We start from the raw sequence: 56,447 nt of genomic DNA, 5'->3' as shown, positions 1-56,447 counted from the left end.
GATCGAGACGGATTGACTGTTTTCAGGGGTGACAATCCACCCTTGAGTTGCGACAGGGCTCGCATGATCGAACTGACCCGCGAAGTGCTGGCCTATACCATCATCGGTGGCGTGTTGCTGCTGACCGCGCCCTGGGTGGCGGTGACGCTGCACCGCCGCCAGCGCCGCAAGCTGCGCCAGCGGGGCATCAAACGCTACGGTCACTGATCCTCTCCGGGCGGCAGCACCGCCAGAACGGTGCCGATCCCCACGAGCCTCAGACCTTCCTGAATGCGCCATTGGCGCCCCGGATGGAGCAGCTCATCCAGACCGGGTGCCTGCCAGAAGGCGATGGACGCCTCCATACTCTCGCCCGGTCGTAGCTCGCTGCCCTCGGGCAGATCGATGAACCCGATCATCATCGCGCGATCGGCGGGTCCGAAGAAATTGTGGCTGGGGCGATAGCTTCCCCGGATCGGCGAGGGGCGCCCGCCTTCGAACGCCCCCAGCAGGCGGATCATCGCCCTGATCCGGATAACATCGCCGTCCATCGCTTGCTCTCCTGAGCGCAGGATGGATGTTGACGCAATGGTATCAAGGGGCGGGGTTTCCCCGCCCCGGACCCGTCAGCGACCGGCCAGCGCCGCGTCGAGATCGACGCCGTTCGCTTCCCATTGGGCACGGGTCTGGCAAACCTTGGGAGCGATGCGCGAACCGACGCGCTCGACCTGGAAGCAGTAGCGCGCGGTGGGCGATGCCTGATGGGCGAGCGCGGCCGGGCCGGCGGCGAGGGTGACGACCAGCGCCGCGCTGCTGACAGCGACCGGTGCGGGAGCAGGGGCGGCGTTCGGCTCGGCGGCATGGGCCGAAGCGGCGGCGACGAGGGCGAAAACGGTCGAAGCGGCGAAGCGGATGGCGGTCATGATCGTGTTTCCCTGTGTGTGTCCGGTTGGTTCCGGTTATATTTTCTGCTTTGCAGCCGCCGTGCCAGTTTCAAAAAACCGCAGTTTTCCGCCATTTTGATCGATAGCCATACGCAGGACAGCATGATGCGCCGCCAAGCCGCAGCAAGCTGCACCATCAATTGGGAAAATTCTCGAACCACCCGATCGGCCGATCGGCAACCCGCTTCCATGACCCGCGTTTTTCCCGGCAACCGCCGCCGTGCCGGCACGCCATTCGAGGTTCCCCGATGTTCAAGAGCGTCAACCCCGCGACCGGTCAGCAGATCGCGACCTATCCCCGTTTGGGCGCGGACGAGATCGAGGCGAAGCTCGCGCGTGCCGCGCGGGCCTATGCCGCATGGCGGCTGACTCCGCTGGCCGAGCGGGTCGCGCTGCTCGAGCGGATCGCCGAACAGTATGACGCGAACAAGGATCGCCTCGCGCGGATGGCGACCGCGGAAATGGGCAAGACCCTCGCCTCTGCGGTGGCCGAGGTCGGGAAATGCGCCGCCGCCTTCCGCCATTACGCCACTCATGGCCCGGCGATGCTCGAACCGCAGCACTTCCCGTTGGGCGACGCCGGCAGCGCCGAGGTCCGCTTCTGTCCGCAGGGACCGGTGCTGGCGATCATGCCGTGGAACTTCCCCTATTGGCAGGCGGTGCGTTTCCTTGCCCCCACCATCCTCGCCGGCAATGTCGCGCTGCTCAAACATGCCAGCATCGTGCAGGGCGCGGCCGGATTGATGGAGGAAATGGCGCTCGCCGCCGGCGCGCCCGAGGGGCTGTTCCAGAACCTCGCGATCGGTTCGGACGCGGTGGCGGAGCTGATCGCCGACCCCCGGGTGGTTGCGGTGACGCTGACCGGCAGCGAAGGCGCGGGGATCGCGGTGGCGGAAGCTGCCGGGCGCAATCTGAAGAAGGTGGTGCTCGAACTGGGCGGTTCGGACCCGTTCATCGTCATGCCCTCGGCCGATCTCGACAAGGCGGTGAAAGCAGCGGTGCAGGGCCGCATCCAGAACAGCGGGCAATCATGCATCTGTGCCAAGCGGATGATTGTCCACGCCGACGTGTACGACGCTTTCCTCGATCGCTTCGCGGCGGCGATGCGCGCGGCGAAGGTCGGCGATCCGCTCGACCCCGAAGTGGTGATGGGGCCGCTCTCCAGCTTCGAGCAGCGCGACACGGTGGTGGGGCAGATTGAGGAGGCTAAGAGACAGGGAGCGACGTTGCTGTTCGGCGGCGAGCAGCCCGACCTTCCCGGTGCCTATCTCACCCCCGGCATCCTGACTAACGTGCCACCGGACGGCCCGCTGATGGCCGAAGAAATTTTCGGCCCCATCGCAATGCTGTTCCGCGCCACCCACATCGATGAAGCGATCACCCTCGCCAACGCCATCCCCTTCGGCCTCGGCTCCTCGGTATGGACGGCCGATCGTCAGGAGGAGGAACGCTTCGTGCGCGACATCGAGGCGGGGATGGTCGCGGTCAACCATATGCTGGCGTCGTCGCCGCAGGCCCCGTTCGGCGGGATCAAGCGATCGGGCCACGGGCGCGAGTTGGGGCCGTTCGGGCTGCACGAGTTCATGAATTTGAAGACGGTGTTTCACGCGAAGGGCGCGGGTGGGGAGGGGGCAAAGGTGGAGTAAGTGGCGGGCGCTTAACGCTGTTGCGGTGGGGGCGGGGTTGGAGGGGTTTGGTACTCGGTCGTGGGTGTCATTCGGTTCGGATGATCTCCCTCCACCGTGGCACGATCGACGATCCGATCTTCTCGTTTGAGACCCGCGTCTGCCCCCTCGCGCTGGCCGTCGTGACCGTGATCTTCGACCATGATCCGGCTGTCATTGCGGTGGTCGACGAGACTCAGTATCTCGGCCGCCGCGTCCACATCCATCGCGATCATCAGAACACACCGATCCGGCTTGAACTGGCGGTCAGTCCCGACGCTGCATCGGCAACCAATCTTGCCGAGGCGAACGCCCATGCGCTGCTCAATACACGGGCGTCGACGCCATGAGTACCGGCGAAATTTCTTTGCCCGAACTGTGCGATCGGCTCACCAATCCGACGATCCGGCGGCGCATCGGTGCTGACCCCTATCTCGCGCGAAAACTTCCTGATCTGTTGGCGATGGGACGCGCCGTAAAGGAGCCCAAAATCGCCGGTTTGGCGTGGGCCTGACACCTCGCCGGGTGATCTTCCGGCGCTTTGATCGAACCATCACCGGGACGTTGCAGCACCCGCTGCCGCGTCCCATTTTTTGCTTGATACCGGCAAGACCCGGACCACCGGAAACGTCCGGTACAGAGCCACCGTCGCCATCAAAAAATGGCCGCGCCGGGGCATCGAACCCCGACGCGGCCATGGGCCGGATGAATGGTATCGCCGGGTCAGGCCCTTGCCTGCAACCGGCGTTCCGTCTCCTCCACCCCGAGCGTCTTCACCGCCTTCATCAGACCTTCGAGACGATCGAGCGGCAGCTTGAGCAGACCCGCCTTCTCGACGCTCGTGATACCCGCCTCGCGCACCTTCACCAGATGCGCCTTGCGCTGGTCGGCAAGCTTGCGCTCCTCGACCAGAATCGCGGTCATTTCTTCACTCAGTGACTTCGCCATTTCCTTGAACCTTTCACGTCGGCTCATCGGGTTCTGGACGGCTCTCCCTACCCCTTCAGCCCCGCGACGGAAGCACCGCTATGCAGCACCTGTCCCGGTATCGGTCGACCCCCGCCGATGCCTCCTTTCGACCAGCATTATCGCACCTCACGGTGACGTCGTGCCCCGCCGGAATCCGGTTTCCACGATCCCCGAACCGGAAGAACGAGGAAGCATTGAACAATACATGGAACAGGACAGAAGAGTAGCACACCCTACGCGGCTGCGCCGCTGGAGTTCTGACGTAATTACAGATGGTTAGCATTATACTGATCTGTATGCGGTCCGGTGCGCTTTTGTAAGCGTACGGCATACCCCGGAAGCAATATCGCAAGATTAGGGCCTTAGCTGTATGCTTGCCGCTTACACAATTTATCATTCCCGGCCCGTTCGGGATTGCGCAAACCACGAGCGTACGGTAACGCGAACCGCTTTTCTGAACCCCACCAGCCCTCCCTGCTAGAGGCTGTTATGAACCTGCGGCGAGCGCAGTGGCCTGCTTCATCATGAGGCAGGCGAAGGCGACGACGTGAAGTCCTGCGAGTGTTTCAGCGTAGCGCTCGTAATCTTTGACGAGACGTCGGAAGCGGGTCGCCCAAGCGAATGACCGTTCGACGACCCAGCGTCGCGGCAGGAGGACGAAGCCACGTTTGGCCTCGGGCAGTTTGACGACCTCAAGGGCGATGCCGTGTTTGGCCGCGGCACTGGCGGCTCGCTCGCCGGTATAGCCCTGATCGACCCAGGCAAGTTCGACGGTGTCGTTGGTGACCGCCTGCACGGTACGTGTGAGCCGTTCCACCTCGCCGCGGTCCTCCGTACTGGCCGGCGTCACATGAAGCGCCAGCAGATGACCCAGCGTATCAACGGCCATGTGGATCTTCGAGCCCTTCTTGCGCTTCCCACCGTCATAGCGGACCCGCTCGCCGCTCTCGGGCGTGGAGCGCAACGTTCGGCTGTCAATGATCGCAGCGCTCGGCTCGACCTTGCGCCCCGCCGCCAGACGCAACACCGCGCGCAGATCGTCCACCAGCGCCTCGAAGCATCCCGCCGCCAGCCAACGCTGCGTCTGCTGATATACCGCCGCCCAGAGTGGAAGGTCGTTGGGCATCATCGCCACGGCGCGCCGGTCTTCACGATGTAGCGCAGGCCGTTGAACACCTCGCGCAGGTCGTGTTCCCGCTGGCCCGCATCCTCACGTTGCAACAGCAGGTACGGCGCCACCAGCGACCATTCCTCATCGCTGACATCAGACGGATACGGCTTGCGGCAAATGTTCATCCAATACTCGATGAATCAGGCCCGCTTCCAAGTCCATAACAGCCTTTAGGAGGCTGGCATCATGTCATTCCGTCACAGTACGGTTCGACTTACACCCGAACAATTCGCACGTGTTGAAGCGCTGGCGAAGCAATCGGCGAATACTCCTTCCGACATCATTCGGCAGGCGGTGGGGCAACATCTGGATCGTCTGGATCAGGTGTCGCAGGGAAACCTGCGCCACCATCGGATCAGCGAGTATACGCAGATCGCGATCGACGCGATCATCACTCAGCAATACCCTGATCTGCGCCCGCGCATCCTTGCCGAAACCGACCGCCGCATGGAAAAATACCATGCCGAATGACATCCGCTCCGATCGGCGCCCCCTGAAGCTCAAGCACCGCTCCGGGCGCGGCAAGCCGCCGCACAACTCGGGCAACTTCACCCGCGGCTCGCAGCTCTTCTCCCACGGGATGCGGATGTGGTACTCGGGCGTGAAGGTGCCCATCATCAACTGGGGGATACTCTTCTTCCTCGCCTACAGCGTCATCCTCTTGCTGACCCTCAACGAGAACAACGTCCAGCTCATCTGCATGCGTGTCCTAGCATGGCTGTGGCACTGGATCGGGTTCGAAAAACCAAGGCCGTCGACCTGCTCATGCCCGACGGCTCGCGCCGCCGCACCGTCATGGGCCTCGTGCCCTATGTCGGCGAGGTCACTCGCGCCTGGAACAAGGCAATGCGCGGCCTGATCGGATCGCTGTTGCTCGCCACCTTCACCACCATTCCGTTCGCGATCTGGTTCGTTGATTATTCGCAGCGACGCGGCCGCGAAATCCTCGATGAGCGCCACAAGCGCGGAGCCGCGCTGGTCGAGCACGCGGTGCTGCGTACCGAGCTTGGCGCGTACAACCGTGCCCAGTTCCTGAAGGAAGCGCGCGATCGCCACGGTCTTACCGAAAAACAGGTCGCAACCTTCACCCAGAAAGCGCTCGCCGCCGCCGGGCTGCACTACCCCTACAAGCTCGCCGGACTGCCCTATCCGTACCGCACCGAGCAAGCGCACACCATGCTCATCGGCACCACCGGATCGGGCAAGACCACCGTCCTGCGCGACCTCATCAGCCAGATGCGTACGCGGGGCGACCATGCCGCCATCTTTGACCCGACCGGCTCCTACGTCGAGGTATTCTACGACCCCGTCCGCGACCCCATTCTCAACCCGCTCGATACCCGCTGTCCGGCGTGGTCGATCTTCGACGACTGCGACACCGAGAGCGAGTTCACTGCCGCTGCCGCAGCCCTCATCCCGTCCGATGGCGGGGCCTCCGACCCCTTCTGGGCCATGGCCCCGCGCACCCTGTTCATCGAGATGTGCCTGAAGCTCATTGAGCACGATCAGGCGACCACCCGAGCGTTCGTTGACCAACAGCAGTTGTCCTTGGTCGATGCCGGGCAATGGTTGTGTCCGTCAACGTGGTGTAATTTCGGGTGTGGCCCCGGGCCGCATCGTTCAGGCGGCCTTGGGTGTAATCTGTAGCGGCGTCACCTCCTCGATCTGTGGTGTGGCGAGAGCCGCCATGCCCTCGATCTGCATGTAGCGGTTCTGGAGTTGGTACTCGTCGTTCTGCTCGAGGAGCACGGCGCCGATGAGGCGGGTGATGCTGTCCTCGTTGGGGAAGATGCCGACGCCGTCGGCGCGGCGCTTCACCTCCTTGTTCAGCCGTTCGAGCGGGTTGATGCTGTGCAGTTTCACGCGGTGCTGCTCGGGGAAGGTCATGTAGGCGAGCACGTCGTGCTCGGCGGCATCACGTCGTGCGCGGATTGCGCCAGTCTATTGCCTCCAGCAAACACGCCATCTGCGACGGCGTGATCGCCATCACACCGTCCACCGCCGCAGGCCAGATGAACCGGCCGCGGTGAGCCGCTTGGTATACAGCGACAGGCCGACACCGTCGTGCCACAGGATCTTCACTAGGTCGCCGCGCCGGCCCCGGAAGATGTAGAGGTCCCCGGAATGCGGGTCACGGAGAGGTGGCTCGGGAAATCTGCACAGCGGGGATAAGTGGATTGCCGATCTGACAGCGGCCATACTGGCCGTGAGGAGGAGGCAAGATGAGTAAGCGACCGCGCCAGAACCACAGCCCGGCGTTCAAGGCGAAAGTGGCACTGGCCGCCGTGAAGGGTGAGAAGACGCTGGTCGAGTTGGCGCAGCAGTATGACGTGCATCCGAACCTCATCAATCAGTGGCGGGCGCGGCTGCTGGAAGGCGCGGCGGACGTGTTCGGGACGGAGCCGGCAGCGACCGAGCCGGCGATCGACGTGACGGTGCTGCACGCCAAGATCGGCGAGCTGACGCTGGCGAACGATTTTTTGGCCGGTGCGCTCGGGAAGGCCGGTCTGGCCCACGCGCAAAGCGATGATCGACCGAGGTCATGCGCTGCCACTGATCGCCCAGGCGCAGCAACTCGGGATCAGCCGCGGGCAGCATCTACTATCTGCCGCGAGCCGTATCCCCGGCCGATCTGACGATCATGCGGCGGATCGACGAGTTGCACCTGCTCTACCCGTTCGCGAGCAGCCGGATGTTGCGCGATCTGCTCCGGCAGGAGGGCACGAGGGTCGGCCGGCTGCATGTCGCGACGCTGATGAAGCGGATGGGATTGGAGGCACTCTACCGTCGCCCGAACACGTCGAAGCCGGCACCGGGACACAAGATATATTCCTACCTGCTGGGCCAAGCTGGCGGTGACGAGGCCCAACCAGGTCTGGGCTGCCGACATTACCTACATCCCGATGGCACGCGGCTTCGTCTACCTCGTCGCCATCATCGACCGGTTCACCCGGCGGGTGCTGGCGTGGCGGGTGTCGATCTCGCTCGATGCCGAATTCTGCATCGAGGCGCTGGAGGAAGCGCTGGCCCACTACGGCAAGCCGGCGATCTTCAACAGCGACCAAGGGTCGCAGTTCACCAGCACCGCGTTCACTGCTGTCCTCCTGCGCAAGAAGATCGCCATCAGCATGGACGGCAAGGGCTGCTGGCGCGACAACGTATTCGTTGAACGCCTCTGGCGCTCGGTGAAATACGAGGAGGTGTATCTCAACGCCTACGCCTCGGTCCCCGAGGCTCGCGCTGGTATCGGCCGCTACATCGGCTTCTACAATGCCGTCAGGCCACACTCCGCGCTTGGTGGTCGCACGCCCGACCAGATATACTTCGACAAGCCGCTACTCGCAGCGGCGTGATTCACCAGCGGCAATCCACTTATCCGAGCCGCGAGCCTGTTCAGACAAACCGAGCCACCTCTGGTCGCCGGTTCCGACCGGGGCGGCGACCGCGCGGCGTTCATGTACAGTCTCATCGTTACCGCCAAGCTAAACGACATCGACCCGCAGGCCTGGCTCGCCGACGTCCTCACCCGTATCGCCGACATGCCCCAGAACCGGCTTGGGGAACTGCTGCCGTGGAACTGGCGACCGACAGCCTCAACGCCTGCACTCGCCCGGGCCGCCTGATGGCGAGTCCAACCTTCGCCTGGACTGCACGGTGCGTGGTCTAACACGCTCGGTGTCGAGGAAGCCCTTGTCGAGGAGATCGCCAGCATGGCGATGGAACCTGAAGACGGACGTATCTTCATCGTCGACAGCGACGAAGACGATGCTCCATCCACCACCGCCTTTACCCGCAACGGCATCGACTACCTGAAAGAAACGCTCAGTGACCCTTCATCCTGCTACTACAGGTTCAGCTCGCGGCCCTGACCGGATGGGTACCATCGCACCGTCGCTAATATCAGTGCAAACACCCGCGCTTGCACCAGTGCTACCTCCAGAACCCGTCAGTTCCAGGCAATGCGGCCTCCACCGGAGGGGTACGACCGCTTGAAGGCATAGACGTTTTGTGGGAAGTTATCCAATTGCCTGTGAACAAGCGGACCGGTATCCGCTCTAACGCTGTGCTCAGCCTACAGACGCTCCGCTACGACACATGGCGTCAGATCTGGTTCTGTCTTGATCAGCGGGACCAGCAAGGTCCGATACCCTGACAAGCGGGAACGCCGACCGCCGCCTTGCGCCGACCTTGTCGCAGCGCCTGAAGTCATCACACCGCCACTGCATCACTGGTCCGACAGCGCTCTACCGCTTCGCGGCGCGGCAAACCCTCCTCCTTGGCAGCCAAAATTACCCGATCACGCAAATCCCGCGGATACGATCTGGTTACTCACCCTGACTTCCAACAGTCAGCACGTTGAATCGGAGCGCAGCCTTTCTGGAAATCCTGTAAAGATTCCGTAGAATTTAATTTTCCGGCCAAAGCATGCGAACGGTTACTAAGGCGAATCCGTTCATTTACTTGCGCTGAATCTGACTACGGCGCGGACATCCGGTCTGAAGAATGATAATATGAAACCCATTCGTCCAGGATCTATTTTTCTAACCTCCAAATCAGACGCAACGCTATTCACACGGCAGGCTACCCGTCAGCGCAATAAATAACTCCTATTACTCACACTATTAACTATTCTTGAACGATTTGGCCGATATTTTCAAACGTACCTTAGATTATCAAGTCAATGATATAAAGATTTTACAAGTCCAGCCATCATATAAACTGACGGTTCGACCGTGGTCGGCTCTGTACCAAACCCGTCCGCAGCGCTCACGCTCTACGTCAACACAGGCGTCTTGCGGGCAGTCGTCGTTCGGTGCAGAGCAATCTACTGTGTCGTATTCACACTCTCATCATCGGCCAAGACTGATCGTGCCTGGCGTTCGTGGCATCCCGGCGTCGTACGGGGAATTTAAGACATTTGTGGAGCGGCTCGCCGGTTATCCGAGTGATCTCGGTCGGGGCATAACGGTCTATTATCAAAGCAGCGAGAGCGGCCGACGTCATGTCGGCAAATGGGAGTGCATCCGCCGGATTTATATTTTCGTCCGGCGAAGTGGATCGGCGGGTCCGATTAAGTTCGCCACACTGGCGGCAATCAACGCGATAATTTCTTATGGTGGCGATCCGATTTCCAATCCTGATCCAGCGCCGCTTGCCAGCTACAGCCTCGAACCAGATTGGTTCATGGTACTCATCGTCCGCCCCGTGCCGGAAAATTCGATCCTTAAGATCGTCCGCAGCTTTTCGACCCGGCCGCGCGACATCAAGCTCGTCGTCCTCAGCACTGACCAGAGCACGGTGATCGAGGCGACCGGGTCCGACGCGCTGTTCACCGGCGCAATCTGTAAGACACCGGTGCTACACGCGATGCGCTTCTTCCCGCTCGCCTGTCTCCACGTTCATCGCCTTGGCGGTACCAAACCCTCACTGGGGGAAGCACCGGGTGCCGGTAGCGCGGTAATCGCGCACGACAACCCGTTCAATCGCCGGGTCGTGGGCGATGGCGACCTTTCCTTCGCCGACGAAACGCAAGGCGCCGTTGCGATCGATGCGCGGATCGGCGATCCGGCGCGTCGCCTGCCGCGCGCGCTGGGAGCAGGCCTTCCCATGGCTTCAAATCCTCGGTTACTATGCCGAGGTGCCGAGCGCGCATCGGATCGCCGGCGATCGCGCGGTCGGGCTGATCGGCGAGCATCGGGCGGCCATGGTGCCGCGCGACTGATCCGCGCGCCGGCACCGTGATGACGACATCTGCCGCCGAAGGCGATCCTGAAACCACCGGCGCGCCGGCGGGTGCCGGGTCCGATCCCTACGCCGGCGGCCCGCGCAACCGCGACAAGATCCTGATGCTGGGCGCGACGCTGGCGCGGATGGGCGTCGGCCTCGTCACCTTCGTCGTCCTCGCCCGCTTCCTCGGCCCCGCGCCCTATGGCATCTTCGCCAGCGCGATCGCCTATACCGGGCTGGTCTCGATCGTCACCGATTTCGGCCTCTCCGTCGCGACGCTGCGCCGCGCGGCGATGGCGCCGGACAACGCGGCGCGGATCGTGCGCGACGCGCTGGCGCTGAAGACGCTGCTCGCGCTCCTCATCGCGCCGATCGGGGCGGCGATCCTGCTCTCAGTGGCGGATGCCTCGCTGCTCCCCGCCTATGCGCTCGCCTATGTCGGCGTCACCGCCTATGCGATGGGCGATCTCGCGCTGATCGTAATGCGCGCGCACCGGCGCTTCGATGTGGAGGCGAAGCTGGTCGTAGCGACGAGCGTGCTGCTGATGGCGGGCGTGGCGGGCGTCGCCGCCGCGACGCGGGACATCACCGCGGCGGCGATCGCCTTCGCGGTGACGCGGCTGCTGTATCTCGGCATCATCCTGTTCGTCATCCGCCGCGATCTCGCCACGCCGCCACCCGCCGCGCCGGCGCGCGCGCGGCTGGGGGAGACGTTCCACACCGCGAAGGGCTTCGCGGCTGACAGCATCCTCACCACGCTGTCCAGCCAGATCGACGTGCTGCTGTTCGCCGCCGTGCTCAGCGCGCACGATATCGGCATCTATCAGGCCGGCGCGCGGCTGGTGCAGATGATAATGCCGTTCGCGATGGTGCTCTCAACCGTCTACATGCCCACGCTGTCGCTGGCGTTCGGACGCGCGGATGCCGCCGGGTTCCGACGCAGTGCGCGTCGCCTGGACGTCGAGTTCGTCATGCTGGCGGTGGCGGGGGGGCTGGGCTTTGCGTTCGTCGGCCCGCTGGTGACGCCGCTGATCTACGGCCCTGCCTATGGCGAGCTCGTGCCGCTGTGGCGCGGCTTCGGCGCATTCGTGATGCTGCGTTTCGCCTCGGCCGCGTTCGGCATCCAGCTTGCGGCGATGGGCAGGGTCGGGCCGCGCATCGCGGCGCAACTCGTCGCGATCGCGACGTTCGCCGGCGCGAGCGCGTGGCTGCTGCCGTCCCATGGGGTAAAGGCGAGCGCGTGGCTGCTGGCACTGTCCGGCGTGCCGCTGATCCTGGTGCTCGGCGGTGCGCTGTTGCGCCGGCGCGGCGCGACGGTGTTCGTCTCACGTGCTACGGTGATCGCGGGCACGGCGATCACGTTCGCGGCGGCGGCATTGGTGTGGGCGATCTGATGCGCAGGCATGAGGGAGGGACGGCGTGCGACGACTGATAAATCGACTGCGCGGGCGGCACAGTTTCGAAGAGGAGCATACCAGCCTCGCTTTGCGCCGCCGCTATCGCGCGCTGGGGGTGGAGATCGGGATGTACAGCTATGGCTGTTTCGATCTCGCGCGCGTGCCCGCGGGCGTCACGATCGGGCGCTATTGCTCGTTCGCGCCCGCCGCGCAGATCTTCCTGCGCAACCATGGCATCGAGTTCATCGGCCTCACCGCTTATCTCTACAACGAAACGCTCGGCGTGGTTGATCGCAGCATGCAGCCCTATGCCAAACTGGTGATCGGTGACGACGTATGGATCGGCCACAACGCCACCTTGCTGCCGCAGGTCGGCACGGTGGGGCGGGGCGCGGTGATCGCGGCGGGCGCGATCGTGACGCGGCCGGTGCCCGCCTATGCGATCGTCGCCGGCAATCCCGCGCGCGTGGTGCGGATGCGCTTCGACGAGGCGACGATCGCCGCGATCGAGGCGACGCGCTGGTGGGAGTTGGATCCGGAGGAGTTGCGCCGGCTCGCCGCCGAACAGCCCGATCTCGTGTTCCGCCCGGCGGCGCATTTCGCGAAATCGGCGGGGATGGACGCCTGAGCGCCTGCACGGCGCGTTTCATTTGTGGATTTTTGTGCAGTGAAGCATAGCGGGCGGATCAATCGAAACGGGGGAAACGATGAAGATCCCAGTCACCGGGAGTGCCGGGTTCATCGGGTCGGCGGTGTGTCGCCATCGGGTCGCGGACAAGGGCTATGATCTCGTCAATGTCGATGCGCTGACCCATCAGGCCAATATCCGCGATCGTAGCGTGATCGACGCGGTATTCGCGAAGCGTCGGCCCGACGTGATGATGCATCTCGCCGCCGAAAGCCATGTCGACCGCCCGATCACCGGCGCCGCAATCTTCCTCGAAACCAATATCATGGGCACCGCCATGATGCTGGCGTCGCAATCGGCGGAAGGGATAGAGCGGTGGCCCTGCGGATCGCGCGTGACCCACCCCGCGCCGGATGGAGGTATCGGTGGGTAAGCTGCTGTCGATCAACTCATATCATTACCGCCGCGGCGGATCGGATGCCGTATATCTCGATCACGCCCGGCTTTTCACGGGCAACGGCTGGGAGAACCGGTTCTTCTCGATGAAGCATCCGCGGAACCTGCCGACCGAGGACGACAGGCATTTCATCGAGCTGGTGGATTCGGAATATGCCAGCGGGGCGGCGGCCAAGCTGAACGTCGCGCTCCGGACCATCTACAATCCGGATTCCGTGACGAAGGTGCGCCGAATCCTGGGCGAATACCGGCCGGATGTCGCGCATATCCACTGCGCCTATCATCACATCACGCCATCGATCCTGCCGGTCCTGACCGATCATGGCGTGCCGATCGTCATCACCGCGCACGATCTGAAGATCCTGTGCCCGGCCTACAAGATGATGAATGCCGGCGGTATCTGCGAGCGCTGCAAGACCGGCTCGGTATGGAACGTCGCATCCCATCGCTGCGTGAAGGACAGCCTCGGCGCCAGCCTCATCGTCGGTGCGGAGGCGGCGCTCTATCGCCGGATGGACAGCTATCGCAAGCACGTCGCGCTGGTGGTGTCGCCCAGCAAATTCTATCGGGACAAGTTCCTCGAATGGGGCTGGCCCGAGGACCGGATCGCGCATGTGCCCAATTTCTCGGCACCCGTGGATGCGCGCTTCATCCAGGATTATTCCGCGCCGATCACCTATTTCGGCCGGCTGGCCCCGGAAAAGGGGCTTTCCACGTTGGTGCGCGCGGCGGCAGCCGCTTCGGTCCCGGTCGAGATCATCGGCTCGGGGCCTTCCCTGCCGGAGATTTCGGCGCTGATCGCCAGCCTGAACGCGCCGGTCGTGCTACGCGGCAGGCTGGACGGCGACGCCCTCTGGGACGCGGTGGGTCGCGCCCGGGCGATCGTACTTCCCTCGGAATGGTATGAGAACGGGCCGATGTCGGTGCTCGAGGCGTTCTATCTCGAGCGGCCCGTGCTGGGTGCGGACATCGGCGGGATACCGGAGATGATCGCGGATGCGGATGGCGGATGGCTGTTCGAGAGCGGCAATGTCACCGCGCTCGCGCAGGCCCTGCGCACGGTCGACGACACCGGCACGGCGCAGCTCGCAGAGCGCGGACGCAGCGGGTCGGCCTACGCCCGCGTGGTCCATTCCAGCGAGCGCTATTTCGATTCCGTCGCGCGCCTGTACGCCGGTCTGAAACCGGCCTGAGCCGCAGACCCGGCTCAGGCCGGTTTCAGACCGGCGTACAGGCGCTCCCCGATCAGGCGGCTACCTCCTTGAGCAGATCCGCCATCGCGTTCTGATAAATATTGAGGCGCGGCCGGGCGACGTCGTTCATCGCCGCCGTCGCCTGCGCGTGCAGCGTCGCGCGGTTGTGGAATCCCGCGATCACGGCGGCGACAGCCTCGTCGGTGTTCAATTTCTTGCCGTCGGCGACATGCGGGTAGCCCAGGGTCGAGAACAGGCCGTTGAACTTCCGGCTGTAGGCGATCGGTACGACCGGCACGAGCGAGGAGAAGGCGCCGATGCAGGCGTGCATCCGCCCTCCGGTGAAGAAGTCCAGATTGACGATGAAGGACTTTGCTTCCTCGGAATTGACGAATTTCGGCGCCACCTTCGTGCCCGGGAACGCCTTCGCCAGTTCGAGGAGGACGGGATAATCGTCGTCGATGTCGTCCGCATCGTGATGGACGTGCGACACGAGCCAGACCTCGACGTTCGGCATCGCGCCGAACTGTGCGATCAGGCGTCGGTTGAGTTCGGCGTAATCGATCGTCAGCTGGAACTGCTCGCCCGCCCGATAGAGCAGGCCGGAAACGTTGATTCCCACCTTCACCGGCGCATCCGGTGCCTTCGCTGCGGCAGGTTCGAACGGCAGGCGGAATGCGACGTCGATCACTTCCTCAAAGGGCGAACGCGCGCCCATATCCTTGAACGCCACGGTCGAGAGGCTGTCGCGGGCGAAGGTCTTTCGCGCGCGGTTGAATATCCAGCGCGCGATCGATCGCGTCCAGAAGCTTTCGAACGGGCCGATCGTCTGCGGAGCGAACACTAGCGGACTACCGGACCGGATCGCATGATATTTGGTCACCGCATGCAGGCTGAACAGCAACTTGCCGTAGATCGAGGTAAAGCCATCGCCGGCGCAGATATCGACGATCAGGTCGCACTTCTTCAGCTCGTCGCGATATTTGCGCGTATTGAACGTCGCTAGTTCGCGCACGCGAAGGAACGGCCCCAACTCAACATCCTCGTCCAGCGCGAAATCCTCGCCCGGCTTGCCGAAGAGGACGAACCGCGCGGAGGCCCCGATCGATTCCGCAGCGGCGCGTAGGATAGCGATATTGGATCGACTTAGCGCATCAACACCAAGATTCGGACGTCCGAATTGATGCCACAACAAACCAATCCGCAATGCACGCATCGCCGTTACCCCCCTCGTTCAGATCAGTAAGCGCCGCTGTCGACCGAACCGCTGACGCGCCGCAGTGCATGGCCGAGTTCGCCAGTCACTCCAACCCGATTCGGCACGCAATAAACGTTTCGCCTCGACCGCATTCGATGTCTTCCGACATCCGGTGCAGCCTATTGCATTGCAGCAAGTGCGCAAAATTGCCATAGGCAATTGGCGCTGCTCATGGACTTTTCCGGCTGGGGAGCAGGGTTCGGGCATGATGCACCGAAGATGAGCGAAAGGAGACGTTGCAAATCATGCGTTTCAGCGTCGTTCCGCCCCGATCGAGTTCATCCCGAGGCAGGGCATGAGCGAGCCGCCCCGCGTAGACATCGCGCTTGCCACCTACAACGGCGCGCGTTTCCTGCCCGAGCAGCTCGATTCGCTGGCGGCGCAAACCTGGCCAGCCATCCGTATATGGGTTTCCGACGACGGATCGAGCGACGATACGCTCCAAGTGATCGAGGGGCGGCGCGGCACGCTCGATCTCCACGTCGCGCCGATTGATCCGCAGCGCGACATTACTCGCAATTTTCAGAATGCGCTACGCTGTACCGATGCGCCCTATGTCGCGCTGTGCGATCAGGACGACGTGTGGGATCCGCGCAAGATCGCCCTGTTGCAGGCAAAGGTCGCGGGGTTCGAGGCGCAATACGGCAAGCACGTGCCAGCGCTGGCCTTCTGCGACCTCGCAATCGTCGACGAGACGCTCGGGGTCATCAATGCTTCCTATTTCCGCTCCTCAATCAAGTCGGGCGAGGCATCGGATTTTCGCGATTTCGTGCTCAACAACCATGTGCCGGGCTGCGCGATGCTGATGAACCGCGCGCTGCTCGATATCGCCCTCCCCTTCCCGCTGCTTGACATCCACGATCACTGGCTGATCCAGCTCGCCGCAATCTTTGGGCATATCGGGCATGTCGACGTGCCGTTGGTGCAGTATCGCCAGCACGGATCGAACAGCATCGGTCTCGCCCGCGCGGGCGAGGGTCGTATCGCCAAAGCGCTACGGCTGCTCACCACCCTGCCCGCCGAATTGACGGCACGGCAGCGGACCTGGACGAAACAGGCGGCGGCGGTGCGCAACAACATGGCCCAGCTGCGCGGCCGCTTCGGCGATCGCTTACCCGAGGAAGCGTGCACCATCGTCAACGCTATCCTCGGCCCGCCCGACGTGGGACGGATCAAACGGGCGCTAGCCGGTGCGCGGCACGGGGATCGGGGTATCGACGTACACGGCGTGCTGCGCGCGCTGACGAAATCGCAGGGGTGAAGATGACGCTTACGGTCGAACAAGTCGTGCAGTCGAACCTGTGCCTAGGGTGCGGCGCATGCGCGAACCTGCCCGATGTGACGATGGCGCTGAGCGAGCGCGGCTTCAACCGCCCGACCCGCCCCGAGGCGCTGCGCGCCGCACCGCAGCCCGGGCTGGAGGCGATATGCAGCGGCCATGCGATCGAACAGGACGCTGCCGGGCGCCCCTATGACGATACTTGGGGGCCGATGCTGGAATTGTGGACCGGCAGTTCGACCGACCCGGAGGTGCGCTATCGCGGGTCGTCGGGCGGAGTCATCAGCCAGCTCGCGATCCACCTGCTCGAGAGCAAGGCGGTCGATTTCGTCGTCCACACCCGTGCCGACCCGGAAGAGCCGCTCGGCAACGTCACCAGTCCCAGCTACAACCGCACCGACATTCTCTCCGGCGCCGGATCGCGCTACGCCCCGTCGAGCCCGCTCGCCGAGTTGAATGCGTATCTGGAAACCGGCAAGCAATTCGCCTTCATCGGCAAGCCGTGCGACGTGGCGGCACTGCGGCGGATGGCGAAGGTCGATTTGCGGATCGACGCGCAGGTGCCCTACATGTTCTCCTTCTTCTGCGCCGGGGTGCCAAGCCGGTTCGGGGCGCTGGCGGTACTCAAGAAGCTGGAGGTCGAGGCGGCGCAGGTCAGCAAGTTCGAATTTCGCGGGCGCGGCTGGCCCGGCCTCACCCGCGCGACCCGGTTTGACGGGACCGAGGCGACAATGGATTATAACAGCAGCTGGGGCATGATGCTCAGCCGCACGCTACAATTCCGCTGCAAGATCTGCCCCGACGGCACCGGCGAATTCGCCGACATCGTCTGCGCCGACGCTTGGTACGGCAAGGACGGCTATCCCGATTTTGAGGAACGCGACGGTCGTAGCATGGTGCTGGTCCGCACCGAGCGCGGGCGGGCGCTGCTGCGCGAGATCGAGGCGTGCAAGCTGATCGAGCTGGAACCGCTCGACGCTGGCGAGATCGAGAAGATGCAGCCCTATCAGCGCGATCGCAAGCGCGTGATCCTCGCCCGGCTCGGTGCGCTGGTGGTCGGCCGGCGCAAGCGGCCGCGTTATACCGGGCTGCGGCTTGCGGCGCTTGCGGCGCGCTCCAACCCGGTCTGGCTGGCCAAGAACGTGCTCGGCACGCTGCGCCGCCTGCCCTCGACACCGCCGGGCAGTTAACGCTAGAGAGGGATGTACCGGTCTAGCGTATGAAAGATAAAATGAATTCTCTTTTTTCTACGCCCAGTCAGCGAGCTTTCCTAGCGCTGATCGCTCTTTTGTTCCTGTGGCCTAAATTTATTGTAATAGCGCCGAGCGTCAGTCCATATACTATAATGGTACTGATTTGCATCTCGTTGTCAGCTGCATTTTTAATCTTTGGCCGGAAAACCGACAGCCGGCTAACATATTTGTCCACGGTAGCTGCCGTATTTTTCGGCATTTTTTTCACTGTGAGATTTTACGCGGATATAGTGTCGAGGACAGTAGCAAGTTCTATCTACTATGATTTGCGTGATCTTATCTGGGGCGGAAGTCTTTTTTTTATAGCCCTGATGTCAGCGCGACGTTCCGATATTCGCGATCGAATAGGTAAAATTGTTTGCTGGAGCGCGGTTGCTATTATGATAGCAGCCCTAGTCGAACAGATTACCCGCCTTTCTTTGCCCGCTTTAATCATGCAATATCTTCCCATAACAATCGATGATCAATTTAGGCAAATGCTTGTCCAAGACAAGTCACGGGAAGAAGCTTTTCGCTCTCAGGCGTTTTTTAGCCATCCTATTGTTTTGGGTCAGGTTTCAGCTTCTTCCTTTCCAATCGTACTGAGCATTTTTCTGTCCGGCCGTATTCGGTTACTTTGCATGGTAGCAATGGCTTCGTGCGTTATTGCAATTTATTTTAGCGGGTCTCGTTCGGGATTTATTGCCCTGATAGCTGGCGTACTATGCTCAATTTTTCTTTTCGTTAGCTTGAGCCGTAGCAAGCTCGCGCTTGCCGCAGCGGTAGTTGCTTTACCCTTTGCGATTCTCGCTGTGCCGATCATTGCCGGCACAGTCGAAACGCTTGCAGTTGGCCGGTCTGCGGTAGAACAACGTAGTTCAGATATGCGGGCACTAATGTGGCAAAACGGCGATGCGGCAATACAGAGCAGCCCAATCAATGGACATGGCGCGGGAAATTCCGCTGCTTTGGCTGGCATCAGAGCCCGTTTCGGGGGGACGTTCACGATAGACGACTATTATCTATCATTAATTCTTGATGCCGGATATCTTGCGCTTGCAATATTCTCAGTATTCATACTCTTGGTCTTCTTGATAACTTTTACCGCGGGCGGCCCTACCTATCTCAGATTTTTTCGAGCGGGTCTGTTTAGCGCAGTGGTATCAATATTAGTCAGCTTTAAAGCCACGTCAATATTAGAGGGAATGGCCTTTCTATATCTTTACACCGGATTGATTATATCAAGTTCTCTCCGCAGAGATTCTGTAAACGAAGAATTACAAAACGATTAGTATTAGCTCCGAAGGGATCCGGGAACATCGAACGTATGAACAGACTTCGGATAGCTACGGCAATTTTGGTGATCCTGATTTGCGGACTGCCTTGCGATGCTTCGGCTATACTAGCAAATGATACAAAAATTTCTTGTGTATCGCTGCTAAAGTCTTTGTCCGCCGCCGACCGACGCGAAGCGCTCGCCTCTACCACCGCGCCGCACGACGCTTTGCCGCTTGGCGTGAAGCCGGGAACGACATGGCGCAACCGCGGGCGCCGCAACGCTGTCACCAAGCCGGCCGATTACGCAGCTTTCGTGCCTTGGGGCCAAATCTTCCCGGCGGAGGGCGCGACCGCCAATCCCGTCGCTGGCGTCGAGCTCAGGAACATGCGCGGCTATCTCCTCCGCCGCGGCTCGGGCGCTTGGGAGCAGGTATCGCGCTCGGACCGGCTCGAGGGCCGCATCTTCAAGCCCAATTTCGACAATAACAAGAATAGCCCGACGACCATCACCTACGGCCCCGCCGGAACGCGCGCGATGCTCGATCCGCAGCGTCCGTTCCACTTCTGGCCGAAGGAAGGTCGCGTGCCGATGAACGGGGCGGACGTGGCCGGCGTGCTCGTCGTCTATCAGGCGCGACTGGCGCCGGGATCGCCACGTAACGCGCGCTATCTTGTCGGTGCTGGCGCGGATTACTGGAAGACGCGGCACAGCCGCTGGCAGAATTACACGACCAACGGTGATGCCGGTATAGGCCGTTTCCGCCGCCTGACGCCGCGCTGGCGCACGGTGTTCATGTATACTGGCACTCGCGCCGACTTTGCGCGATGTGTACACGATGACTGAACAGGCTGAGTTCTGATTTTTCGGACCGTTACGAGGCACTGCTTTCCGTCGGCGACAGCTCTGTCATTCCGTCCCACCCCGGGCGGGGCCAGCGAAACTTACTATCCTGTAGCCGCGTTCCTCGGGATCGCGGGCACTCATAACACTGGGGGTGCCGGTGGCCAGGAAAATGGCGGCCGGCCTCCTTGGGCTTGGATTCGTCCGGTCAAAACAGGGGCCTCCCTGATCGATTGCTTCGACCGCCTGCGGGAAACTGCAATCCGATCCATAGAGTCCGCCGCTTTGATGAACACAAAACGAGCGGTTTTGCTCTAAGAGCCCGTTTGAGAATGAGTTGAAGTACGCTCTGCGGCATGATTCAGAGTTGGGATGTGGACCCGAGAAAGCCGCGGCCGGATGGCTGGATTTGAACGACGAGCGAAGCGCTATCCAACCGATTTGACGGACGAGGAATGGCGGTTCGTCCAGCCTTTCCTGCCGCCAGTTCCAAAACGCGGGCGTAAGCCGAAGACCGATCTTCGCGAGGTGCTCGACGCATTACGCTATCTTGCCCGGACGGGGGGTGGCTGGCGGATGTTGCCGAACGACTTTCCGCCGTGGCAAACGGTATATTGGTGGTTCCGCCGCTTCGTACGCCGGCTGCTGTTCCGCACGATCCACGACGTCACGCTGATGCTCGACCGCGAGCGCGAAGGACGCGAACAAAGCCCGAGCGCCGCCGTTGTCGATAGCCAGTCGATCAAGGCGCCAGCGGCGCAAAAGCGTGGGTTCGATGCCGGAAAGAAGGTGGTCGGCCGCAAGCGACACATCGCCGTCGATACCGACGGCAGGCTGCTGATAGTCAATCTCACCACCGCCGACATTTCCGATAGCGCCGGGGCTCAGGCGATCGTGGCAACCATTCGAAAGCGGTGGCCGTGGCTCAAGCATCTGTTCGCCGATGGTGCCTATGACCGTACCCGCCTCATGGATGCCGCTGCGTATCGCGACTTCGTCCTGGAGATCATCCGCCGCACCGACAAGGCTTCCGGCTTCAAGGTCCTGCCCCGGCGCTGGGTCGTCGAGCGCACCTTCGGATGGATGACCAGATGGAAACGCCTCGTTCGCGATTACGAACAGCGCCTCGACGTCTCCGAGGCCACGATCCACGTGGCCCTCGGTAGCCTCATGCTGCGCCGGATCGTACATCCCTGACCATTCTCAAACGGACTCTAAGCACTGTACGTTCCAATAGTGAACTGGAGACTGCGATCACCTGTCAGACACTACATTTGATGGAATTTCAGTTCTACTATAAAGTCGAACGAAATTAAAATAGTACGAGTTAGGAAATTTGCTTGCCGGCCGCCGCTTCTATCAATTCCTGATATACTTCCAGAACCTTGGGCCAAGTGAACAAATCCGCCCAACGATCATAGGCGGCTTTGCGCAGTTCCTCCCGCAATGGATCGGACGCGATCAGATTTTCGAGATGCTCTTCGCAATCATCCTCGCTGGCGAAGTATCGCCCGGCAGTTCCCGCCACCCATCGGTTGAACGGATTGTCGTGCGCGATGATCGCGTTGCCTGCGCCCAGTGCCTCGACCAGCGAAGGATTGGTCCCTCCGACCTGATGGCCATGCACATAAGCGATGCTGAACAGTCGCAGCGCATGGAGGGTCGGCTTGTCGTATATCGCGCCGGGAAACAGAACCTCGTCGCTTGCCGCGGCAAGGACCGAGTTCTGATATGCGTGGTCCCTGCTGTATTTTCCGAGGACCACCAGCTTCACGCCGCGGGGGCGGCGGGAAAAGGCGCGCACGATCTCCAGCAGCGAATTTTCGGGCTCGGGTCTGGCGATCACGGTGAAGAATCCGTTCTTCTCCAGTCCGAGATCGGCAAGCCGGCCTTCATCGGCGACTTCGATCTTCTCGCTGCCATAGGGGATCATCGAGATCTTGGCCGGCGAAACATGTCTTGCATGATGACGCGAAATTTCCGGGTGGTCCGCGATCAGCATATTACCCGAGGCGGACGCCATGCGTTCGTTCAGCCACAGGTAGAGTTGCTGGGGCCGGGTATATTTGGCGCGGCGCCACTCGATCCCGTCCATGTTGATGAGATTGAGTTTGCCACGCAGCCGCGCGTAGGCCGAAAGGAAGCCGGTGTTGTAGCCGAGCGTAAGCAGCACGGCATTTTCCCGTACCGCCGCCATGGTGGATTTGATGTCGAACTCGATGGTGCCCAGCGCGCCACCGGCTTTCACCGGGATATGGACACGGCGACATCCTTCCCAAGTGTCTTCGTAGCGTTTGCCGGTGTCGCTGCCCTGACAGTAAACCGTGACCTGCCATCCGGCCTGTACCATCCACGGTACCAGGCGTTCGGCAAAGCTCTCGAAGCCGCCATGGGCCGCAGGCACGCCGCGTATACCCAGAATGATAAGATGCTTTTCGACCAAATCTACACCATGGACTTGCTGTATGATGAACCGGAGTTGGGACCGGGAGCCGCCGACGTTATGATCGCTTCGGAGCCGGTATTGCCGGTCCCGCCGTTGTGTAGCGGCAAGCCACGCGTCCCGGTATCGTGCCGGGCACGGCCACGCCCTGTGATCCTGATGGAAAGCTGGCAACGTTTGGAATTGTTCGGATTGGGCATCTTCCGTTTCCTACACGCACGTAGTCGCGAAGGTCCGGACACGTTCGGATCGCTCCTCGACGGGTACAGGTTGCCGTACAATACTTGAGCTTCCCGCAGAAAATTCTGATTAAATATTACTTGAACAGTATTCAATCTTTCCAAAATATTTTGGAGAAAAAATACTGAAATAGTCGCTTCTAAAGCGGTAGCTGTATTTAGTATGACAGCAATGGATTTTTTCTTCGCTAACCCTACGGAATATTTATCAAAATTCTTCATTTCGATATTGTAGTTTTTTAAATTATAAATAACAAAATATTTAGCAAACGCTAATGCACTCGGCGCATGACGCGGCAAATTAATTTTTACGATGCGATTTTTCAATGAATTTCTTAATTCACAATTTGAGATAAGTGACTTGCAAGCATTTGACATGTCAAAACGTTTTTTAGTAATGTCGATAGCAAATGCGTCATTATGCTGCGTAAGCAGAACGTCACTAAAAAAGCCGACGTATGCAATATTAAAGATAACGGTCTTCATATTAATCCGACCTGCGGTTGGTCGCTGATGCCATCCGATGAAGCGCGCCGTCGTATTCGATGTTTTTGGTATGCTTTCATCTGAGGCCCCCCGGCAGACAGAATATTCTGCTCATCCTGCATTGACGCACGTTGCGTCAACACAATTATGCTGCATTTGCACAGCGGTCCCACGGGAAATCGTGCTTGATTGGGGTAGGCAGGGATTGCGTGCGTGAAGAAGCGATCGGTGCCAATCCCTGATCGGAGCGGATATTCGTACTGGCTGTCTCGGAGGCAACCGAACGGCGGTTCAACGTCATGCCCCGATCCGCGCCCTCAGCACGTCCTCCCAGACAATGTCGATTGTCGCACTTCCGCGGCGTAGTTCCTCCGCGCGGCGGTAGTCGGCATGGGCATGGACGAAGCGGCCGAAGGGTTGCGCATTGCTGACGATTAGCATCGTCTTGGTCGTGCCGATCAACACCATGATCCATGCACCGTGCGCTGCGAGGTGCCGGGCAAGCGATCCGTCCTTGGTGGAGCCAAGGATCGCGATCTTGGCATCCTTCAGCGGTCCTTCGACCGCTGGCTGGGGAGCCGAGGACCGGCGGGGCGGCGCGCGCCAGTCGGCGAGCGAGCAGCCGGTGTGCGCCATTGCGCGAACCACCACCATTCCCGCCGCTCGCGCATCGCTCAGCGCGTCGTGATGACGGTGGTGGAGTTTCAGGAATAGGGTCAGGGTACCGAGCTTGTGGTTGGGCTGCTCGGACCATGCTGCGCGTGCGACCGCCGCGCTGTCGAGCCAATCGGTCTCGATCAGCGCCAGCGCGTGGCGCAGGCAGGCGGCGGTCAGTACTCCCTTGTCGAACGACGAATGCGCGATCGCCGTCCGCCCCTTGAAGTGCTTGGACACGATCGCGTGGACCTGCGCGAAGCTCGGCTTGCCGAAGATATGTTCCCACGCGATGCCGTGGATCCGGGTGTTGAACGGCGAGAAATCGTTGAGCGGGTCGATCAGCGTATCGTACGCAAAAACTTCCGCACCACCGCCGAAGCCCACGATACTGATCTAGCAGATGCTGCTGACCCGCGAACAGGCGGTTTCGACGTCGATCGCCACGAAATCGGCGGGGGGCGGGCTGGCATCGGAATCGATCGTTACCGCCGCGCCATAGCATGGCCGACAGCGCGACCGCTATTGCAGTGCATAGGCCGCAAAGTCGCGCCGGATCGCTGCCAGCTTGGGATCGATATAGCGCCGGCAGAACGGTCGGGTTGGATCGGTGCGGTAATAGTTGCGGTAGCACGCTTCTGATGGCCGGAAGCCAACGAGTGGCAGCACCTTTGTCCGCGCGGCGGTGGCGATGTCCGGCCCGAGGCGGGCGATCGCCGCCTCCGCACGCTGCTGCTGATCGTTGCCCTCGACATAGACCGCGCTGCGATAGCGTCCGTTCGGCGAATAGCCGCTGTTCGCCGAATGGGTGCGCAGATGGACCTCGATCAGCACGTCGAGCGGGACGACCGCAGGGTCGAAGGCGACGACCACCCCTTCGGCCCAGGCATCGTCGGGCGGGGTCGATTGCAGGAACCCCTGATCAACCCCTGCAACACCGCGCAGAATCTGGAACACGCCTTCGGTGCACCAATGGCACCCGCCGCCAAAGCCTGCCGCTTCCATATGCACCCTTTCCAACCGGTCCGAGGACATGGCGTTCATCTTGCCGCGCTCAATGGCTAGGAAAGGCTATACCGCTAAGCTAGGCTAAACAGAATCGCTATACGATATTCGTAGCCGACTGTACGATAAATGGCCAGAATGGCTATACTCAAGAAAGCCAGGTAATGATGGGCGAACAACGAAACGAGATGATCCGGGCAGCGCGCGTCTATCTGCGCGTCAGTACCGACCAGCAGGATTTGGCACGGCAGGAAGCAATCGTTGCAGGTGCGCGGGCGGCGGGGTTCTATGTCGCGGCGGTGTATCGCGAAAAGGCGTCGGGTGCGCGCGCTGACCGGCCCGAGTTGTTGCGGATGGTCGACGACCTGCAACCGGGCGAGGTGGTGATCGCCGAGAAGATCGACCGGATCAGCCGCTTGCCGCTGCCCGAGGCCGAGCTGCTCGTCGCTACGATCCGGGGCAAGGGCGCGCGGCTCGCGGTGCCGGGGATCGTCGACCTGACCGACCTCGTCGCCGACAGTTCGGGCGTGGCGCGCATCGTGCTGGAGGCGGTGCAGGACATGCTGTTGCGCGTCGCGCTGCAAACCGCCCGCGACGATTACGAGACGCGCCGCGAACGCCAGCGCGAGGGGATCGAGATCGCCAAGCGCGCCGGCCGCTATACGGGGCGCAAGCCCGACCTCGCCCACCACCGCCGCATTATCGCGCTCCGTGAGGCTGGCATGAGCATCGCGCGCACCGCCGAACTGGCGGCGTGCAGCATCGCGCAGGTCAAGCGCGTGACCGCGCTGCACCGGGCGAAGCTCGCCCAATCGTCAAAGGTGCCTGCCGAGTAGACAGTCAATACTCTATAAGCCGCGCGAACCGACGTCGAAGATCGGCGCTGCCATCCGCATGCGGGGCAGTGCGGTGGGCTGGATCCAGGTCGAGAGCACCAGACGCCTCGACATGGTTCGGGATACCGGCGGCGATCCCGGTGTCAGCCTGCCGCGTCACCCGTCGGTCAACCGGTCCCCCCCACGCCGGACCGCGCATCGCGCGATGCGCTGGCTGATGCGGCACCGCTGCCCGCCAGCATGCCGTTCAGCGATCCGCCGGCCATGCCCAGTTCGGCCATCAGCCCGTCGATCAGCGGTCCGCCGACACGGTAGCGCATCGCGGCGGCGACCGCCGCATCGGCAAGGTTGCCCGGCGCGCCCTCGGCCGCGCCGTCGCTCCCGCCGCCGTCGCCGTGGAGGCCGCGTGCGTCGACGATGCTGATCCGATCGATATTCTCGATCGGCTTGCCCGCCGCGGCGAGGATCGCGGGCAGCGCGTCGAGCATCGCCCGGCGCACCAGCAGCGCGGTCTGCGCTTCGTTGAGGATGTTGGTCGCTTCGTTGAGCGCCGCCTGACCTGCGGCATCGACCTTGAATGCCGCCTCGCGGCCCTCGGCGCGCGCTTTCTCGGCCTCGGCCTCGGCGATCGCCTCGGTGCGCAGCGCGCTGGCGCGGGCTTCGGCGGCTTCCTTCTCGGCGGTCGCGGCGACGGTGATCTGCACCGCCTCTTCCTGCGCACGCTGGGTCGCGGCAATGACCGCGACGCTCTTGTTGCGGTTCGCGATCTCGGTCGCCTTTGCGGTGGCGACGCTCTCCTCGGCGCGCACCGCCAGCGCGCGTGCCTCGTTGGCGGCGGCGGTCGCGGTCGATTCCTCCTCGGACTTTTGCGCGGTCTGCACCGCCGTCGTGATCCGCGCGATCTCGATCGTGCGGTCGCGTTCGATCGTCGCGGTCTGGATCGCGCCGTCGCGCGCGATCGTCGCGGTCCTGATGATCTTGTCGGCCTCGGTCTGAGCGACGGTCTGCGCCTGGGTCGCGGTGATCCGTGCGATTTCGGCGAGGCGGGTCTGCTCGGCCTCGGCGGTGGCGATCGCCGTCGTCTGTTCGGCGCGCCGTGCCGCCAGCGTCTGCTCCTGCACCAGCCTGGCCTGTTCGGCCGCCTGCGCGATCTCCAGCGACTGGTTGTTCGCCTCGAGGTTGCGCTGCTCGATCGCGACGCGGTTGGTCGCGACGATGTCGTTGCGGATCTTCTTGCGCTCCTCGATCGTGCGGGTCAGCACGGTCAGCCCCTCGGCATCGAACGCATTGTTTTCGTTGAAATGTTCGAACGCGGTCTGATCGAAATGGGTGATGCTGACCGATTCCAGATGAAACCCGTTCATGTCGAGATCGGTCATCAGCGCTTCCTGCACCTTCTGGATGAAGTCGGCGCGGTTGGCGTGAAGATGCTCCATCGTCATCGTCGCCGCGACCGATCGCAGCGCCGAGACCAGCTTGCCGTCGAGCAGCGATTTGACCGCATCGCCGCTGTTGACCGAATCGCCCAGCGTCTGCGCGGCGGCGGCGATCGATTCCGCGTCGGGCTTCACCTTGATATGGAACAGCCCGACGACATCGACGCGCAGCTTGTCGAGGGTGATGAGCGCATCCTTGTTGAGCCGCGACACCTCCAGCTTCACCGTCGTCAGCCGGACCTGCATCAGTTCGTGCAGCACCGGAAACACCATGATGCCGCCGTTCAGCACGACCTTTTCGCCGCCGAACCCGGTGCGGATCAGCGCCACGTCCTTCGTCGCGCGGCGATACAGCCGGGTCAGCACGATGCCGATCACGATGAACGCGAGCAGGACGATTCCCGCATAGATCAAAATGGTTACAAGCGATTCCGGCACGTCGATCCCCCCTGGCGTGCCTTATCCTGACCTAGAGCGGCGTGAAGATCGATCCCCTGTCGGGCAGCGCGAAGAAGATTTTGCCCTCGCGCCGGACCAGCAGCGCGGTTTCGCCCGCCGCGATCGCATCGCCGTCGTCGTGCGGCTCGACCATGACGACATGCGCCTGCCCGTGGCGATCGACCACCTTGGCGCGGGCCGGCATGCCGCGCCGCGCCGTCCCTTCGAGGATGGTGCCGCGCCCGCGCAGCAGTTCGTCGGTATGGATCACCGTCGTCTCATAGCCGGGCATGACCCGCGCGAGGCCGTTCGCCGCCAGCGTGTTGAGCAGCGCGCCCGCGACCAGCGCCCCCGCCAGCGCCCCGCCCCACGCCAGCGGCGCACCGGTCAGCGCCGTCGCCCCCTGCTGGAGCGCGATGCCGGCGATGGTGACGCAGCCGAGCAGCGACGTCAGCCAGATCAGGATCGGCAGCTCCCCGCCCAGCCCCAGCCAGTCGAGCACCCCGCCCGCCCCATCGGCATCGGCTCCGACCCCGGTATCGAGATCGAGTTGGCCCAGCCCCAGCCCGATCGCTTCGATCAGGCCGATGCCGATCATGATGGCGAACGTCACGGCGAAGGGCAGATAGGCCGGCGTCAGGAACTGCGCGAACATGGGCGAGGGTGTATCAGTTCGTGTCGGGCGTGTCAGGCGTTGCCCGCGGGGACGTGGTGGCGCGGACCACAAATCAAAACATCGGCCGTATATGGCCAATATATTTCTATTTATGCCAATATCGGCCATATACGGCCCATGCTGCACACTCCCACCGAACTGGCGATGACGATTGGTGCGGCGATCCGTGCGCGGCGCAAGGCGATGGGCTGGACCCAGGTCGAAAGCGCGAAGCGCGCCGGGGTCGCGCACCGGACGTGGCGGCGGATGGAGACGGAGGGCCGGGCGTCGATCGACGATCTGGTCCGTGCGGCGCTGGCGCTGCGCTGCGAGGATACGCTTGCCGCGCTGTTCCCGCTGCCAGCGGCGACCAGCATCGACGCCCTGCTCCGTCAGCAAGTGGGCACCGCAAGGTGAAGCTGCTACCGGGACAGCCGCTCGCATTGTCGCTCCATGGGCAAGGGCCGGTCGCGCGCGTCGCCTTCGCCGACCGCCGCGCGCAGCTCGAATGGGATGCGACGGTCGTGGTGGCGGGGCTACGCGTCTCGCCGCTCTATTATCCGCCCGAGCCGGGACTGCATGGTGCCCGCGCCGCCGGGTTCGACGGGTTACACGGCTTCCTTGCCGACAGCCTGCCCGAAGGCTGGGGTGCGCTGCTAATGCGCCGCCGGCTGCATCGGATGGGGATCGATTTCGGGAGCCTCTCGCCGCTCGACCGACTGGCGCTGGTCGGCGATCATGGTCGTGGCGCGCTGACCTTCGCGCCGGCGACCACCCCGTCGCCTGACGATTATGCGATCGATCTTGATGTGCTTGCCGCCGAATCACGCGCGATCCTGCAAGGTCGAGGCGAAGGGTTGAGCGACCTGCTCGCCGATCTGGGCGGGGCGTCGGGCGGGGCCCGACCCAAGGTCCATGTCGGCTTCGGCAGCGATGGTACGATCAGTGCGGGCGATAGCGAACTGCCCGCCGATCACGCCGCATGGATCGTCAAATTTCCTGCCGCCGCTGATCCGGTCGACATCGGTCCGCTGGAACTCGCCTATGCCATGATGGCGACCGCTGCCGGGGTAACGATGGCCGAGACGCGCCTTGTCCCGGCGGCAAGCGGCCCAGGCTGGTTCGCGACGCGCCGCTTCGACCGACCGGGCGGGGGGCGGCGGATACATATGGCGTCGCTCGCCGGCGCGATCGAAGCACCGCCGCACATCGCGGGCGCGGTCGACTATGACCTGTTCCTGCGCGCGACGCGGGCGATCACGCGCAACGACGCCGATGTGGTCGAGGCGTTTCGCCGGATGATCTTCAATGTGCTGGCCGGCAACCGCGACGACCATACGCGCCAGCACGCCTATCTGATGGACGATCGCGGCGAATGGCGGCTTGCCCCGGCCTATGACCTGACCTTCTCCGACGGGCCGGGCGGCGAACATTATCTGGCGGTTTCAGGCGAAGGACGTAGCGTGACGCGCAGCCATGTCGACCGGCTCGCCAAGGTACATGGGGTGCCTGTGCGACAGGTCGCCGCGATCGTCGATCAGGTCACGGCGGCAGTGGCGGGCTGGTCCGCCGCCGCACGCGACGCCGGCGTCACGCGTGACACAACCGCGTTGGTTGCTGCCCGGTTATCGGCGATCGCCGACGGGTTCTGAAGCGCTACCCTGTCGGAGCGGACGACCTTTGCCGATCGGCGAACCCCGGCGTTCGGGGCGGCCGTTGTCCGGGGTCGATTTGCTCCCTAAGGCTCGCGTCATGGACAGGGGGGACGACAGCGACAGGACCGGTGCGGCATCCCCCGCCGAAGGCTATCTCGGCAAGTTCGCGTGGACCATGGGGACGTTCGTCGCCTCGGCGGGGTTGAAGTTCGGCCTCAACATCGTGTTCGCGTGGTTGCTGGCGCCATCGGTGCTGGGGGTGATGGTGGTCGTCAACGCCATCCGCCTCGGGATCGAGCTGCTGAGCGACGTCGGCATCGAGCAGAATATCGTCCATCATCCCGACGGACTGGACCGGCGATTCCGCGACATCGCGTGGACATTGCAACTGCTGCGTGGATTGATGCTGACCGGTATTTTCCTGGCCGCCGCGCCGCTGCTGGGGCCTGCCTATGGCATCGACATCCGCATCTTCCTGCTCGCGGCACTCTCGCCTGCGATCGGCGGCGCGCATTCGACCGCGATCTTCGTGCTGGTCAAGCAACTGGAAGTGCGGCAACGCAACCTGTTCGAGCTGACCTGCGAAGCGGCGGCGTTCGCGGTGCAGGTGGGGCTGGCGCTGTGGCTGCGCTCGGTCTGGGCACCGGCGATCGGCCTCGTCCTTGCGGTCGCGATCCGATCGGCGCTGAGCTATACGCTGCCCGATGCCGGACAGCGCTGGCGACTGGAGCGGACCACGGTGCTGCGGATCGTCCATTTCGGCAAATGGATCGCGATCACCTCGCTGGCGACCTATGCCGCGAGCAACCTCGACCGTCTGTATCTGGGACAGGTCGTGCCGCTGGCACTGCTCGGCATCTATGGTGTCGCCCGCGCGATCGCCGAAGTACCGACGACCCTTGCCGGACGCATGGGCTATCAGATCGTCTTCCCCGCCCTGGCCGGGGTCGCCCCGCCCAATCGGCCCCAGGCACTGGTGCGGATCGGACATATTCGGGCACTGTTCGTCTGGTCGGTCTGCGCCGGGCTGGCCGCAGTTGCGGCGGGAGCCGATCTGGTGATCCGCGCTATCTATGATCCGCGCTATGCCGAAGCGGGATGGATCCTGAGCGTTTTGCTCGGTGGCGCGGTGTTCGCGGTCCTCTCCAACCTCAACGGCGCGCTGCTGCTGAGCGCCGGGCGCCCGTTCTTCGCCAGCATCGCCAATCTGTTGCGGCTCGGCACGCTCGCGGTGCTGCTGCCGCTCGGCTACCGGGTGGGGGGCTTTCCCGGTGCGGTAGTGGCGATCGCGCTTACCGAGTTGTGCCAATATGGCTATGTCGCGATCGGGCTCCACCGCGTCCGGCTGCACTTCTGGCGACAGGACCTGCTGGCAGTCGGCATGGCGGCGGGGGTGTTCGCGGTGCTGCTGGCGCTGCGCTGGGAACTGGCGCTGGGCAGTCCGCTGGGAGGGATGCGATGAAGCGGTTGCTGATCGTGCAGTTCGCCGGGGATTTTCATGAATCCGACCGGCTGCGCCGGCTGACGGGCGAGGAAACCTATTACGGCCACGGCTATATCCTCGACCAGCTCGAGCGGTTCCGGGATCAGGCCGAGGCGGTCGGCTTCCTGTGCGGGCTGGCGCCGCCCTATCATGAGGTCCTGCCAAGTGGGGTGACGGTGATCGGCGCGGGGGCCGATTTCTACCGCGATCCGGGACCGGTCCTGCGCGCGGTCGAGGCGTTCGATCCGACGCACCTGATCGTGTGCGGGCCGATGATGGCGCTGATCCGCTGGGGGCTTGCCCGGCGTATCCATCTTGGCGTGCTGCTCGCCGACAGTTTTGCCGGACTGTACGACCGCTGGTGGCGGTTCCGTCGTCTGCCGGCGCTGCTCAACGATCCCGGCGTCACGCTGGTCGCGAACCATGGCCGCAATGCCGCGCGGGCGCTCGTCGATTTCGGTGTCCACTCGGCCAAGGTGCTGGCGTGGGACTTTCCGCATCACCGCACGCCCGCCGATCAACCGCCCAAACATCGGCCGGCGGGGGGTATTTTCCGTCTGCTCTATGTCGGTGGTCTGTCGGGCAAGAAGGGGGTCGGCGATCTGATCCGTGCGGTCGCGGCCTTGCGCGATCGGGCCGATGTCCGCCTTGATCTGGTCGGGGCGGGGGCACGGCCACGGTTCGAGGCGCTGGCCCGGCGTCTGGGGGTGGCCGACCGGGTGCATTTTGTCGGGCTGGTGCCCAACCACCAGGTCCCGGCGATGATGCACGCCGCCGACGCGGTGGTGGTCCCCAGTCGGCACAGCTTTCCCGAAGGACTGCCGCTGACCCTGTTCGAAGGGCTGGCATCGCGTACTCCGGTGATCGCCTCGGACCATCCGATGTTCGCGGGGCATCTGGTCGACGGCGAAAGCGCGCTGATCTTCCGGGCGGGAGCGGTCCACGCACTGGCCGACGCCGTCCTGCGCCTTGCCGGCGATCCCGATCTCTATGCCCGCCTGTCGCTCGGATCGGCAGCAGCATGGGCGCGGATGCAGAACCCGGTCAAATGGGGAGACATGATCGACCATTGGCTGCGCGGCACGGCTGAGGATCGCGCGTGGCTGGCGGGACATGGGCTTGCCCCGCCCGGTAGCTAATCGGGCTTACCGCCCCTCGACGGCGTTCAGGATCGCCCGGCCATATGCCGTCTTCTTGAACCGTTCGCCTGCTGTCCGCGCCTGATCAGCCGAGATGAAGCCCATCTCGTACGCGATCTCTTCGAGACACGCGACCTGCACGCCTTGGCGGTGCTGGAGGGTGCGGACGAACTCGCCGGCTTCGAGCAGGCTGTCGTGGGTGCCGGTGTCGAGCCAGGCGTAACCGCGGCCCATCTGTTCGACATAGAGGTCGCCGGCTTCCATGTAGAGCCGGTTGAGGTCGGTAATCTCGAGCTCGCCGCGCGGGGACGGCTTGAGATTGCGCGCGAATTCCACGACGCGATTATCATAGAAATACAGGCCCGTCACCGCATGGTTCGATTTCGGCTGCTCGGGCTTTTCCTCGAGGCTGATCGCGCGGCCGCCTTCGCCAAATTCGACCACGCCGTAGCGCTCGGGGTCCTCGACGCGGTAGCTGAACACGGTCGCCCCGGTCGGCCGGGCGACCGCGCTCGCCAACAGGTCGGTCAGGTGCGCGCCGAAGAAGATGTTGTCGCCCAGCACCAGCGCGACATTGTCGTCGCCGATGAAGTCCGCGCCGATGGTGAACGCTTGCGCTAGGCCGTCAGGGCTCGGCTGTTCGGCATAGGTCATCGTCAGGCCGAATGCCGAACCGTCGCCGAACAGGCGGCGGTAGTTGTCGATGAATTCGGGCGACGAGATGATGAGGATGTCGCGGATGCCGGCCAGCATCAGCACCGACAGCGGATAATAGATCATCGGCTTGTCGTAGACCGGCAGCAGCTGCTTGTTGACGGCGAGGGTAGCCGGGTGGAGGCGGGTGCCGGAACCCCCGGCGAGGATGATGCCCTTCATGCGTCGTGGTCCTTTGTCGGGGTGCCGATGAGTTCGTCGAGAATGTCGCCGAGCGCTGCCTGCCACGGCCGCGGTTCGATGCCATAGGCGGCGCGGATCGCGTCGTGGCTCAGCAGCGAGTTGGCCGGGCGCTTGGCTGGCGTGGGATAGTCGCTGCTCGGGATCGGAACGACCTCAGCGGTCGCGCCGCCGCGTGCTGCGCTCTGGCGGAAGATTTCGGTGGCGAAGCCTGCCCAGTGCGTCGCGCCGGCGTTGCTGAAGTGGAAGGTGCCGGTCGGGGCTGCCTCGTCCTCGATCAGCCGCAGCGTGATCGTCATCAGCGCCTGCGCCAGATCGGCGGCGCTGGTCGGCGAGCCATGCTGGTCGGCGACGACCGAGAGCTGGTCACGGGTGGTCCCGACGCGCAGCATCGTCTTGACGAAGTTGTTGCCATGCGCCGACACGACCCAGGCGGTGCGCACGATCGCGTGACGCACGCCGCTGGTCCGCACCGCCAGCTCGCCGCCGAGCTTGGAGGCACCATAGACGCCGAGCGGTGCGACCGGATCGTTCACCTCCCACGCGCCCTGCTTGTCGCCGGCGAAGACATAGTCGGTCGACACCTGCACCAGCGGAATGCCCGCCTTCACACAGGCCTCGGCGAAGGCGGCGGGGGCCATCGCGTTGACGCCCCATGCGGTGACGAGGTCGCTTTCGGCCTTGTCGACCGCGGTATAGGCGGCACCGTTGATGACCGCCGCCCATTCCTGTTCGGCAACCTTGGCGGTGATCGCCGCCGTATCGGTTAGGTCGAGCGTGTCGTGATCGATCGCGATCACTTCATAGCCCTCGGGCCATGCGCAGCGTTGCAGTTCGGTCCCGAGCTGGCCGCCCGCTCCGGTGACGAGGATCGTCTTGGTCACATCATTCTCCGACATGTCGACACGTCGACGATCTTACGCTGCGACACCGCGACGCTGCGACGCCTTGGCCGCGACCAGCGGCCGCCACCATGCCTCGTTCGCCAGATACCATTCGACGGTCTTGCGAATGCCGGTCTCGAAGGTTTCCGCCGGCGTCCAGTCCAGTTCCGCGCCGATGCGCGAGGCATCGATCGCATAGCGCTTGTCGTGGCCCGGACGGTCGGCGACCTCGGTCATCTGCTGTGCGTACGGCGTACCATCGGCGCGCGGGCGCAGTTCGTCGAGGATCGCGCACAGCGTCTGGACGACCTCGATGTTCTGCCGCTCGTTGTGCCCGCCGACGTTGTAGGTACGGCCGACCTCGCCGCGCTCGAACACCGCCTGCAGCGCGCGAACGTGATCCTCGACATAGAGCCAGTCGCGGACCTGATCGCCCTTGCCGTAGATCGGCAGCGGCTCGCCATCCAGTGCCTTGGCGATCATCAGCGGGACCAGCTTCTCGGGGAAGTGATAGGGACCGTAGTTGTTCGAGCAGTTGGTGATGAGCACCGGCAGGCCGAAGGTGTGGCCCCATGCGCTGACCAGATGGTCCGACCCGGCCTTCGACGCCGAATAGGGCGAACGCGGATCGTACGGCGTTTCCTCGGTGAACAGACCGGTGTCGCCCAGCGTCCCGTACACTTCGTCGGTCGAGATATGGTGGAAGCGGAACGCTGCCTTGGCGTCCGCATCCAGCCCCAGCCAATATGCGCGCGCTTCGGACAGCATTACGAAAGTGCCGATGACATTCGTCTGAATGAACGCGCCGGGGCCATCGATCGAGCGGTCGACATGGCTCTCGGCGGCCAGATGGGTGACGACATCGGGCTTGAACGCCGTGATCGCTTCGCGAACCGCGTCGGCATCACAGATGTCGCCCTGCACGAACTGATAGCGATCGCTGTCGGCGACGCGCTCGACGGTGGTCAGCGTGCCGGCATAGGTCAGCTTGTCGAAGTTCAGGACTTCGTGGTCGGTATTTTCGATCAAGTGGCGCACCAACGCCGAACCGATGAAGCCGGCGCCGCCGGTGACGAAGATGCGCATGTGTGTGTCCTCTTAGGAAAGCGGGGCTAGCGGGCGGCCGTCATAGGCGAACAGGCTATCGAACTCGGCGAGGGTCGGCTGCACCTTGTCCTTGTCGCTCAGTTCGGGGACCGTGCCTTCGGGCATCGGCCAGTCGATCCCGACGCTGTCCCAGCGGATGCCGCCGTCGTTCGCCGGGGCGTAGGTGTCGGAGCATTTGTAGGTGACTTCACAATCAGGTTCGAGCGTCACGAAGCCGTGCGCGAAGCCGATCGGAATGAAGAGCTGGTGCCCGTTCTCGGCCGACAGTTCGGCCCCGACCCATTCCCCGTAGGTGGGCGAGCCCTTGCGCACGTCGACCGCGACGTCGAAAATGCGGCCGCGGATGCAGCGCACCAGCTTGTCCTGACCCCGGTCCGGCGTCTGGAAATGCAGGCCGCGCAGCGTGAAGGCGGGCGCCGAATAGGAGTGATTGTCCTGCACGAAGGTGCAGTCGATCCCGAGCTTGGCGAAGGCCGGAACCGAATGGACTTCGGTGAACCAACCACGGCTGTCGCCGAAGCGCTTGGGGCGGATGAGTTGAACGGACATAGGCGGCTGTATATCGGCATAGATCGCAGGCAGCAAATGGCAGAAAGCTATATGGTATTATTTTTCCATATCTAGCAATATTAGATAAGTATCTACAAAAATTTACAATTTTACACCGTAGTTATCCGTAATAAGCGGTTATGGAAAGATCGTCCAACCGATCTGGTTCCAATCTATTGTGTCAATCGGCTCGCCACATTCCTGTAGAAATGCGCCGTAAAAGATCGTTCCTCATAACATATTAGACGGCGCGGACAATTTGCTTCTTGAGCAGATTCCGTCCACGCGCATCCCGCGCGACACTCCTGATAAATTGCGCCTGTATGTCGGAGGCTTGCTCATGAACGAACTGACGAGGCGTCACCTACTTCGCAAGGGGGTAGCCGTTGGAGGGGTGGCGTTGGGGGTTGTTGGTTGCGATGCGGGTATTCAAGCAGCGCCATCGCCGTCCGCTATGTCAGGGGTCTCGCCTGTTGCCTATGGCGCTGATCCGTCAGGGAAAAGTGATGCGACCGCGGCGCTGCGGCGCTGGGTGGCGGCAGGGGGTGATCTGACGTTGCCTGCGGGCAGTCACTTTGCCGTGTCGGATACCATCGTCCTCGAGCGTGCCGGAAGCTGGATCAGCGGGCGGGGAACCCTGGTCGCGCAGGCCGGGCTGGCGGGCAAGCCGCTGCTGGTCATCAGAACCGATGACTGCATCGTCGAGGGTATCATTCTCGAAAATCCGGATCAGTTGCGGACGACCGCCGGTGAACCGACCTACGGTATCCTGATCCGCGGCAACCGCAACCGGATCGAAGGCTGCATCGTCCGCGATTTCCAGATGTGCCTCGCCACCGACGCCACCGGCGAATTCTACGACAACAGCTTCCTATCCAACCATTGCCGGGTGCTGGGCGCTGGCGACGACAGCAAAGGCCAAGGAGAAAATCGCGGCGACGGCATCACCGACTGGGGTGCCCGCGCCAAGATCATCGGCAATACCATCGAGGCGGCCCCGGGCCGGGGTGGGCGCAACGATTGCCGGATCGGCATCCATGTCGAGGGGCTGGGGTCCTATGCGCGGAACCGTGGCGGAGCGGACGTGGACACCGGATCGGAGATCATCGGCAACATTGTCACCCCCTCGCCCGACGGCACCGGCCGGTTCCGGCGCTGCTATTCGATCGAAGGGGTCGCCCATGCCCGCCTGATCGGCAATTACGGCCGGGGCTGGACCTGGAACGGCGTATGGCTGGTCGGATCGAGCAACGGATCGATCGTCTCCGACAATATCCTGCACCAAGATCTGCGACGTCCGACTGACGATGGCGCCGCGTGGAAGCCGTTGCGCGCGGCCATCCTTGTCTATGCCAACGACGGGGTTTCGCTTCGTGACGTACAGATACGAGGCAATATGATCGAACTGGCCAACGGATCGCAGGACAACGGCATCCGGGTGCAGTCCGCGCGTGGCCGGATCGAGAACGTGATGGTCGCTGCCAACACCTGCACCGCTATTGCCGCAGCGGGCGACGACACGTCGGGTATTCTGGTCGTCGAGGTCGACGATGTGCAGATCACCGGCAATCGCGTGAAAGGGGGATGGAACAACGGCGTACGCCTGCTATCGAGCCAACACATATCGATCGATGGATGCACCATATCGGGCACACGGGGGTTCGCGATCGCCGCGCAGGCGACCCGCATTCGCCTGCGCATCACCCGTAACACCATCGTCGACTGCGGCCAGGGGATCGAGGCCGTCGGCAACGCGGGCAGCGTGATCGACGCCAATCAGATCACCGGCATCAAGGAATATGGCATGTCATTCTCCGCTGGCGATCGTTCTATCGTGGTCGGCAACATCTTTCAGGGCAATGCAGGGCGCGTAGCGCGATTTGGCGATAATCCGGGTCTGTCGTTCAGCGCGAATATCGGGTTGACTGGGTTGTGACCGAGCCCGCCCCTAGCCGGAATCAGGCCGGCCTGTTGGCATCGAACGCCGCGTGGAACCTCGCGCGCTACGTCATCAACTGGCTGGTCCTGCTGGCGGTACCACCGTTCCTCATCCATCGGCTGCCACGCGACGTGTACGCGACGTGGATACTGCTGCTCCAGATCGCCACTTACTATGCGATGATCGACATCAACCTGCAGACAGCGGTGTCGCGGTTCGTGGCGCAGGCGGTGGCGAACGGTTGCGATGCGTTACGGATGACGTTATCGAGCATCGTCGCCCTGCTCGGTGGACTGGCAGTCGTCGTCCTAGTTTGTGGTATCCTAGCTGCGACGTTCCTCGACCGCATCTTCCCGGCGATCCCGGTGTGGCTGCTGCCCGATGCCCGTATCGCCGCGTTGCTGATCGTCGGGGCGCTGTTCGTGACGTTGCCGTTCACCGCGTTGGTTGGGGCCTTTCTCGGTTTCCAGCGCAACCGGACGATCACGATTGCCATCGTGGTGTCGAAGCTGGCCAGCGGGGTGGCGATGATCGTCGCGGTGCGCTTGGGCGGATCGCTGATCAGCCTTGCGGTTTGCTTTGCGGTGACGACGCTGCTCGCGCCAATCGTCTACGTCCTTTCGTGGCGGCGGGCTGAAGAGCGCGTGCCATTGTCAGCCAAGAGCGTGGAACGCAGGACGATTCGCGAATTTCTAAGCTATTCGACCTCGATCGGACTGATCGCACTTTCGAGCATGCTCGTCTCGGGGTTCGCGCTACCGATCATGAGCATATTCGATTTCAGCGGAGTGACCGCTTATTCGCTGGCGCTGGTCTATGGTAATATGCTGCTGATTCCGCAGGCGGCGATCCTGACGGTGGTGCTGCCCATGTTGTCGCGGCAGAGCATGGCGGCCGATGCTGCCGGCATGGGGCGTGCGTTGCTGCGCTTTGCCCGTCTGTCGGGGATGTCGCTGGTCGCGTTTACTGCCGGGTTGCTGGTGGCTGGCCCGCCATTCTTGCGGCTGTGGATCGGTACGGATCTGGGGGCACAGGTTCTGCCGTCCGCGATTCTGTTGGTGCTGGCACAGTTCGTCGCGCTGAGCACGCACCCCTATCGTATCGCGGTACTGAGCGTGGGCCAGCAGATACGGACCGTACCCACCCTGTTGTTCGAGGGGGTATGGAGCATCGCCCTGGCACTGGTGCTCGTTCGTCAGTGGGGCGGCACCGGGGTTGCGGCGGCGACGCTGTTGGGAGCGTTGGCCGGTCTGTTCGCGCAGCTTTTCTACAGCATGCCTCGCACCGATGCGATCGTTGCATCGCGAAGGGGATATGCACGCGCGGCATTCGCGCTGCCGCTGGTTTCGATCCTGCCCGCACTCGCTGTACTTGGTCTGACCTGGGAGCGGGATATCTCGCTGCCCGTCTGGGTGATCCTGATCGCATTGGGCGTTGCCCCGTCGGTTGGCATCGCATGGCTGATCAATCTCGATACCGCAGACCGGCGAATGATCTGGGATATGATCGTCGCGCGACTACCCTATCTCCGCAATAGGCGCGCACGACACAACGCCGACGGTTGAACCGGTCGCCCATCGACTGCGGCTCGATCGAGGCAGGAATGCTCCCAGGTGCGCTGATGTCGAGGAGCCGAGCTTCTTCGACAAGAGACGCTTCCTCGACACGAAAACCGCCAGGATCGCGTTATTCGATAGAAAAGGCAGCGTGTCGAACGGTATGTCCCCGCAGGACATTCGTGCCGCCGCCCATGGCGCATGGGATGTGCCATGGCCGCGCTTGACCCCAATGAAGCGTCCCCTTGCCCGGCGACGATCACTGCCGGGTCAGGGAAACATCCTGGATCAGATAATCGTCCGGCGGGCCATCGAGTGCGCCTGACGCCTCGAACGACAGCCATGCCGCATCGCATCCCGCCGGGACCGTGACCGTTCCGGTAACGATGCCGTTCGCATCGCGCGGCCGATCGAACAGACGGGTGCCGCCGGTGCAGGTCAGCCGGAGTGCGACCTTGCTGTTCTCTTCGGTTTCGCCGGCGACCCGCGCCCGCAGCGCATAGCTGCCCGGTTCAACCAGCACGAGTTGCCGTGCCAGCGTTCCGCTGGCCCCCGCCGCGATGCTCACGCGCATGCGGTAGCCCTGCTTCTCATCGGGTTCGCGGCTTGCCACCAGACCATTGTCGGTCGCCATCCACCAGTCGAACGGGCGGAGCCCGGCATCCCTGGCGAAGTTGCCGTTATTGACCCGGTTGGCCGTTGTGATTGGTTGCCCCCCCATCCGCTGGTACAAGGCATAGGCCTTGCGGGCACTGCCCAGTTCGACCATCCGGGCAAGGCCGTTGCCGATCAGCCGGCGATCGAATTCGACATTGGGTGACAGGCCGAGGGCAGGAAGCAGGATCGCAATGGTTTCCGGGTTTCCGCCTTCGACGACAAGCCGGTCGGCGAACGCATAGCGCCACGACGGACGAGCAGCGAGCAGCCCGGTCAACGACCGGGCGATAGTCGGTTCGTTCACCGCGGCAACCATGATCGGCAGCAACAGTCCACGCGAATCGGGTGATGTGCGCAGTGCCCGGTCGTAATGGATCAGCGCCTGATCGATCCGGCCTTGCTGAACGCTGGTTTCGATCAGCCAGAGTTGCGTTTGCAGGTCGTGACGGGTCAATGCCTCGCCATAGCGCATCAGCCGTTGCGCCCGGTCCAGGCCATTGGGGCGTTGCGCGGCGGCCAGCGCCAGCGACCGGGCGGCGACGGGGGACAGGGCCTGTCGGTCGAGCGATGCCGATGCCGCGGCGCGGACCTCGGCAATATTGCGCGGGAAGGCCGGATCGGTAATCAGCGCGGCGCTGCGCGCGGCGGCGGCCCTCGCCGACCATGGCCACCAGCGCAGGACCTGTTCGGGCCGACTGCGTGCCGCGATGCCATCCAGCGATATCGCCAGCGACAGCCACAGCAGCGGTACCCCTAGGATGAGGATCGAAACGATCCGCCACCAGGGGAGGCGTGCCGTCAGACTAGGCTGCACCACTGGCGTCCAGGATCATGCGGTCTGTTCGCCATAATTGTAGCTATAGTCATAGCCATAGCTGGCGGCGGTTCCGCGCTGATCATATTTGGTCAGTACCGCGCCCAAGACATGCGTCTGGGACGTGAGCAAGCGATCGAGAGCGACCCGGGCGATGGTACGCCGCGTCGCCTGCATGTCGACGACGAAGACCGTGCCTTCGGTAGCGCTGCCGATCAGCGGCGCGTCGGCCAGCCCCATGACCGGGGGCGCGTCGACGACGATATGATCGAAGCTTGTCCCCAGCTTTGACAGCAGTTCGCCGAGGCGATTGCCAGTCAGCAGTTCGGCGGCGCTCGGCGGCTTGGGACCGGCGGTCATGATCCACAGGCCGGCAACGTCGGTCGGCCTCCACAGCGTTTCGATCCGGTCGTCGCCCGACAGGTAATTGCTCAGCCCGACGCGGTTTTCGGCATCGAACAAGTGATGGACCGATGGCGAGCGCATGTCGCCATCGATCAGCAATACCCGGCGCCCCGAACGGGCAAGGGCACGGGCCAGCGCGTCGCTGGTCGTCGACTTGCCTTCGGCGGGCCGCGAACTGGTGACGGACAAGGTCTTGGGAACGCCGTGCGAGGTGGAAAAGGCAAGGCTGGTCTGCAGCGACAGATAGGCTTCGGACAGGACCGATTTGGGGTCGCGCAGGGCCTCATGCGCATTGCCGTCACGCAGTTTCGGAATCGTCCCGAACAGCGGAATATCGAGCAATGCGGTGATATCCGCCGGGTTGCGCAGCCGGTCGTCGACCTGTTCGATGATGACCGCGACAATCGCGCCCAACGCCAGACCGACCAGCAATGCCGTCGCTAGGTTCAGCAGCGGTCGCGGGCTCGACGGCCGGATGGGCAGTTCGGCCTCGTCGACCACCGAGATGTTGTTGACGCCGACGCCGCCGGCGACGCCGATTTCCTTGTAGCGCTGCAACAGCGCATCGTAGAGCTGGCGGTTGGTATCCGCGTCGCGCTGGAAGATGTTGTACTGGATGCTGCGGCGCCGGAAGTTCAGAACGCTCTGTTCAAGTTCCTTGACGCGGCTGCGCAGTTCGTTCTCGCGCGTGGTTGCCGCATCGTACACGCTGCGCAGCGATCCGCCGACCCGGCCTTCCTCACGCGCGATCGTCTGGTCGATCAGCGCGATCTGGCGGCGCAGCGCCACGGCGGGAGGATATTGCGGTTCGAACTGAACCATCAGCTTGGCATATTCGGACGACAGCGAAGCACGTTGCGTCCGCAGCTGCGTGATGGTGGTGTTCTGAAGCGCTTCGGCGCTCTGCCCGCCGGTGCTGCTGTTCAGGCGGCTGCCTGCGCGGATGCGGTCGGCCGTCGCTTGTGCCAACTCGCGGTTGAGCGTGCTCAGATCGTCGACAACCAGTGGCCGTTCCGTCGTGGTACCGTTCGCGCTGGTTTCGCCGGGCAGGTTGACGATCGATTCACGCGCCGCATAGTCGACCAGCTTGCGTTCGGATTCATCAATGCGGACGCGCAGCTGCGCCAGACGCTGTTCAAGGAAGCGACGGGCATAGGCGGTCGTGTCGAACCGGCGCGCCAGCGTCTGCTGGATGAACTGCGCACCCCACGCATCGACCACCTTCTTGGAGAAGGCGGCGTCGGGTGCGGAGAAGCTGATGCGCACGAGCCGCGAGAGACGTTCCGGCGTGATCTGGATGCGGTCGAGCAGGATCGCCGATGCGGCCCGGATACGCTGGTCGCGCGTTGACGCTGCCGCCACGGGGCGGCCATTGGCAAACCATTCCTTCGACTGCCCGCTGCCGAACGTTTCGAAGAACGTCGCGTCGTCGGCCAGGCGCAGCTGGTTGACGACCCGTTCCGCCAGGGACTTCGATTCCAGCAGCCCGTACTGGGTCTGATAGAATTCGGTATCCATGCTGGCATTGTCGTTGCTGTCGGCACCCTTCACCATCGTGAAGTTGCGCGTCTCGCGCTGGATTTCGATAACCGACGTCGCCGTATATTGCGGCGTCGCCAGCAACGTCACCACGATGCCGACGATGAGGGCAATGCCGATCGCGGCTGCAATCAACCACTTGCGGCGACGCAGGATATTCCACCCTTGCGTCAGCAGCGACAATCCCTGGGGCCGTGCGGTCACTTTCTGCGAAGTAGGAAGCCAGCGCGCGGCGTTTTCCGGTGAATTGTCGACACCGCCCGGCATCGATCCTGTCATTGTCATCGAGTTACAAAGCCCCGGCGGTTAGTTCAACAAAGCGATGAGCGGAACGCTCAACAGCGGCGCGGCGGTTATAACATCCCGGAAGATACGGCGCCCGCGGGATTCGCCAATCTCGATCACGTCGTTGGCGTAGATTTCGGGATCGGGATACATTCCCTGACGGATGGCGCGCAGATCATACAGCGCAGCCATGTCGCGGTTGTTGACCCGGCGATAGACGACGACTTCCTTTTCGCGTCCGAATTCGCTCACGCCCTCGGCCCGGGCGATCGCCCGCAACAGCGTCATGCGCGCCGTCACGGGATATATACCCGGCGCACCGACCGCACCGCCGACCGACACCGTCTGCGAAACCGTATCGGTCAGGTTCACGGTCACCCGCGGATCGCGAATATACTGCCGCCGCAACGACGCGGCATATTCCGCCGCCACCTGTGCCGGGGCCTTACCCGCCGCCTGAATCGATCCGACCAGCGGCAGCGCAATCTGGCCGCTGGCATCGACCTGCACCGTCCGGCTGAATTCTGGCAAGCCATAGACCTCGACCGAAATCTGATCGAGCGGCCCAAGGACGAACGGCCGCGATGGCGCGATCAGATCGATGGTGGTGGGCGGCGGCAATTGTCCAGGTTCAGCCATCACCAGATCGGTGCGCGGCGAAAAGCGTTGTGTGGCACAGCCTGACAACGCCAGCCCAGCAATGCTGGCGAACAAAAAAGCTTTGTTTTTCAATGGTTGAACTCTTGGAGCGATCCGGCCTGACCTACTTCATCTACCGGTGGAGCCCCGTGTTGTAAAGCAACGCCACCGGCCGGGCGGTATCCCGCCGATGCCAGCCATGCCGCGGACAGGGCAAAGACGAAGCCCAGCAACGGTGTCCGCAGCGGATAGTCGACGATACTGGCCAGCATCAGGATCAGCATGACGCTCCACCCCGCACGACCAAGCATCATGCCGATGCCAAGACGCGACCGGTCGCGAAAGACCTGCCATCCGCTCCATGCCCACCACGCAATACCGGCGGCGACCAGTGCGATGCCGGCGACCCCGCTGGTCATGGCAATTTCGAAGAAGTCATTGTGCGCATGGTTGTAGGTGGTCGGACGCAGCATGTCCTCGGTTTCAAAGATCCGGAAGACTGGATCGAACGATCCTAATCCGCTGCCAAAAGGCAGATAGGCTTTGATGATCGAGAGAACCTGCGGCGTAAAGCGAACGCGCAGATCGTCCGTGGCGCTGAGCGCCAGGAAACGATCGAACGCCAGCGCTCGTCCGAAGAAGACGATCAGTCCGGCAAGTGCGATGCCGGCGGCGGCAAACAGGAGCGGTACGTACCGTCCGGCAGTTCCCGTCAATTCGCGGATATCGCGCCACGGCGCGATGATCGCCGCCAAGACGATCCCCAGCCCACCCAGCGCCAATCCGGCACGCGATGCGGTGAGCAGGATCATCGGTATCAATGCGACCGCACCGATCGCCGCCATGATTAGTCTGGCGCGGGCAAACTGCAGCGTCTTTGCGGGCAGGAGCGTCCATACTCGCAACAACGGGAAGCCGATGGCGAGCAACGCGCCTTGATGATTGCGGTTCGCGAGGAAGCCGACGGCATTACCCTCGTAGGTTCGTTGGTACAGGTACAGCGGGCTGTCGGCCCCCTGGCTAGCCTGCAACGCCCCGAATACCGCGCTGGTCATGCACAATATCAAGATCGCCACGAACACCTGGATTCGCCGGTTGCGAGGTATGGCGGCCCATCCCGCCAGCGCGCAGGCCGGAGCAGTGAACCACAGCAGCGCCTGCAGCGTTAGATCGGGGGTCAGCGACAGGGGGCGCCATGGTTGCGGCAGTCCCTGTGCCGCCGCCGCTTCCACAAATAGCGAGCGTTCGGGCAGCGTCTGCCAGATGGCGGGTGGTAGGGGAATAAGCTGGACGATGCCGACCGCCAGTGCCAGCGCGAACAACAGCAAAGGCACCCGCAGCGAGCGAAGTGCTGCTTTTTCGACGAACAACAGCATTCCACCGAGGAGGAGGACGAGCAGCGGCCGGACATAGAGCAGCGAGGCCACGTCAGTCCGGTTCGATCCCCCGCCCATCGCCAAGACGACCAGTGCCGCAACGAACAGCACCACCGGTACGATGCCCGCGGTATGATCGACGGGATCGGCCGCTGTTCCACCTTGCCCGGTTCGCGACGGGGAAAGGCCGCGACGACCGGCAATTGGTTTCATCATCAATACTTCTTCCGGTTAGCCGCAGGCAGCGAAGATGCCCCGTCGCTTGTCCACGTCAGGCTTTGAGCATCCAAGCGATCGTCCGTTCCAGTGGCGGCGGCGTCCAATCCGGCACAATCGTTCGCAGCCGTTCGTTGCTGCCGACCAGACGCTGTACGTCGTTGGTCCGCACGAAGGCCGGATTGACCTCGATCCTAGGATCGTGCCCGGTGATGTCCCGCGCGATCGCGATGACTTCGCGCACCGAATGGGCCTGGCCGGTCGCAACGTTTACCGGACCGGTCACATCCGCCTCGATCAGCCCGACATACGCATCGGCTACCGCGCGAACGTCGCCAAAATCACGTTCGACATCGATGTTGCCCAGTTCGATCACCGGTTTGCGCTGCCGGAAATGATCGACGATCTTGGGGATCAGATAGCGGTTCTGCTGACCGACCCCGGTATAGTTGAACGGCCGCGCCACGATGATCGAGAGCGTGTCACGCCAGAAATCCGCACCGATCTCCATCGCCAGCTTGCTGAGCGCATAGTGATTGGCGGGCCGCGTCGGATGATCCTCCGTCACGATCCCCGATGCGTCCTGGCCGTAGACCTGCGCGCTGCTGGCGAGGAGGACGCGGCACCCGGGACAATGCCGGGCGAGCGACGCCAGTAGGTTGAAGGCACCGACCTGATTCACGGTATAGAAACCGGCAATGTCATCTGACGCCACAAAGGCATTGGCGGCGAGATGCAGCACCGCATCGGGACGCATCCCCGCAATCTCGCGGTCCAGCGCCGCCGCGTCGGTGATGTCCGCGCCGATCGCAAGCGGGGTATGCCCCGCCTGTGTCAGCGCGGCAAAGACCGGCGCCCCGGTGAAGCCACGCGCACCGGTGACGCCGATCCGCATCAGAACGACTGCCCGACCTTGTTGCGACGCAGATCGGCCTCGACCATGATCCGGCACAGTTCCTCGAGCGACGTCTCGCTGCGCCAGCCCAGTTCGGCGGTCGCCTTGGCCGGATCCCCGATCAGCAGTTCGACTTCGGCCGGACGATAGAAGCGCGGGTTGATCCGCACGAGGACCTTGCCGGTCGCCGTGTCGCGGCCGATCTCGTCTTCGGCCTGTCCGCTCCATTCGATGTCGATCCCGACCTGGCGGAACGCCAGTTCGACGAAGGCGCGAACGGTCTGCTTCTTGTTGGTTGCCAGGACGAAGGTGTCGGGAACGTCATGCTGGAGGATCAGCCGCATCCCTTCGACATAATCCTTGGCATAGCCCCAGTCGCGCTCGGCATCCATGTTGCCCAGTTCGAGGTGGCTGGTCAGGCCGAGGCTGATCTTGGCGACGGTATCGGTGATCTTGCGGGTGACGAACTCGCGTCCGCGCAGCGGGGATTCGTGGTTGAATAGGATGCCGCTGCTGCCGAAGATGCCGAAGCTCTCGCGGTAGTTGACCGTCATCCAGTGGGCGTAGAGCTTGGCGACGCCGTACGGGCTGCGCGGGTAGAACGGCGTATCCTCCTTCTGCGGCACGGCCTGTACCTGCCCGAACATTTCCGAAGTCGACGCCTGATAGAAGCGGATGTCGCGATTGACGGTGCGGATCGCTTCGAGAAGATAGGTCGCGCCGAGGCCGGTGATCACGCCGGTCGCGATCGGCTGATTGAACGACACGCCGACGAAGCTTTGCGCCGCAAGATTGTAGACTTCGGTCGCGCCGGATTGTTCGAGCAGCCGGATCGCCGATCCCATATCGGTCAGGTCATATTCGACCAGCTTCAGATTGGGATCGTTCTGGATACCCAGTTCCTCGATCCGCCAGAAGTTGACCGAGCTGGTCCGGCGATAGGTGCCATACACCGTATATCCCCGTGCCAGCAGGTTTTCCGCCAGATAAGCTCCGTCCTGTCCGCTGATACCGGTGATGATGGCGCTTTTGGTCATGATGATTCCTTGGTTTCCGGGCTGTCCGGTGATGAGATGCGGGCGGATGCCGGTCGCGACCGATCCGTCGGTCGTTATCGTTGCAGCAGTTCGACTTCTGCCGCGTTCACGCCGTTCTGATATTCGCCGAGCGCGCCGGCGAAGGCACTGATCGTGGCGCAGCCGGGCCGGACTCCGCGATCGCTGGAGAGGACGCCGTTCGTGCCCGGACGGTTCTCGGTGCCCAGACGGCCTTCCGAAACCGCGCCCAGGCTGTCCCACTCACGGGCAAACCTGCGCTGATAGGCTTGCTGCACCCGCGCGAAGCGCTGATCGATTGCCCGTATCCGTGTAATGCGTGCCTGTTCGCCGCAAATACGCTCGACCGCCACGGTCCGTCCCTGCCATGCACGGCGCATCGCACCGTCCGCCCGAACTTCGGGATAATCGGTGATACCGGATGCCGACCCGCCTATTTGCAGCAGAGCCGCTGCCAGAAACAATATTCCACCGGACACGATAATTTCCACGTCGTTATACCGGGCCACGCCTGCCCCGGATCGGCGATTTTTTCAACCACGGTGCGATTGCCGGGCGAAAAACGGGGGCAGCCGCCGCCGCCTAGCGTACCGGGGGAGCGGTTTCGATCAGCGTTTGCCATTGTTCGACGATTGCGTCGACGCGGTATTCCATCGCCCGGCGTCGCCCGGCCTCGGCGAAGGTCGATCGCAGCGCGGCATCGTCGATCAGTGTCTGGATCGCATCAGCGATACCCGCGATATCGCCGATATCGGTCAGCAGGCCGCATCCCTGCGTCAGTTCCTCGGGACCCGGGCCGCACCGTGTCGACACCAGCGCCACGCCGCAGGCCATCGCTTCGACCAGCACCATGCCAAAGCCCTCGAAGCGTGACGAGAGGACATAGATGCCCGAATCCGACAGCAACCGTTCGGCTTCCCACGTCGGGGGATGGATGACGGCACTGCCCCCTACCCCCAGGCGGTCGACCGTCTGCTGGATCAGGCCGCGTTCGGGACCTTCGCCATAGATATCCAGTCGCCAATCTCCCTTGCGTGGCACGGCAGCCCATGCGGCGACGAGATGGTCGAACGCCTTTTGCCGATGATAGCGACCAAGCGCGATTACCCGGTGCGATGGCTTCTCAGGCAATGTGTCGGGATAAAAGGATACCGGGTTGGAGATATACCCCGCGCGCGCAAATCCGGCCGTGCGGAACAGCTCCCCGTCCTGTGCGGTCAGACCAAGGAAGGCCGATACCCCGTGGCTGGCGGTGCGCAAGCGGGCGAAATCGGCAGTCTTCGACACCGAAGAATAGGAATTATGATATTGGACCAAGACCTTGGTCCCGGTCAGCAGGGCTTCGGCCGCGAGCTTGGCCATGAAGGAATCGAAGACGATCACGGCATCGGGGGCAAGATCGCGCACCTGACGGCGCAGGGCCTGCTTGGCACGGCGTTGCGCCAGCTTATTCACGCGCAAGATTCGCCGCCCCTGAAGATGCAGCGGACCGAGACGGAACCGCTGGACGAGCCGGGCGAGCGGTCCCTGGCGGAAGAGCAGGGTCCGCTCGACCTCCGGCCGGACGAAGCCGGTCGCGTCGCGCAGGAACAGCGACGTCACTACTACCCGGTATCCGACCGCCTCGAACTGATCGACCAGCGTCGCCAGCACGCGCTGCACGCCGCCCAGATCGTCGGGATCGTCGCACAGGAACAGGATGGTGCGCGGTTGCGTCATGATCGTCGGGTTCCGGGTTGCAAATGGGTCGCGGGCGATCGCGGGATCACCAGAACCAGTTCTTGTTGGCCGCCGCATCGAGACGGTAGCCGCGAACGTCTGGACGGTCGCGGATCTTGCGCGCGGGGACACCCGCGGCAAGGATCCAGGGTTCGAGATCCTTGGTAACGACCGATCCGGCGGCGACGACCGTTCCTTCGCCGATGGTCACGCCGGGCAGGACGACGACGTTGGCGCTGATCCAGCAATAATCGCCGATGACGGTCGGTGCGGAAACGAATGCGAAGTCGGGCGAGGCCCAATCGTGCTGGGCGGTCCAGATCTGGGCGCGGCTGTTGATGCTGGTATGCGCGCCGATCGTCAGTCCGCCGCGCCCGTCGAGGATCACGTCTTCGGCCAGAAACACGTCGTCGCCAATTGCGATCCGGCGGGGCACGCGAACCTGCAGGCCGTGGTTGACCGCGATACCTGCGCCGACGCGCGCGCCCAGCAGGCGCAGGCACAGGATGCGCACGATGTTGACCGGGATGATCTGCACCACGCGGTACAGGCTGGTTTCGAGCGATCCGGCGATCAGCCCGAGTTTGCGACGGAGGGGCGATTTGGCCATGGCGTGCTCCCGGGTTACGCGATGACGACCGGGGCGATTTTCGCCGACGGCTTGCCCGACGATTTCCCGGCACGCGCCGGACCGTAGAGCTGATGCACCGCGTCCTCGAACGGATCGGGCAACGTAGTCAGATGGAACAGCGCGGCCTCGTCCATCGCCAGCCCGTCGCGGACCGCCGCCTCCAGCGCGTCCATGTCGCCGCTAGGCACCACCACACCACCCAATGCCGGAATCTGGTTGACGAGACCGCCGACCGCGAAGCCGATCGAGATCGCGCCGCGCGCCGATGCCACCGGCGGTACCGCCGATTGGGTGGCACTGTGATAGGGCAACAGCGCGACCTTTGCCCGGTCCATGAACGCGATCATCTCGTCATCCGAGATATAGCGGTTCTCGACGGTGAACACGTCTGGGTTTGCGTGCATCGTGGCGAGCAGATCGTCGGGGACGTTGCCGCCGCCCGCAAGGATGAAGCGTGCCGCGCCGCGCATCCGCAGCCCTAGGTCGACGAAGTGATCGATGCCTTTGTACGGCTCCATGCGTCCGAAGAAGAGCACTTCGCGCTCCTTGCGGAATACGGCGGCCTTGGGGAATGACTTCGACATGTCGGGCAGGGGAAAGACATGGACCGGCTTGCCCGATCCATCGTCGACGACGTCCAGATGTGCCTTGTCATGGATATTGAGTTCGCTGGCGAGACGGCGTGCCACCAGACCCAGCTTGTACGTCGCCACTTCGAGCCGGGCGCAGGGGTGCGGCAACGGATCGTGGATCGTGACGAGCCCGCGCATGCCCAGCATCCGCGCGAGAAGCAGCGTCCAGAGAACCATCGGGCGATTTTCACCATTGATGACATGCACCATGTCAAAGCGCCCACGCAGCATCGTCATCGCGATCCGCAGAAAGGTAAGCGGGTTGACCTGTGCCCAAGCCACCGCCCATTTGCCGCCGCCACCCATGCGAACGATCGGGAAACGGGTGGACACGTCGACATGCGACGGGGCGATCAAGGTTACGTCGGCACCCGATGCGTCCGCTTCGTCGAGGAGGCGCTGCAGGTAAAGCCGCATCGCGATCCGGACCATTGGTGCCAGAACCAGAACTTTCATCGCCGCAATCCGTTTGAACATGAGGCGCAATGCCCCCGATGGCGGTCCTGTATCAGCCCCGATCAGTCGACGGAACCCACTTGGGGATCCTCTCGTTTACGTACTAGGTGAGATGTTGCGCCGTTCCAAAGGAGCGTCTAAAAGCCGCCAACATACGATACGTATGATATGCTGGGCTGTTGTATGATCGCTAGGCCTGCGATCCTGCGGGTGCGGTACTATTGAAGACGAGACGTTCTGGAAGACCGCATGCGAATCCTACATATCGCGGAAACCATCAAAGGTGGTATCGCTTCACATCTTGATGAAATTTTGCCTGCGCAAATGCGGCAATACGGTAGCGAGAACATAATCTTGCTGGGTCCGGAGGACCATTTCAAATATCTTGAAGCCATTCCTTCGCATGTTCTGCATCCCTTGGGCGGTGGCATCGAACGGTTAAGGAGAACGCTGCACCTGGCTCGTCGCATTCAGGAAGTGCAGGAACAGTTCAAACCCGACATCATTCACGCGCACAGCAGTCTTGCGGGTGCGGCGCTTCGCATTCCGTTGCTGGTCAGGCGCGACCGGCCGGGGATCGTCTATTGCCCCCATGGTTGGGCATTCGCGATGGATGTGAAGCCCTGGAAGCGCAAAGTCTATGCCATGCTGGAACGCTTGATGCTGCGCGTGACCGACGCGGTCGTGAACGTATCAAACAGTGAACGCGCGCTGGCCATTCGCAACGGCCTTGCAACGCAACCGATGCGGGTGGTGCATAACGGGGTGTCGCTGGAATCCCCGGTGGCGGCATCGACCACTGCAACCGGTTTCGATCCGGGTGCGATCAACCTGCTGTTCGTCGGCCGATACAGCCACCAGAAGGGGCTGGACCTGTTGCTGGCCGCGGCACGGCGCTGCACCGATGCGAATATCCTGTTTCATGTCGTAGGCGAACGGCATGAAGGCTATGATCCTACCGCAGACGGAATACCCGATAACGTCCGGCTCTATGGATGGGCGACCCGCGCCGAAGTCGCGCGTTATCTGGCCGATGCCGACGCATTGGTCATGCCGTCGCGATGGGAAGGCATGCCGATGATTGCGCTGGAGGCGATGCGGGCCTATAAACCGATCATCGCCAACGACATCGAGATCATGCGTGAGATCGTGACTCCGCCGGAGAACGGATTGTTGGTAGAGGCCGAAAACATCGACCGTTTCGCCGAAACCCTCCTCAAGCTCGACAAGGCTGAGCTGGCGCGGATGGGACAGCGTGCGCGCGCCATCTTCGAGACCCGCTTCACGTCCACGGCGCAGATCGCCGGTCTCGACGCGCTCTACCGTGAAATACGCGATGTTGCCTGAAACATCCGACCCGTCCGTCCTGCTGCCGCTCGATCCGGTTGTCGAGGCGCGACGTCGATCGCTGCGCAACCTTGCGATCGCCGTGATGTTCGCGATGCTGCTGGTCGCGCTCGTCATCGTCCCGATCCTGTTGCCCACGCAGGGCAACGACGCCGAAACCGTCGCATCCTTGTCGACCAGTGCCGACACGGCGGACTCCTTCGACGGTTATGCCGTCATGTCGCTGATCTACGCCTATACCAATAAGGCCACGCAGTTCGTGATCCTGCTGGGGTTCGGTGCGACGCTGATCGGCATGTTCCTGTGGTGGCTGCGTGTTCCACGGATGCTGGCGATCGGGTGCTTCTGCCTGCTGTCCCCGATTTTCCTGTATCTGACCTTCTTCATCAAAGACACGTTCACGACCCCGGTAGCGATCGCCACCACGCTGATCCTACTATCGCAACGTATTCCGGCGCTGGTCAAGGCAGCGGCGGTCGGCGCGGTATATATCGGCTATGCCTTCGTCTTCCGGCAATATTATCTGATCATCATCGCCTTGTGGTTCGGCATCCTGCTGTTCCTCAAGGCATCATGGGGCTGGCGGGCGGTTCTGATTACCCTAGTTCCACTGGTGATGCTTGCCGTGCCGAAGGAACTCTATGACACGCTGCAGATGCAGCGCGACGTCGTGAACATCACGCGCGCGGGATTTGCGGGAGCGGGCAACCGTACGGCCTTCCTTAATCTGGTCGAGCCCGACGGACTGGGCACCTTCGTCATCAACTTCCTGTATGCCGCAGTCCGGTTGAACCTACCTTTCTTCGGTGCCGGTCCCAAGGAAGTCTATCTGTTCGCTAATCTGTGCATCTATGCGTGGTTGATGATCACCGGATTGCGCAGCGGCAATCCACGGATCAGTTGGCCGGCAGGCCTGTTCCTTGCTCATGTACTGGTGCTAACGATTTTCGAACCCGATCTGGGTAGCTATCTGCGCCACGTTAGCACCGCCTTGCTATTGCTGGCCCCCAGTCTGGTAATGCACGATCGTCTGTTCCAGCAGGAAGAACGTCGCCCCCTGCCCTTGCCATCGTGGCGGAGCCGCTGGTCACAGCACAGGGAAGCATCGATACGGTAGCGTTGGCCAAGACGTGCCCGCCTGCGGCACGGCCTAGCACCCTTTACGACGATAGCGCGGCGGGTTCGCCGACCCGCTGCCGGTTCATCGGGACGAGGCGCCTTCCCCGGCCGCGAGAGGCGACATATGCCGGCCAGGTATCGGCAACCCACCCCCTCGGAAACGCTAATAGGCGTTGCGGTGGAACAGGACCCGGAACGTCAGCAGAATAATCTTGATATCGTACCAGATCGACCAGTGTTCGAGATATTCGAGATCGGCGTGAAGCCGGTTGCGCAGATCGTCCTCGATCACGGTGGCACCGCGATATCCGCGAACCTGGGCCAGACCGGTCAGTCCCGGCTTGACCACATGGCGATGCCAGTAGCGGCCGTCGACTTCCCAGAACAATTTGTCGGCGGCACGCGATCCCAGCGCATGCGGACGTGGCCCGACGATGCTCATGTCGCCTTTCAGCACGTTGAAGAGTTGCGGCAGCTCGTCGATGCTGGTCCGGCGTAGGATCCCGCCGATCCGGGTGATGCGGTCGTCATCCCGCGATGCCGAACGATGGCCGGCGCCATCGCTCTGCTCGACCCGCATGCTGCGGAACTTCCAGATGCGAAACATCTCGTTGTTGCGGCCGATGCGGACCTGCTTGAAGAATACCGGTCCCTTCGTGTCCAGCTTGATGAGGATCGCGATCATCGCCAGCAACGGAGCCAGCGCCACGATCACGCCCCCGGCGACCGTCGTGTCGAACGCCCGCTTGAGGAAGCGGTCGAACAAGCCGAGCGGGCCGACCGCGATCGTCACGGTAGGACTGTCGTCGCAGGACGACACCCCCAGCGGATTGAGCGGGGCCAGTTCGGGTACGAAGATCTCGCTCTGTACGTTAGCGCCCTTCAGCGCGTTCGCCCAGGCGATCCGGCGTTCGGGAGCACAGGCGACGATTACCCGGTCGGCACTGCCGATGACGCGGGCAAGGCGATCGTACATCGCCGGGTCGTGGCTCGCGGGATCGAGTTCGCTGTCAGACGTCAGCACGATCGAGAAACTGCCATTGGGCATCGGCGACACGCCATCATGCAGCAGCATCACGCTGAACGGATTTCCGCCAATCAGCCGGACCATGTTGTCGATGAACGCATAGCGGGCAACGACCATCGCCATGAACGTCGCTCCGGTGCCGATCATCACCACCAGTCGGGGGAAACTGTCGCTCGCTCGCAGGCAGAAGGCGACCAGAATGACCGCACATACCGATATTAACAGCGACTGCCCGCCCTTGAACGCACCATGCCGTGCGGATTGCAACGTCTCGGTGCCGTATGCATGCAGTCCGGAAGCGGTAAAGAAATAGATCGGCGTCAAGGTGGCCAGCACGATGACCCATGCGGTTTCGCCGAGGAACATCCCGCGTAGCCATGCCGTCAGCGCGAAACCGACCACGAGGCACAAGGCATCGACCGCAAGCAGGCAGCATATGGCGCGAAAACGCAGTGTCGATGCTGGGGGTTGCCAGTGAGAAGGCTTTGATATCATATCGTTAACTCGCTTGGCGCGATGCACGACGCCGATGTTGGACGAGACGGTCGTCTCTGTCGTTCAAGGGTGGCATTCGACCGCAATCGGCGGCTCGATAGCGTCAAACAGGCCCGATTGAAATCCGGCATTACGACGCTTCTTGCGGTACCCTTGACCGCCTTACCTACCTTTTCGCGCAAGTATTCGCCTGCCCGGATCATGGAATGATCCAAGCGGCATCGCATCGTCATTTGCTTGCCGACGTCCTTTTCCAGAAAAACAGCATCGGATGCTTCATCAATGCTATCGGGCGCTGGTGCAGGATGTCGAGGATAGGACGTTCGACTAGGAGATGGACCAGAACGCCGGTCGCGAGGGAAACGATGACGGTGGCGGCAATATAACCCGCCGGGCTGACCAGCGGCAGCTTTTGCCAGATGACCGATACGATGTTGATCGCGAAAGGGTGCGATAGGTACAAGGCGTAGGATGCATCGCCGCCTAGGCGCAGCATCCGCACGCCAGCGCTGTCGCCTGCTTGTGGCCCCATGGCGGCACCCGCTACGATCAGGCTTGCCGGTATGCCGCCGACCAGCCACCGCCAAGGTGTGCTCGAAAGACCGGTGTCACTGGCGAGCCATAGCAGCGTAACCCCGACAACCATCATGAGTACCGCTGTTGCCCCGCCGATCCTCCATCCGCGCTGCAAGCCCAAGCCGACGATCATGCCGAACAGGAATTCGAGAATGATCGGACCGCTCCAGAAGCGGAGCGCGTCGGGCGCATCGGCGGGCAGGACCTGTCCGGCAAGGACCAGCAAGGTGAAGCTGGCGAAGATGGTCACCAGCCCCGTTCGACGCGGCAGCAGAAGCGCAAGGCCGAATGCCACGTAGAAAAACATCTCGTAATTGAGCGTCCAGCCAACCCCCAGTATCGGTTGGATCAATCCTTTCATGTCCTGCATCGGCCAGAACAGGAGCGATGCGACGATCTGCCCGCCCCCGCTTTGCGAATGTGCCACGCGCCCCGGCAAGAACCACATCGCCACCAACATCAGCATGGTGAAGATCCAGTATAGGGGTACGATCCGTACAAGGCGCCGCGTCAGGAAATGGCGGACGCTGGCGACAGACCCGAAACTGTTGCCGGAGGTGAGGACCATGATGAGCCCCGAGATCACGAAAAACACATCGACCCCAAGGCTGCCATCAAAGCGGAACCAGGGGCGATAGTCCTGCCATCCGGCAATTGCCGTCTGGATTAATTCGTGATCGGCGTGATGCACTACCACCAGCAATGCGGCCAGTAAGCGCGCGATCTGGACGTTGACGAGAAGACGGGGCGTTTTGGTCACATTAGTTTCCGGCTCAGATCCATCCGGTACCTGTCAGCCGATCCGGAAGCCCGGGCCTAGCGAAAGGAACGGGTAACATCAACCAACGGGACATGGTCAGTTCGTCCGGCGATTGTCCCGGCCCAGCGAGCAAAGGTGGCCACCCCATTGAATTGCGTGCCTGACCCCGCCGTTCGCCAATGTGATATTCTTTGCTTTCAAAATAGCCATGTCATCGAAAGCAGGCGCGTCCACCAACTCGAGTGCCTGACAAGTAACTTTGGCCGAATTTTATAGCGCCAATGCTTCTTTCGCAAACGCCCGCACCGCCGGGCCGATGTCGGCACGCGCCAGCGCCAGTGCGATGTTCGCCTGGACCCAGCCCGCCTTGTCGCCGCAGTCGTAGCGCTT

General features: G+C 62.9%; 53 protein-coding genes and 7 pseudogenes. 30 read left to right on the top strand and 30 right to left on the bottom strand.

Annotated elements, in window-relative coordinates; translation table 11 throughout:
* Window positions 1-63 precede the first annotated feature (63 nt).
* Complete coding sequence (locus ASG37_RS17945; RefSeq protein ID WP_164490753.1) at window positions 64-207, top strand: hypothetical protein; 144 nt, start codon at window positions 64-66, stop codon at window positions 205-207.
* On the opposite strand, the gene ASG37_RS16705 is transcribed toward ASG37_RS17945, so the two are convergent.
* Window positions 201-530, bottom strand: a complete 330-nt coding sequence (locus ASG37_RS16705) for a hypothetical protein (RefSeq protein WP_055763106.1) — start codon at window positions 528-530, stop codon at window positions 201-203. The genes ASG37_RS17945 and ASG37_RS16705 overlap by 7 nt on opposite strands.
* Before the next feature lie 75 nt (window positions 531-605).
* Window positions 606-902 carry a hypothetical protein gene (locus ASG37_RS16700; protein WP_055763103.1) on the bottom strand — a complete coding sequence of 99 codons (297 nt, stop codon included), beginning with the start codon at window positions 900-902 and terminating at the stop codon, window positions 606-608.
* A 269-nt stretch (window positions 903-1,171) separates the two neighbouring features.
* On the opposite strand from ASG37_RS16700, the gene ASG37_RS16695 reads away from it, so the two are divergent.
* From ASG37_RS16695 to ASG37_RS17790, 3 genes are all read left to right on the top strand, one after another.
* Window positions 1,172-2,569, top strand: a complete 1,398-nt coding sequence (locus ASG37_RS16695; protein WP_055763100.1) for an NAD-dependent succinate-semialdehyde dehydrogenase — start codon at window positions 1,172-1,174, stop codon at window positions 2,567-2,569.
* Window positions 2,570-2,649: 80 nt separating this feature from the next.
* Window positions 2,650-2,937 (top strand): hypothetical protein, encoded by a 288-nt coding sequence (locus tag ASG37_RS16690; protein ID WP_055763098.1) that lies wholly within the window; start codon window positions 2,650-2,652, stop codon window positions 2,935-2,937.
* Window positions 2,934-3,101 (top strand): hypothetical protein, encoded by a 168-nt coding sequence (locus ASG37_RS17790; protein WP_156349281.1) that lies wholly within the window; start codon window positions 2,934-2,936, stop codon window positions 3,099-3,101. The genes ASG37_RS16690 and ASG37_RS17790 overlap by 4 nt, the downstream gene beginning before the upstream one ends.
* 209 nt (window positions 3,102-3,310) lie before the next feature.
* Here the strand turns inward: ASG37_RS17790 and ASG37_RS16685 are convergent, their stop codons facing one another.
* The gene (locus ASG37_RS16685) at window positions 3,311-3,535 is read right to left on the bottom strand and encodes a hypothetical protein (RefSeq protein ID WP_055763096.1); all 225 of its coding nucleotides are present in this window, start codon (window positions 3,533-3,535) and stop codon (window positions 3,311-3,313) included.
* Window positions 3,536-4,043: 508 nt separating this feature from the next.
* A pseudogene (locus ASG37_RS16680) lies at window positions 4,044-4,852 on the bottom strand (IS5 family transposase).
* Between the two features lie 61 nt (window positions 4,853-4,913).
* On the opposite strand from ASG37_RS16680, the gene ASG37_RS17785 reads away from it, so the two are divergent.
* Window positions 4,914-5,198: a CopG family transcriptional regulator gene (locus ASG37_RS17785; protein WP_156349280.1), complete on the top strand. Its 285-nt coding sequence runs from the start codon at window positions 4,914-4,916 to the stop codon at window positions 5,196-5,198.
* Window positions 5,199-5,441: 243 nt separating this feature from the next.
* A complete protein-coding gene (locus ASG37_RS16670; protein WP_057687657.1) occupies window positions 5,442-6,374 on the top strand; it encodes a type IV secretion system DNA-binding domain-containing protein in 933 nt (310 codons plus the stop codon).
* On the opposite strand, the pseudogene ASG37_RS16665 reads toward ASG37_RS16670, so the two are convergent.
* A pseudogene (locus ASG37_RS16665) lies at window positions 6,348-6,644 on the bottom strand (transposase); the annotation flags it as partial. The gene ASG37_RS16670 and the pseudogene ASG37_RS16665 overlap by 27 nt on opposite strands.
* A pseudogene (gene tnpB / locus ASG37_RS18245) lies at window positions 6,643-6,926 on the bottom strand (IS66 family insertion sequence element accessory protein TnpB). The pseudogenes ASG37_RS16665 and tnpB, both read right to left, overlap by 2 nt.
* Window positions 6,927-6,949: 23 nt before the next feature.
* On the opposite strand from tnpB, the gene ASG37_RS18170 reads away from it, so the two are divergent.
* From ASG37_RS18170 to ASG37_RS16625, 10 genes and pseudogenes are all read left to right on the top strand, one after another.
* Window positions 6,950-7,363, top strand: coding sequence for a transposase (locus ASG37_RS18170; protein WP_268795759.1), 414 nt, complete (start codon window positions 6,950-6,952; stop codon window positions 7,361-7,363).
* Between the two features lie 5 nt (window positions 7,364-7,368).
* Window positions 7,369-7,461: pseudogene (locus ASG37_RS18240) on the top strand (hypothetical protein); the annotation flags it as partial.
* A gap of 70 nt (window positions 7,462-7,531) precedes the next feature.
* Window positions 7,532-8,080 (top strand): annotated as a pseudogene (locus ASG37_RS18165) (IS3 family transposase); the annotation flags it as partial.
* Window positions 8,081-8,140: 60 nt separating this feature from the next.
* A pseudogene (locus ASG37_RS16650) lies at window positions 8,141-8,350 on the top strand (transposase domain-containing protein); the annotation flags it as partial.
* A gap of 87 nt (window positions 8,351-8,437) precedes the next feature.
* Window positions 8,438-8,596: a hypothetical protein gene (locus ASG37_RS17780; protein ID WP_156349279.1), complete on the top strand. Its 159-nt coding sequence runs from the start codon at window positions 8,438-8,440 to the stop codon at window positions 8,594-8,596.
* Window positions 8,597-9,647: 1,051 nt separating this feature from the next.
* The gene (locus tag ASG37_RS17775) at window positions 9,648-10,469 is read left to right on the top strand and encodes a hypothetical protein (RefSeq protein ID WP_235525334.1); all 822 of its coding nucleotides are present in this window, start codon (window positions 9,648-9,650) and stop codon (window positions 10,467-10,469) included.
* Window positions 10,469-11,848, top strand: coding sequence for a lipopolysaccharide biosynthesis protein (locus ASG37_RS16640; protein WP_055763076.1), 1,380 nt, complete (start codon window positions 10,469-10,471; stop codon window positions 11,846-11,848). Before ASG37_RS17775 ends, ASG37_RS16640 begins: the two co-directional genes overlap by 1 nt.
* A 25-nt stretch (window positions 11,849-11,873) precedes the next feature.
* The gene (locus tag ASG37_RS18235; RefSeq protein WP_200909861.1) at window positions 11,874-12,479 is read left to right on the top strand and encodes a CatB-related O-acetyltransferase; all 606 of its coding nucleotides are present in this window, start codon (window positions 11,874-11,876) and stop codon (window positions 12,477-12,479) included.
* Between the two features lie 79 nt (window positions 12,480-12,558).
* Window positions 12,559-12,912, top strand: coding sequence for an NAD-dependent epimerase/dehydratase family protein (locus tag ASG37_RS16630; RefSeq protein ID WP_055763071.1), 354 nt, complete (start codon window positions 12,559-12,561; stop codon window positions 12,910-12,912).
* Complete coding sequence (locus ASG37_RS16625) at window positions 12,905-14,128, top strand: glycosyltransferase (protein ID WP_162233488.1); 1,224 nt, start codon at window positions 12,905-12,907, stop codon at window positions 14,126-14,128. The genes ASG37_RS16630 and ASG37_RS16625 overlap by 8 nt, the downstream gene beginning before the upstream one ends.
* Window positions 14,129-14,180: 52 nt before the next feature.
* Here ASG37_RS16625 and ASG37_RS16620 read toward each other — a convergent pair whose 3' ends face one another.
* A complete protein-coding gene (locus ASG37_RS16620; RefSeq protein ID WP_082448640.1) occupies window positions 14,181-15,344 on the bottom strand; it encodes a polysaccharide pyruvyl transferase family protein in 1,164 nt (387 codons plus the stop codon).
* A 337-nt stretch (window positions 15,345-15,681) separates the two neighbouring features.
* On the opposite strand from ASG37_RS16620, the gene ASG37_RS16615 reads away from it, so the two are divergent.
* From ASG37_RS16615 to ASG37_RS16600, 5 genes are all read left to right on the top strand, one after another.
* Window positions 15,682-16,647: a glycosyltransferase family 2 protein gene (locus ASG37_RS16615; RefSeq protein WP_055763062.1), complete on the top strand. Its 966-nt coding sequence runs from the start codon at window positions 15,682-15,684 to the stop codon at window positions 16,645-16,647.
* Between the two features lie 2 nt (window positions 16,648-16,649).
* On the top strand, window positions 16,650-17,855 hold the full coding sequence (locus tag ASG37_RS16610) for a Coenzyme F420 hydrogenase/dehydrogenase, beta subunit C-terminal domain (protein ID WP_156349277.1): 1,206 nt from the start codon (window positions 16,650-16,652) through the stop codon (window positions 17,853-17,855).
* A 29-nt stretch (window positions 17,856-17,884) separates the two neighbouring features.
* A complete protein-coding gene (locus ASG37_RS17460) occupies window positions 17,885-19,189 on the top strand; it encodes an O-antigen ligase family protein (RefSeq protein ID WP_082448638.1) in 1,305 nt (434 codons plus the stop codon).
* Window positions 19,190-19,344: 155 nt separating this feature from the next.
* The gene (locus ASG37_RS16605; protein WP_156349276.1) at window positions 19,345-20,019 is read left to right on the top strand and encodes a hypothetical protein; all 675 of its coding nucleotides are present in this window, start codon (window positions 19,345-19,347) and stop codon (window positions 20,017-20,019) included.
* Between the two features lie 369 nt (window positions 20,020-20,388).
* Window positions 20,389-21,213 (top strand): IS5 family transposase, encoded by an 825-nt coding sequence (locus tag ASG37_RS16600; RefSeq protein ID WP_082448636.1) that lies wholly within the window; start codon window positions 20,389-20,391, stop codon window positions 21,211-21,213.
* Between the two features lie 130 nt (window positions 21,214-21,343).
* Here ASG37_RS16600 and ASG37_RS16595 read toward each other — a convergent pair whose 3' ends face one another.
* From ASG37_RS16595 to ASG37_RS16585, 4 genes are all read right to left on the bottom strand, one after another.
* Window positions 21,344-22,459, bottom strand: coding sequence for a DUF1972 domain-containing protein (locus ASG37_RS16595; protein ID WP_055763053.1), 1,116 nt, complete (start codon window positions 22,457-22,459; stop codon window positions 21,344-21,346).
* 2 nt (window positions 22,460-22,461) lie between these two features.
* Window positions 22,462-23,184 carry a hypothetical protein gene (locus ASG37_RS17770; RefSeq protein ID WP_156349275.1) on the bottom strand — a complete coding sequence of 241 codons (723 nt, stop codon included), beginning with the start codon at window positions 23,182-23,184 and terminating at the stop codon, window positions 22,462-22,464.
* Between the two features lie 297 nt (window positions 23,185-23,481).
* Window positions 23,482-24,225 carry an exonuclease domain-containing protein gene (locus ASG37_RS16590; protein WP_235525333.1) on the bottom strand — a complete coding sequence of 248 codons (744 nt, stop codon included), beginning with the start codon at window positions 24,223-24,225 and terminating at the stop codon, window positions 23,482-23,484.
* 135 nt (window positions 24,226-24,360) lie between these two features.
* Window positions 24,361-24,882: a peptide-methionine (S)-S-oxide reductase gene (locus tag ASG37_RS16585; RefSeq protein ID WP_235525332.1), complete on the bottom strand. Its 522-nt coding sequence runs from the start codon at window positions 24,880-24,882 to the stop codon at window positions 24,361-24,363.
* Window positions 24,883-25,031: 149 nt separating this feature from the next.
* Here ASG37_RS16585 and ASG37_RS16580 point away from each other — a divergent pair, with 149 nt between their 5' ends.
* Complete coding sequence (locus ASG37_RS16580) at window positions 25,032-25,679, top strand: recombinase family protein (protein WP_235525328.1); 648 nt, start codon at window positions 25,032-25,034, stop codon at window positions 25,677-25,679.
* A 167-nt stretch (window positions 25,680-25,846) separates the two neighbouring features.
* On the opposite strand, the gene ASG37_RS16575 is transcribed toward ASG37_RS16580, so the two are convergent.
* Together ASG37_RS16575 and ASG37_RS16570 are read right to left on the bottom strand one after the other, a co-directional pair.
* A complete protein-coding gene (locus tag ASG37_RS16575; protein ID WP_055763049.1) occupies window positions 25,847-27,553 on the bottom strand; it encodes a flotillin family protein in 1,707 nt (568 codons plus the stop codon).
* A 31-nt stretch (window positions 27,554-27,584) separates the two neighbouring features.
* A complete protein-coding gene (locus ASG37_RS16570) occupies window positions 27,585-28,208 on the bottom strand; it encodes an OB-fold-containig protein (protein ID WP_055763046.1) in 624 nt (207 codons plus the stop codon).
* Window positions 28,209-28,346: 138 nt separating this feature from the next.
* Here ASG37_RS16570 and ASG37_RS16565 point away from each other — a divergent pair, with 138 nt between their 5' ends.
* The 4 genes from ASG37_RS16565 to ASG37_RS16550 all read left to right on the top strand — a co-directional run bounded on the left by ASG37_RS16565 (window position 28,347) and on the right by ASG37_RS16550 (window position 32,485).
* On the top strand, window positions 28,347-28,625 hold the full coding sequence (locus ASG37_RS16565) for a helix-turn-helix domain-containing protein (protein WP_055763043.1): 279 nt from the start codon (window positions 28,347-28,349) through the stop codon (window positions 28,623-28,625).
* Window positions 28,622-29,860, top strand: a complete 1,239-nt coding sequence (locus ASG37_RS16560) for a type II toxin-antitoxin system HipA family toxin (RefSeq protein WP_055763040.1) — start codon at window positions 28,622-28,624, stop codon at window positions 29,858-29,860. The genes ASG37_RS16565 and ASG37_RS16560 overlap by 4 nt, the downstream gene beginning before the upstream one ends.
* Before the next feature lie 100 nt (window positions 29,861-29,960).
* The gene (locus ASG37_RS16555; protein ID WP_055763037.1) at window positions 29,961-31,325 is read left to right on the top strand and encodes an oligosaccharide flippase family protein; all 1,365 of its coding nucleotides are present in this window, start codon (window positions 29,961-29,963) and stop codon (window positions 31,323-31,325) included.
* Window positions 31,322-32,485: a glycosyltransferase family 4 protein gene (locus ASG37_RS16550; protein WP_055763034.1), complete on the top strand. Its 1,164-nt coding sequence runs from the start codon at window positions 31,322-31,324 to the stop codon at window positions 32,483-32,485. Before ASG37_RS16555 ends, ASG37_RS16550 begins: the two co-directional genes overlap by 4 nt.
* A gap of 6 nt (window positions 32,486-32,491) precedes the next feature.
* On the opposite strand, the gene rfbA is transcribed toward ASG37_RS16550, so the two are convergent.
* The 4 genes from rfbA to rfbC are packed head-to-tail and all read right to left on the bottom strand — an operon-like array spanning window position 32,492 to window position 35,919.
* Complete coding sequence (gene rfbA, locus ASG37_RS16545; protein ID WP_055763031.1) at window positions 32,492-33,361, bottom strand: glucose-1-phosphate thymidylyltransferase RfbA; 870 nt, start codon at window positions 33,359-33,361, stop codon at window positions 32,492-32,494.
* Entirely contained in the window at window positions 33,358-34,263 is a 906-nt protein-coding gene (gene rfbD / locus ASG37_RS16540; RefSeq protein ID WP_235525327.1) for a dTDP-4-dehydrorhamnose reductase, read from the bottom strand. The genes rfbA and rfbD overlap by 4 nt, the downstream gene beginning before the upstream one ends.
* A gap of 33 nt (window positions 34,264-34,296) precedes the next feature.
* Entirely contained in the window at window positions 34,297-35,349 is a 1,053-nt protein-coding gene (gene rfbB / locus ASG37_RS16535) for a dTDP-glucose 4,6-dehydratase (RefSeq protein ID WP_055763025.1), read from the bottom strand.
* Between the two features lie 12 nt (window positions 35,350-35,361).
* Window positions 35,362-35,919, bottom strand: coding sequence for a dTDP-4-dehydrorhamnose 3,5-epimerase (gene rfbC / locus ASG37_RS16530; protein WP_055763022.1), 558 nt, complete (start codon window positions 35,917-35,919; stop codon window positions 35,362-35,364).
* A gap of 340 nt (window positions 35,920-36,259) precedes the next feature.
* Here rfbC and ASG37_RS16525 point away from each other — a divergent pair, with 340 nt between their 5' ends.
* A complete protein-coding gene (locus ASG37_RS16525) occupies window positions 36,260-37,855 on the top strand; it encodes a right-handed parallel beta-helix repeat-containing protein (protein ID WP_082448633.1) in 1,596 nt (531 codons plus the stop codon).
* On the top strand, window positions 37,852-39,423 hold the full coding sequence (locus ASG37_RS16520; protein WP_055763017.1) for a hypothetical protein: 1,572 nt from the start codon (window positions 37,852-37,854) through the stop codon (window positions 39,421-39,423). The genes ASG37_RS16525 and ASG37_RS16520 overlap by 4 nt, the downstream gene beginning before the upstream one ends.
* A gap of 250 nt (window positions 39,424-39,673) precedes the next feature.
* Here the strand turns inward: ASG37_RS16520 and ASG37_RS16515 are convergent, their stop codons facing one another.
* From ASG37_RS16515 to ASG37_RS16470, 10 genes are all read right to left on the bottom strand, one after another.
* Window positions 39,674-40,885: a hypothetical protein gene (locus ASG37_RS16515; RefSeq protein WP_156349273.1), complete on the bottom strand. Its 1,212-nt coding sequence runs from the start codon at window positions 40,883-40,885 to the stop codon at window positions 39,674-39,676.
* A gap of 15 nt (window positions 40,886-40,900) precedes the next feature.
* The gene (locus ASG37_RS16510; RefSeq protein ID WP_235525326.1) at window positions 40,901-43,033 is read right to left on the bottom strand and encodes a GumC family protein; all 2,133 of its coding nucleotides are present in this window, start codon (window positions 43,031-43,033) and stop codon (window positions 40,901-40,903) included.
* Window positions 43,034-43,135: 102 nt separating this feature from the next.
* Complete coding sequence (locus ASG37_RS16505) at window positions 43,136-43,753, bottom strand: polysaccharide biosynthesis/export family protein (RefSeq protein WP_200909859.1); 618 nt, start codon at window positions 43,751-43,753, stop codon at window positions 43,136-43,138.
* 89 nt (window positions 43,754-43,842) lie between these two features.
* The gene (locus ASG37_RS16500) at window positions 43,843-45,345 is read right to left on the bottom strand and encodes an O-antigen ligase family protein (RefSeq protein ID WP_082448631.1); all 1,503 of its coding nucleotides are present in this window, start codon (window positions 45,343-45,345) and stop codon (window positions 43,843-43,845) included.
* Window positions 45,346-45,400: 55 nt separating this feature from the next.
* Window positions 45,401-46,240: a GDP-mannose 4,6-dehydratase gene (locus tag ASG37_RS16495; protein WP_055763003.1), complete on the bottom strand. Its 840-nt coding sequence runs from the start codon at window positions 46,238-46,240 to the stop codon at window positions 45,401-45,403.
* Window positions 46,240-47,277: a GDP-mannose 4,6-dehydratase gene (gmd, locus tag ASG37_RS16490; protein ID WP_055763000.1), complete on the bottom strand. Its 1,038-nt coding sequence runs from the start codon at window positions 47,275-47,277 to the stop codon at window positions 46,240-46,242. Before gmd ends, ASG37_RS16495 begins: the two co-directional genes overlap by 1 nt.
* A gap of 74 nt (window positions 47,278-47,351) precedes the next feature.
* A complete protein-coding gene (locus ASG37_RS16485) occupies window positions 47,352-47,804 on the bottom strand; it encodes a hypothetical protein (RefSeq protein ID WP_156349271.1) in 453 nt (150 codons plus the stop codon).
* 73 nt (window positions 47,805-47,877) lie between these two features.
* On the bottom strand, window positions 47,878-49,014 hold the full coding sequence (locus ASG37_RS16480) for a glycosyltransferase (protein WP_055762993.1): 1,137 nt from the start codon (window positions 49,012-49,014) through the stop codon (window positions 47,878-47,880).
* Between the two features lie 46 nt (window positions 49,015-49,060).
* Window positions 49,061-49,555 carry an acyltransferase gene (locus tag ASG37_RS16475; protein ID WP_162233487.1) on the bottom strand — a complete coding sequence of 165 codons (495 nt, stop codon included), beginning with the start codon at window positions 49,553-49,555 and terminating at the stop codon, window positions 49,061-49,063.
* Between the two features lie 83 nt (window positions 49,556-49,638).
* Window positions 49,639-50,733: a glycosyltransferase gene (locus ASG37_RS16470; protein WP_162233486.1), complete on the bottom strand. Its 1,095-nt coding sequence runs from the start codon at window positions 50,731-50,733 to the stop codon at window positions 49,639-49,641.
* A gap of 249 nt (window positions 50,734-50,982) precedes the next feature.
* Here ASG37_RS16470 and ASG37_RS16465 point away from each other — a divergent pair, with 249 nt between their 5' ends.
* Both ASG37_RS16465 and ASG37_RS16460 read left to right on the top strand, forming a co-directional pair.
* Complete coding sequence (locus tag ASG37_RS16465; RefSeq protein WP_082448627.1) at window positions 50,983-52,080, top strand: glycosyltransferase; 1,098 nt, start codon at window positions 50,983-50,985, stop codon at window positions 52,078-52,080.
* Entirely contained in the window at window positions 52,058-53,197 is a 1,140-nt protein-coding gene (locus ASG37_RS16460; RefSeq protein ID WP_156349270.1) for a hypothetical protein, read from the top strand. The genes ASG37_RS16465 and ASG37_RS16460 overlap by 23 nt, the downstream gene beginning before the upstream one ends.
* 165 nt (window positions 53,198-53,362) lie before the next feature.
* Here the strand turns inward: ASG37_RS16460 and ASG37_RS16455 are convergent, their stop codons facing one another.
* The 3 genes and pseudogenes from ASG37_RS16455 to ASG37_RS17765 all read right to left on the bottom strand — a co-directional run.
* Complete coding sequence (locus ASG37_RS16455) at window positions 53,363-54,721, bottom strand: exopolysaccharide biosynthesis polyprenyl glycosylphosphotransferase (protein WP_082448625.1); 1,359 nt, start codon at window positions 54,719-54,721, stop codon at window positions 53,363-53,365.
* A gap of 229 nt (window positions 54,722-54,950) precedes the next feature.
* Window positions 54,951-56,057, bottom strand: coding sequence for an acyltransferase family protein (locus ASG37_RS16450; RefSeq protein ID WP_055762978.1), 1,107 nt, complete (start codon window positions 56,055-56,057; stop codon window positions 54,951-54,953).
* 270 nt (window positions 56,058-56,327) lie between these two features.
* Window positions 56,328-56,447, bottom strand: a pseudogene (locus ASG37_RS17765) (UTP--glucose-1-phosphate uridylyltransferase); the annotation flags it as partial.

The organism is Sphingomonas sp. Leaf407 (assembly GCF_001425385.1).
GTDB lineage: Bacteria > Pseudomonadota > Alphaproteobacteria > Sphingomonadales > Sphingomonadaceae > Sphingomonas.
Note: the sequence above shows the minus strand (reverse complement) of the source record. Positions and strands in the feature narration are given on the sequence as shown.

What these genes read in the sequence shown, in the direction of transcription:
- ASG37_RS17945 (WP_164490753.1), top strand. Translation starts at nt 64, where the DNA reads ATGATCGAACTGACCCGCGAAGTGCTGGCCTATACCATCATCGGTGGC.
- ASG37_RS16705 (WP_055763106.1), bottom strand. Translation starts at nt 530, where the DNA reads ATGGACGGCGATGTTATCCGGATCAGGGCGATGATCCGCCTGCTGGGG.
- ASG37_RS16700 (WP_055763103.1), bottom strand. Translation starts at nt 902, where the DNA reads ATGACCGCCATCCGCTTCGCCGCTTCGACCGTTTTCGCCCTCGTCGCC.
- ASG37_RS16695 (WP_055763100.1), top strand. Translation starts at nt 1,172, where the DNA reads ATGTTCAAGAGCGTCAACCCCGCGACCGGTCAGCAGATCGCGACCTAT.
- ASG37_RS16690 (WP_055763098.1), top strand. Translation starts at nt 2,650, where the DNA reads ATGATCTCCCTCCACCGTGGCACGATCGACGATCCGATCTTCTCGTTT.
- ASG37_RS17790 (WP_156349281.1), top strand. Translation starts at nt 2,934, where the DNA reads ATGAGTACCGGCGAAATTTCTTTGCCCGAACTGTGCGATCGGCTCACC.
- ASG37_RS16685 (WP_055763096.1), bottom strand. Translation starts at nt 3,535, where the DNA reads ATGGCGAAGTCACTGAGTGAAGAAATGACCGCGATTCTGGTCGAGGAG.
- ASG37_RS17785 (WP_156349280.1), top strand. Translation starts at nt 4,914, where the DNA reads ATGTCATTCCGTCACAGTACGGTTCGACTTACACCCGAACAATTCGCA.
- ASG37_RS16670 (WP_057687657.1), top strand. Translation starts at nt 5,442, where the DNA reads ATGGCTGTGGCACTGGATCGGGTTCGAAAAACCAAGGCCGTCGACCTG.
- ASG37_RS18170 (WP_268795759.1), top strand. Translation starts at nt 6,950, where the DNA reads ATGAGTAAGCGACCGCGCCAGAACCACAGCCCGGCGTTCAAGGCGAAA.
- ASG37_RS17780 (WP_156349279.1), top strand. Translation starts at nt 8,438, where the DNA reads ATGGCGATGGAACCTGAAGACGGACGTATCTTCATCGTCGACAGCGAC.
- ASG37_RS16640 (WP_055763076.1), top strand. Translation starts at nt 10,469, where the DNA reads ATGACGACATCTGCCGCCGAAGGCGATCCTGAAACCACCGGCGCGCCG.
- ASG37_RS16630 (WP_055763071.1), top strand. Translation starts at nt 12,559, where the DNA reads ATGAAGATCCCAGTCACCGGGAGTGCCGGGTTCATCGGGTCGGCGGTG.
- ASG37_RS16620 (WP_082448640.1), bottom strand. Translation starts at nt 15,344, where the DNA reads ATGCGTGCATTGCGGATTGGTTTGTTGTGGCATCAATTCGGACGTCCG.
- ASG37_RS16615 (WP_055763062.1), top strand. Translation starts at nt 15,682, where the DNA reads ATGAGCGAGCCGCCCCGCGTAGACATCGCGCTTGCCACCTACAACGGC.
- ASG37_RS16610 (WP_156349277.1), top strand. Translation starts at nt 16,650, where the DNA reads ATGACGCTTACGGTCGAACAAGTCGTGCAGTCGAACCTGTGCCTAGGG.
- ASG37_RS17460 (WP_082448638.1), top strand. Translation starts at nt 17,885, where the DNA reads ATGAAAGATAAAATGAATTCTCTTTTTTCTACGCCCAGTCAGCGAGCT.
- ASG37_RS16600 (WP_082448636.1), top strand. Translation starts at nt 20,389, where the DNA reads ATGTGGACCCGAGAAAGCCGCGGCCGGATGGCTGGATTTGAACGACGA.
- ASG37_RS17770 (WP_156349275.1), bottom strand. Translation starts at nt 23,184, where the DNA reads ATGAAGACCGTTATCTTTAATATTGCATACGTCGGCTTTTTTAGTGAC.
- ASG37_RS16585 (WP_235525332.1), bottom strand. Translation starts at nt 24,882, where the DNA reads ATGAACGCCATGTCCTCGGACCGGTTGGAAAGGGTGCATATGGAAGCG.
- ASG37_RS16580 (WP_235525328.1), top strand. Translation starts at nt 25,032, where the DNA reads ATGATCCGGGCAGCGCGCGTCTATCTGCGCGTCAGTACCGACCAGCAG.
- ASG37_RS16570 (WP_055763046.1), bottom strand. Translation starts at nt 28,208, where the DNA reads ATGTTCGCGCAGTTCCTGACGCCGGCCTATCTGCCCTTCGCCGTGACG.
- ASG37_RS16565 (WP_055763043.1), top strand. Translation starts at nt 28,347, where the DNA reads ATGCTGCACACTCCCACCGAACTGGCGATGACGATTGGTGCGGCGATC.
- ASG37_RS16555 (WP_055763037.1), top strand. Translation starts at nt 29,961, where the DNA reads ATGGACAGGGGGGACGACAGCGACAGGACCGGTGCGGCATCCCCCGCC.
- ASG37_RS16550 (WP_055763034.1), top strand. Translation starts at nt 31,322, where the DNA reads ATGAAGCGGTTGCTGATCGTGCAGTTCGCCGGGGATTTTCATGAATCC.
- rfbA (WP_055763031.1), bottom strand. Translation starts at nt 33,361, where the DNA reads ATGAAGGGCATCATCCTCGCCGGGGGTTCCGGCACCCGCCTCCACCCG.
- rfbB (WP_055763025.1), bottom strand. Translation starts at nt 35,349, where the DNA reads ATGCGCATCTTCGTCACCGGCGGCGCCGGCTTCATCGGTTCGGCGTTG.
- rfbC (WP_055763022.1), bottom strand. Translation starts at nt 35,919, where the DNA reads ATGTCCGTTCAACTCATCCGCCCCAAGCGCTTCGGCGACAGCCGTGGT.
- ASG37_RS16525 (WP_082448633.1), top strand. Translation starts at nt 36,260, where the DNA reads ATGAACGAACTGACGAGGCGTCACCTACTTCGCAAGGGGGTAGCCGTT.
- ASG37_RS16505 (WP_200909859.1), bottom strand. Translation starts at nt 43,753, where the DNA reads ATGGCTGAACCTGGACAATTGCCGCCGCCCACCACCATCGATCTGATC.
- ASG37_RS16500 (WP_082448631.1), bottom strand. Translation starts at nt 45,345, where the DNA reads ATGATGAAACCAATTGCCGGTCGTCGCGGCCTTTCCCCGTCGCGAACC.
- ASG37_RS16495 (WP_055763003.1), bottom strand. Translation starts at nt 46,240, where the DNA reads ATGCGGATCGGCGTCACCGGTGCGCGTGGCTTCACCGGGGCGCCGGTC.
- gmd (WP_055763000.1), bottom strand. Translation starts at nt 47,277, where the DNA reads ATGACCAAAAGCGCCATCATCACCGGTATCAGCGGACAGGACGGAGCT.
- ASG37_RS16480 (WP_055762993.1), bottom strand. Translation starts at nt 49,014, where the DNA reads ATGACGCAACCGCGCACCATCCTGTTCCTGTGCGACGATCCCGACGAT.
- ASG37_RS16470 (WP_162233486.1), bottom strand. Translation starts at nt 50,733, where the DNA reads ATGAAAGTTCTGGTTCTGGCACCAATGGTCCGGATCGCGATGCGGCTT.
- ASG37_RS16465 (WP_082448627.1), top strand. Translation starts at nt 50,983, where the DNA reads ATGCGAATCCTACATATCGCGGAAACCATCAAAGGTGGTATCGCTTCA.
- ASG37_RS16455 (WP_082448625.1), bottom strand. Translation starts at nt 54,721, where the DNA reads ATGATATCAAAGCCTTCTCACTGGCAACCCCCAGCATCGACACTGCGT.